The sequence below is a fragment of the Stenotrophomonas sp. CFBP 13725 genome (assembly GCF_014841935.1).
GTDB lineage: Bacteria > Pseudomonadota > Gammaproteobacteria > Xanthomonadales > Xanthomonadaceae > Stenotrophomonas.
In genome coordinates, this window is record NZ_JACYUV010000003.1 from 225675 (window position 1) to 281227 (window position 55553).

Below are 55553 nucleotides of genomic sequence, written 5' to 3' on the forward strand. Positions count from 1 at the left end.
CGGCCTTGACCCTGCTGCCGGGGCTGGACATGAAGCCGGTGCGGTTCGGCTCGCCCGGTTTCCCCAACCTGGGCTACCGGATGAAGGTCATCGATGAAAACACCGGGGCCGAAGTAGCGGCGGGGCAGAAGGGCGTGCTGGTGATGTCGCCGCCGTTGCCACCGGGGTGCATGACCACGGTATGGAACGACGACGCCCGATTCCTGCAAAGCTATTTCAGCCACTTCAAGGAGCTGCTGTACAGCTCGTTGGATTGGGCGATCCGCGACGAGGACGGGTACACCTTCATCCTCGGCCGCACCGACGATGTGATCAACGTGGCCGGGCACCGGTTGGGCACGCGCGAGATCGAAGAGGCCATCTCCGGTCACCCACGCGTGGCCGAAGCGGCGGTCATCGGTGTCAAGGATGAGCTCAAGGGACAGGTGCCCCTGGTGTTCGTCACCCTGAAGCAAGGACTGGCAGGCGAGGACCCGGCGCAGGTCATCAGTGAAATGATGGCCGCGGTGACGGCGTCGCTCGGCGCCATCGCACGGCCCGCGCACATCCACCTGGTCAATGCATTGCCGAAGACACGATCCGGCAAACTGCTGCGACGCTCGCTGCAGGCCTTGGCAGAGGAACGTGACCCGGGCGATCTGTCCACCTTGGACGACCCTGCCGCGCTGGATGAGATCAGGCGCGTGCTGCGCACCTGATGCGCCGGAGACCGGTCATTCGTGGCCGGTCCCTCGCACGGTGTAAATCGTGCTGGCACGACATGCGGTATTGTTGAATCGACATGAGCCAGTTCCGACATGGAAAAGCGGCGCGCGTAAGCTAAAGTGGGCGCACCCAGCGGCACAGGTTGATCCGTGAAGACCCTTTCCTCTTGCGAAGTGGTTACGACAATGCCGGTGGACGACGCGACGCCCGGTTGGGACGCCATCAACGGTGCGCTCGGCTCCCTTTACCCTGACCAACAGGCGCGGCACTTTGGTGCCGCATTGGCATGGACATTGGGCGGGAAGGACCCGCTTGATGGGATCAGTGTCTATTGGAGCGAGGCCGGGCGACCGCATTGGCATTACGTCAGCTACGGGCTGTCGGAGTTGTTCGACAAGCAGAGTGAGGATCCGGACGTCAGTGGCTTCGGCTTTGAGTTGACCTTCCGGCTCGCCGCGCCTGCCGGTGCCGGCCCGGCCGATCCGCCGCCGACGTGGCCGATGAACCTGCTGCAGAATCTTGCCCGCTATGTGTTCCAGACCGGCAACACCTTCGAAGCGGGCCATCATCTTGATGCGCACGGACCGATCGCCGCAGATCGGGCCACCCTGCTGCACCATGTCGCCTTCATCGAAGACCCGCAGTTGCCTGCCCGCGACACGGTCAATGGTCGCCTGGCGTTCCTGCAGGTGGTGGGGCTGACGGCGGACGAGGTCGAGGCGATGCGGCGCTGGAACAGCGAGGCGATGCTGCACGCCATGGCAGCGGCCATGCCGCTGTGGATCACCGACATCGCGCGTTCTTCATTGCTGGATGATCCGGCGCTGTCGGCCGTGGCCGCGCAGGGCAGCGAACAGCACGGGTCCAGCACCGGCCTGCTGCTGCTGGAGACGCTGGACTGGCGCGTCGACGGCGATACGACGACGCTGGTGCTCGGTGTCGGCCAGGTGGCCAGTGTGCGCGAGTTGCTGGGACTGCGCCTGGGGCATGGCAGGTCCCTGGTGCTGGCCAGCGGCGCACGTCAGTGGGAGTTTCTGGCCGGCGCGCAGGAAGCGCTGGAGCCCGGCGATGACAGTGCGCGCTGCACGCTGGATGCGGCGGGCCTGCGCGCGCTGCTGGCGTGCCTGGAGCAGCCCTGCGGACGCTATCCCGTTCCGGGTACCCACATGGTGCTGGAGATCGTGCCGACGCTGTTGCGCGACGCGCAGGGCCGGGTCGTCCGCGAAATCGGGTAATCGGCCGGACCCGCTGTCGCGGGCCCGGCGCGGTGCCTTACGAGAGGCCTTCGGCGTTCAGCGCGGCCTGCACGCCGCTGTCGGCTTCCATGCGCGTGGTGTACGCCGCCAGGTTGTCCAGGCCGGACAGATCCACCTTCAGGCCGGAAGCCCAGCGCAGGGTGATGTAGAAGTAGGGGTCAGCGTAGCTGCGGAAGCCGGCCAGCCAGGGCTTGTCGGCCAACTGTCGGTCGGCCTGTTCGAACAGGCTGCGCAGGCGCTTGTGCGCGGCATCGGCCAGCGCGCCTTTCTGCCCTTCGTCGGCGATGAAGGCGGCGGGCGCGAACAGCGGCTTGAACGCCGGATGCAGATCCGAGTTGACGAAAGCCAGCCAGCGGGTGGCTTCGGCGCGCTGGCGCGGGCTGCCATCGCCCGCCAGACCCGCCTGCGGATGCGTATCGGCGATGTATCCCAGGATGGCCGCATTCTGGGTCAGCACGAAATCACCATCGACCAGCGCGGGCACGGAGCCGGCGGGATTGATCTTCAGGAACTCCGCGCCCTTCAGGGTTTCCCGCGTCAGCAGCTCGACCTCGAACGGCTGGCCGGTCCAGCGCAGCGCGATGTGGTCAGCGGTGGAACAGGCGCCTGGCTTGCTGTACAGCTTCATGGAAGGTCTCCGCACGGGGGGTGATGGCTCTGGGGCCGTCACTATCGCGGAGCCCGGCGCGCGGAGCAATGGCGCGCGGGGGCAACAGTCTGTTACGACGAGCGCGGCTTCAGACTCTGCACCTTATAGAAGGTGTGGTCGCCGATCGTTGCCACCTGGTAGGCGTTGCGCCAGCTCGGGCTGGCGATGGACAGCGCCGCGAAATGGCTCGCACCGGGCACGATTTCCTTGCGCTGGTTCAGCGGCAGGGCCCAGTTGCGTTCAGCATCGAAGGCGACCGTCATGGCTTCCCGCCATGCCGCGTCGTTGGCCAACTGCGTGCCGGGCGCGACGATGGTCGGGGCGAACTGCTTGCGCGCGGTCACCACCTGGCACATCGAATCGCCCCACAGCCCGCTGTCACGGCGGCGCAGGGCAACCTCGGCAACGGCCTGCTGTCCGCGAACGGTCTGGTCGCGTGCTTCCAGGTACACCGTCGTGCTCAGGCACAACGAATCGGCGGCCGGCTGCGGCAACAACTGCGACAGCCAGAGAATCCAGGCCAGTTTCATATCACTCCTTGCTCCGTGTGGGCCGCACCTGCCATGTCCGCCGGCATGGGGGCCGGGGGAGGGGCGAAGGCGCGACTTGGCGTCATGGGGAGGCAACCATCGGGGTCGCCCCGTGGGCAGCCCCAAGCGAGAAGATCGATGAATCGATCCGGGGGGCCGCACCTGCTCACCGGAACTGGGTGGTGAGCGGGAAAGTTGGCGCAAGGTAAGGGGGTATTTCCCAACGCGTCCTGAACCGCGCCGGTTGACATTCAGGTTCGGGGCAGTGCCGGAACAGCTTCACGGATGCCCCTATTCAGTTTTCTATAGTGCCGCTGCGAGGCGACTGCCCTGATCTATCGCACGCTTGGCATCCAGCTCTGCCGCCACATCCGCACCGCCGATGACGTGTGTGCGGATGCCCGCGGCCGTCAAGGAATCCAGCAGGGTGCGGTTCGATTCCTGGCCAGCACAGATGACGACATGGTCGACGTCCAGCCGCTGTTCCACGCCCTCGAAGCGGATGTTCAACCCTGCATCGTCGACGCCCAGGTATTCGACGCCGCCCAGCATCGTCACGCCCTTGGCCTTCAGCGTGGCGCGATGGATCCAGCCGGTGGTCTTGCCCAGCCGCGCACCCGGTCGGCCTGGGCTGCGCTGCAGCAGCCACAGCTTGCGCGGTGACGGTTCGGGATGCGGGCGGGACAGCGCACCACGGGATTCGTACATCGCATCCACCCCCCATTCGGTCATCCAGCGCTCGACGTCCAGCGCCGGCGACGGGCCGGCATGGCTGAGGAACTCGCCCACGTCGAAGCCGATGCCACCGGCGCCGATGATCGCCGCGCGCGGGCCCACCGTGACGCGGCCGAGCACCACGTCCAGGTAGTCCACCACCTTGGCGTGGTCGGCCCCCGGGAAGTCGACCCGGCGCGGGGTGATGCCGGTGGCCAGCACGATCTCGTCGAAGCCGGCCAGTTGGGCGGCATCGGCCCGGGTGCCCAGCCGCACCTCGACGCCGGTTTCGTCCAGCCGGTTGCGGAAGTAGCGCAGGGTCTCGTGGAACTCTTCCTTGCCCGGGATGCGCTTGGCGACGTTGAACTGGCCGCCGATCTCGTCGCCCGCATCGAACAGCGTGACACGGTGGCCGCGCTCGGCCGCCACCGTGGCGCAGGCCAGGCCGGCGGGGCCGGCACCGACCACGGCCACCTTTTTCGGGCTCGTGGTGGGGCGATAGACCAGTTCGGTTTCGTGCGCGGCGCGAGGGTTCACCAGGCAGCTGGCCAGCTTGTTCTCGAAGACATGGTCCAGGCACGCCTGGTTGCAGGCGATGCAGGTGTTGATGCGATCCGGACGTCCGGCGCGGGCCTTGTTCGCCCACTGCGGATCGGCCAACAGCGGCCGCGCCAGCGACACCAGGTCGGCCCCACCGCCGGCGAGGATGCGCTCGGCCACGTCGGGCATGTTGATGCGGTTGCTGGCGACCACCGGAACGCTTACGTGCGGCTTGAGCTTGGCGGTCACCCCGGCGAACGCGCCGCGCGGTACTGATGTCGCGATGGTGGGGATGCGCGCCTCGTGCCAGCCGATGCCCGAATTGATGATCGTCGCGCCGGCCGCCTCGATGGCTTTTGCCTGCAGGACGATCTCCTCCCAGTCGCTGCCGTCGGTCACCAGATCAACCAGCGACAAACGATAGATGATGATGAAGTCGGGCCCACAGGCTTCGCGGATGCGGCGCACGATTTCCACGGCGAAGCGCATGCGCTGGCGGGCATCGCCGCCCCATTGATCGGTACGCGCATTGGTGCGCGGGGCGATGAATTCGTTGATGAGGTAGCCCTCCGACCCCATCACTTCCACGCCGTCATAACCGGCCTCACGTGCCAGCCGCGCGCTGTTCGCGTAGTCGCCGATATGGCGCTCCACGCCACGCGCAGACAGGGCACGCGGGGTGAACGGATTGATCGGTGCCTTGAGCTTCGACGGTGCAACCGAGAGCGGGTGATAGGCATAGCGACCCGCATGCAACAACTGCAGGCAGATCTTCGCACCATGCTGGTGGGCGGCCGCCGTGAGCTGGCGATGCGGGCGCACTTCCCATGGCCAAGACAGTTTGCCGCCGAACGGCTTCAACCAACCGACCACGTTCGGCGCAAAGCCGCCGGTGACGATCAGGCCCACACCCCCTTCGGCCCGTTCGGCGAAATAGGCGGCCAGGCGCGGGAAATCGCGCGCGCGGTCTTCGAGCCCGGTATGCATGGATCCCATCAAGACCCGGTTGCGCAGCTGGGTGAAGCCCAGGTCGAGCGGGGTGAACAGGTGGGGATAGGCGCTGTCGCTGGCTGGCGTCATCGTGGATACGCTTGCGTACGGAAGCAGTCAGCGTGCCGGGAAACGTCGCAGGTAGCAAGATGCGACGCCGCATCGCCTGCGGGAGGGCGGGGTGTGCCTGCGATGCTGGATCGCCTGCGCGAGGGAGGGTGCCCCTGCGATACCGCATCGCGTGCGGGTGGGTGGGCTGGTGTCATGCGATGCCGCATCACGTGCGGATGGGTGGGCTATGTCATGCGTTGCCGCATCACGTGCGGGTGGGTGGGCTATGTCATGCGTTGCCGCATCACGTGCGGGTAGAGGGCAGGGTAGAGCCGACTTCAGTCGGCTGCCGTTCAAACCGCAGCCGACTGAAGTCGGCTCTATCGTGATGCGGCGGCGGCGGCGGGCAGCGGTCGGCCGATGCCGAACCATCGCAGGGTTACGCCGCACAGGGGGCCGACCAGCAGCGCGAACGCCAGTGTGCCCACCCCGACATCGCCGCCCAGCAGCCATCCCAACAGCAGGGCGCTGCCTTCAATCAGGCTGCGCACCTGCCAGATCGGCCAGCCGGTACGCGTGTGGAGTCCTGTCATCAGGCCATCGCGAGGGCCGGGCCCCAGCCGCGCGCCGATGTAGAAACCAGTGGCGATGGCTACGAGCAGCAGACCGGACAGGAAAAGAGGCAGCTGCAGCCACAGCGTGTCCACAGGGGGCAGGAGCCACAGGCCCACCTGTGCGGAAGGGCCGATCAGCAGCACGTTGAGGACCGTGCCCACTCCGGGCTTCTGCCTGAGCGGCCACCACAGCACCAGCACCACGGCACCGATCACGTTGGTCGCCAGGCCAAACGTCAGCGGTGAATGTGCGGCGATGCCTTGTGAGAGGACATCCCACGGCGCCACCCCGATGCCGGCACGCACCATCAGTGCGATGCCGATGCCATACAGAAACAGGCCGAGCACGAGTTGGATCAAGCGCATCAGAAGAGAGGAGGGCATGGGGACCGTATCCGGAGGGCTGTAGCGACAATAGGCGCTGCCCTCATGCAGCAACAGATACAGACAGTGGCGAATATGACGAGACAGCGTCCGACCGGCCGCCGCCGCATCGGCTGGAGCGGCCTGGCGCGTGCACGCGGCGGAAATCCAAGGAAAAACGCATCGCAGAACGGGACGCAGCGCGCCTGACAAATGTGAACTGGCGCGTCGATTGGACGTGATCAGTACCGCAACACGGTTCAGCTGCGCGCGCGCGATAAAGTTCCTCACCGCACCGCCTGCGCGCTGAACGCTTGACATTCTGGGATGGCAGAATCTCCCGCTGCAACCCTGAAGCTCGGGAAAACCCTTGCCCTGCCTGCCTGTTGCGGTTTTTCATGATCCTGTATAGGGTGCAACCGCCGGTCCGGTAGAGGCCCGGCACCCGGTTTCACATGTTACGGGACTGTTAACATGACCTTCACTCGCCTGAGCATAATGTTCGCGGCGGTGGCGTGCTGAATCGGCTGTCGTAGTGCTGGCCCATGCCTCTACCGGTTTCATACCCCCGATATAGGAGCTGTACTCAATGAACAAGAAGATTCTTACCGCCGCGCTGCTGGGCGGCCTGGCTTTCGCCCAGGCTGCATCCGCACAGTCCGGCCAGGAATTTGACGACCGCTGGTACCTGACCGGTTCGGCTGGCTTCAACTTCCAGGACAGCGACCGCACCACCAACGATGCTCCGTTCGTGACCCTGGGCCTGGGCAAGTTCATCAGCCCGAACTGGTCGCTCGACGGTGAGCTGAACTACCAGAACCCGAACTTCGATGCCAACCAGGACCTGAACTGGTCGCAGTACGGCGCGTCCGTCGACCTGCGTCGCCACTTCATCCAGGAAGGCCGTGGCTGGAACCCGTACCTGCTGTTCGGCCTGGGCTACCAGAAGTCGGAAGAAGAGTCGGCTGCCACCAGCGCGAACGGTCCGAACGAGCGTAAGGACGGCAACTTCGCCGCCAAGGCCGGTGTCGGCCTGCAGACCACCTTCGACAAGCGCGTTGCCGTGCGTGCCGAAGTGGCTTACCGCGCTGACTTCGACGACAAGAGCACCGCTGCTCCGTCGGAAGACTGGTTCGGCGACGTGCTGGCTTCGGTCGGCGTCGTGATTCCGCTGGGACCGGCTCCGGTCGCTGCAGTCGTGGCTCCGGCCCCGGTTGCTCCGAGCTGCGCCGACCTGGATGACGACGGTGACGGCGTCAACAACTGCGACGACAAGTGCCCGGATTCGCAGCCTGGCCAGACCATCGGTCCGGACGGTTGCCCGGTGCCGGTCTCCATCGATCTGAAGGGCGTGAACTTCGACTTCGATAAGGCCAACCTGCGTCCTGACGCGGTTGCGATCCTGAGCGAAGCCTCGCAGATCCTGACCCGTTACCCGGATCTGCGTGTTGAAGTCGCTGGTCACACCGACTCCAAGGGTACCGACGCGTACAACCAGAAGCTGTCCGAGCGTCGTGCTACCGCTGTGTACAACTACCTGACCTCGAACGGCGTCTCGGCGTCGCGTCTGACCGGCCCGATCGGTTATGGCGAGAGCCGCCCGATTGCTCCGAACACCAATGCTGATGGTTCGGACAACCCGGAAGGCCGTGCGAAGAACCGTCGTACCGAGCTGAACGTCCAGAACTAAGTTCTGACGCTTCACCGGCAAGACACAGCAGGACCCGGCTTCGGCCGGGTCTTTTTGTTTGTGGGGTCCGCAGCGGCAGGTCGGTTCGCCTGCGCTGGCTCCTGCACACCATTCGTCAGAAAACCGCAAAAAAACCAACAAGTTGCCGTATTCATTGAATGTAGGATCTTGAAAGCCGTTGTGTCGCTGTTAAACTCGGCGCACTTACCTCCTTTCTGGATGCTCCTCATGCTGCGCACTGCATCGGCCGCCGTCCTGGCGCTGGCCCTGGTTCCCGCTGCCCATGCCGCCGTCGATTGCTCGATCGGTGCCAGCGCGGCGCCCCTGCCGCTGCCTGCCACGGCCATCGCGCCGGTGGCCAGCGAGCTGTTTACCCGTAGTTCGCAGCTGGGCATGCCCGCTGGCGTGCTGACCAGCACCTACGAACAGACCCAGTCGCTGGACAGTGTGCTGCAGCGCCTGCGCATCGAAGGCTGCCAGAACGTCGCCAACGCCATGCCGAGCGCGCCGGCAGTGAAGCCGAACGATCCGGCGGCTTACAAGCCGCAGACCGAGTTCGACAACACGCCCTGGCGCTTTGACATGAGCCAGAACGGCAAGCGGATGACCGCCGATGAGTTCGACGCCTGGATGAAGTCGCGCGGTGTGCGCGTGGTCAAGCCGCGTGCGGCTGCTGCCACGGCCGTTGCCCCGGTTGCTCCGGTGGAAGCGGCTGCCGAGACCAAGCCGGTCGACAAGAAGTAAGCACGGAGGGGAGCAGGACATGCGGCCACGACGCCCGCCTGCCACCCCCGCTGCCCGCACCCACGCACCGCGTGGGCGTGCGACCTCCGCTGCCACTACAGGCGGCGTGCGCCATGGGTTGGCGCGTGTGCTGTCCAAGGCCGGTGTGTGCTCACGCACCGAGGCCGCGCGCTGGATCGCCGCCGGCCGTGTGAGCGTGGATGGACGCGTGGTCCATGACCCGGAGTTTCCGATCCTTGCCGGCCGCCACCACGTCAAGGTGGACGGCCAGCCGCTGGATGCCGCGCCGCGCATCTACCTCATGCTCAACAAGCCGCGTGGGCTGGTCACGACCGCCCAGGACGAGCAGGGGCGCGACACGGTGTATCGCTGCTTCGATGGCGCCGGCCTGCCGTGGCTGGCCCCGGTCGGGCGGCTGGACAAGGCCAGCGAGGGCCTGCTGCTTTTCAGCAATGACCCGCAGTGGGCTGCCGCCCTGATGGATCCGGCCACCGGCCCCGACAAGACCTATCACGTGCAGGTCGATGGCATTCCCGATGCGTCGATGCTGGCGGCGTTCTGTGCAGGCATCGAAGACGACGGCGAGTTCCTGGCCGCGCGCGCGGTGCAGGTGCTGCGCACGGGAGAGAAGACGGCCTGGCTGGAAGTGGTGCTCGAAGAAGGGCGCAATCGGCATATCCGTCGCCTGCTGGCGGCGTTTGACCTGCAGGTGCTGCGGCTGGTGCGGACCGGCATCGGCGGGCTGGTGCTCGGCGACCTGCCCAAAGGCCAGTGGCGACAACTGCAGCAAGAAGATCGGCGGCAACTGGAGGCCGTCGTGGTTCCGGGCTGAGACCCGCGGCCGGCGCGCGACGTCGGCCCCGTATCGGGCGCAGGGGGGCGCCCGGCTATTCGCATACCCTGCAACAGGAGTCACCGCATGAACCGCCACCGCACCCCGCTGATTCGAACCGCCGCGCTGCTGCTGCCCCTGGGCCTGCTGGCCGCGTGCAGCAGCAAGAAAGAGCTGGTCAAAGCGCCGGACCTGACGACTGACGACGTGGTGACCATCACCGTGCCCGACCTGGACGCCCGCGGCAGCTACCGTTTCACCATGACCGACGGCGAAAAGACCCTGTCCGCCGACGACTTCGACGCCTGGATGAAAGCCAACGGCATCCGGATCTCCAGGTAAAAAAAAAGGGGACGGAGGGGATTAAGTCGTTTTCGGCTGCAACGCAGGCCGAAAACGACTTAATCCCCTCCGTCCCCTTTTTGTCGGGTCAGATCACGCCGAGTTCGCGGCCGATGCGGGTGAAGGCGTCGATGGCACGATCAAGGTGTGCGCGGGTGTGGGCGGCACTGATCTGCGTGCGGATGCGCGCTTGGCCTTTGGGCACCACCGGGAAGAAGAATCCGATCGCGTAGATGCCTTCTTCCAGCAGGCGCTCGGCGAATTTCTGCGCAAGCGGTGCGTCGTACAGCATCACCGGGCTGATCGGATGCACGCCCGGCTTCACGTCGAATCCGGCAGCGACCATCTGCTCGCGGAAATAGGTGGTGTTGCTCACCAAGGTCTCGCGCAGGTCATCGGCGGCGGCCAGCATGTCGAAGGCTTTGATGCCGGCGGCGACCACGTGCGGTGGCAGCGAGTTGGAGAACAGATACGGGCGCGAGCGCTGGCGCAGCAGTTCAATCACTTCGGCCCGGGCGGTGGTGAAACCACCCAGTGCGCCGCCCATGGCCTTGCCCAGCGTGCCGGTGATGATGTCGATCTTGTCCAGCACGCCCTTGACCTCGGCGGAGCCGCGGCCGGTCTTGCCCAGGAAACCGGTCGCATGGCATTCGTCGATGTGCACCAGCGCGCCGTACTTCTGTGCCAGTGCGGTGATCTCGTCGAGCGGCGCGATGAAGCCGTCCATCGAGAACACGCCATCGGTGGTGATCAGTTTGGTGCGGCAGCCCGCAGCGTCAGCGGCCTGCAGCTGGGCTTCCAGGTCGGCCATGTCGCAGTTGGCATAGCGGAAGCGCTTGGCCTTGCACAGGCGCACGCCATCGATGATCGAAGCGTGGTTCAGGCTGTCGGAGATGATCGCGTCATGTTCGCCGAGCAGTGGCTCGAACAGGCCGCCGTTGGCGTCGAAGCACGCGGCATACAGGATCGTGTCCTGCTTGCCGAAGAAACCGGCGATCTGCGCTTCCAGCTGCTTGTGCAGATCCTGGGTGCCGCAGATGAAACGCACCGAGGCCATGCCGAACCCGTGGCTGTCCAGCGCGTCTTTCGCGGCCTGGATCAGGTCGGGGTGGTCGGCCAGGCCCAGATAATTGTTCGCGCAGAAGTTCAGCACCGTGCGGCCGTCGGCCAGGGTGATCTCCGCCGACTGCGGACTGGTGATGATGCGCTCGGACTTGAACAGGCCCTGCGCGCGGATGGCATCCAGTTCGTCGGTGTAGTGGCGGGTCAGGTCGGACGAAGATTCAGTCATGGCAGCGGCGCGGCTCAACACAGGAAAACCGGGATTTTACCTGCGTCGCCCCGGTAACGGCGGCCGGGGCTGGATCACGCACGTGTTGCGTTGCAATATCAAACAGGTTAAAAAACCGTGAACCGGTTGTTTTCCCACCACTGGTCCGCGCCACGCCCCATGTCCCTCCTCCCGCCATCGCCCCCCCGGAGACGCCCATGAAGCACGCCGTTCGTTGTCTTGCCGCTGCTGCCGCCCTGTCCCTCGCCTCATTCGCCGCCAGCGCCCAGGAAGCTGAATCGCCCTACAGCTGGAACGTCACCGCCGTGTCCGATTACGTCTTCCGTGGCGTTTCGCAGACGGATGAAGACCCGACGCTGCAGGCAGGTTTCACCTACACCAGCCCGGTCGGTCTCTATGCCGGTGTGTGGGGGTCGGGTGTGGACTTCGGGCCGGGCGACCCGAGCACCGAGGTCGACTTCCTGATCGGGTATGGTCTGGATGTATCGGACAACGTCAATTTCGATGTGCTGTTCAACCGCTACACCTATCCCGGTGCCAGCGAGCTCAACTACAACGAGCTGATCACCACCACCACCTTCGCCGAGCAGTACAAGCTCACCGTGGCCTATACCAACGACCTGTCGGGTTCGGACACCAAGAGCTGGTACTACGCCGTGGGCGGTGAGTGGGCGCTGCCGCAGGACGTCACCCTGGCCGCCAATGTCGGCCGCACCTCGCTTGAAACCAATTACGGCAAGGACTACACCGATTTCAACATCGGCGTCAGCCGCCAGTTCGGCCTGTTCAACCTGGGCCTGGGGTATCACGGCACCGACGGTGCAGGCCGCGACAACAACGGCGACCTGGCCGACAACCGCGTGGTGTTCACGGTCGCCATCGGGAAGTAAGCACGCGGCGCCTGCGGGCGCAGCTGCAGCGAACGTCATGCACAACGAAAAAGGCGCCCTTGCGGGCGCCTTTTTTCATGCGGCTGAGGTGATCGGCGCGCTTCGCGCGTCCGATCAGTTCCAGCTGAGCACGACCTTGCCGGCCTTGCCTTCTTCCATCAGGTCGAAGCCCTTCTGGAAGTCATCGATCGGCAGCTGGTGGGTCAGCACCTTGCCCAGCGGGAAGCCGGACAGCACCAGCTGGGTCATCTTGTACCAGGTCTCATACATCTTGCGGCCGTAGATGCCCTGCACGGTCAGGCCCTTGAAGATGATCTTGTCCCAGTCGCAGCCTGCGCCGCGCGGCATGATGCCCAGCATGGCGATCTTGCCGCCGTGGTACATGCAGTCCAGCATGTCGTTGAACGCGCGCGGGTTGCCGCTCATTTCCAGGCCGACATCGAAGCCCTCCATGTGCAGGTCCTTCATCACGTCCTTCAGCGACTGGTTGGCCACGTTCACCACGCGCGTAGCGCCCATGTCGGCGGCCAGTTTCAGGCGGAAATCGTTGACGTCGGTCACCACCACGTTGCGTGCGCCGATGTGCTTGCAGATACCGGCGGCGATGATGCCGATCGGGCCGGCGCCGGTGATCAGCACGTCCTCGCCGATCACGTTGAATTCCAGCGCGCAGTGCGCCGCGTTGCCGTAGGGATCGAAGAACGCCGCCAGTTCGGACGGAATCTGGTCCGGAATCGGCCACAGGTTGCTGGCCGGCATCACCATGTACTCGGCGAACGCGCCATTGACGTTGACGCCGATGCCGACGGTGTTGGGGCACAGGTGCGGGCGGCCACCACGGCAGTTACGGCAATGGCCGCAGACGATATGGCCTTCGGCCGATACCCGCTGGCCGATCTCATAGCCGGTCACCGCACTGCCGAGCGCGGCGACGCGACCGACGAATTCGTGGCCGATGGTCAGGCCGGGCTTGATGGTGCGCTGGCTCCATTCGTCCCACAGGTAGATGTGCAGGTCGGTGCCGCAGATCGCGGTCTTCTCTAGCTTGATCAGCACCTCGTTCGGACCCGGCACCGGCACCGGCACTTCTTCCAGCCAGATGCCCTTGGCGGCTTCGCGCTTGACCAGCGCCTTCATCATTTGTGCCATGGCGGCGGAACTCACAGGGGGAAAGATGGCGCGGATTATAAAGCGGTCGCGCGCTGCGCCATGTTGCAGCGCGGGCTGGCTGGCGGGCGTCCGCGGGGTGGCACCCATGACCTCCGGGCGTCTTCGCCGGGCAGGTTGGCGGCTAGAATCGACGTTTCAATCCTCCAAGGGCCGCTGCATGCGCTCGAATCTGCTCGCTTTCTCCATCGTCGCCAGTCTTGGCCTGGTCCAGGTCGCCCATGCCGCCGAAGGCATGTGGGTGCCGCAGCAGTTGCCGGAAATCGCCGGCCCCTTGCAGAAGGCGGGGCTGAAGCTGTCGGCCGAGCAGTTGGCCGACCTGACCGGCGACCCGATGGGCGCGGTCGTGGCGCTGGGGGGCTGCACGGCCAGCTTCGTCTCCCCGCAGGGCCTGGTGGTCACCAACCACCACTGTGCCTATGGCGCCATCCAGCTGAACTCCACGGCCGAAAAGAACCTCATCAAGGACGGCTTCAATGCGCCGACGACCCGCGATGAGCTGAGCGCGGGCCCGAACGCCCGCGTGTATGTGCTGGACCAGATCACCGACGTCACCGCGCAGGCCAAAGCCGCCATCGCCGCCGCCGGCAAGGACCCCCTGGCGCGCACCCGTGCGCTGGAGGCCTTCGACAAGTCCCAGGTTGCCGCGTGCGAGGCCGACGACGGCTTCCGCTGCCGCCTGTACAGCTTCTCCGGTGGCAACACCTACCAGCTGTTCCGCCACCTGGAAATCAAGGATGTACGCCTGGTCTACGCGCCCCCGGGCAGCGTCGGCAAGTTCGGCGGCGACATCGACAACTGGATGTGGCCGCGCCACACCGGTGACTTCTCGTTCTACCGCGCCTATGTCGGCAAGGACGGCAAGCCGGCGGCCTTCGCGGCCGACAACGTGCCGTACCAGCCCAAGCACTTCCTGAAGTTCGCCGACCAGCCGCTGGGCGCCGATGACTTCGTGATGGTGGCCGGGTATCCGGGCCGCACCAACCGCTATGCGCTGGCCGGCGAGTTCAACGAAACCGCCGACTGGACCTACCCGACCATCGCCCGGCACTACAACGCGGTGCTGAAGCTGATCGAAGATGCCGGCAAGGCCGACGCCGACGTCAAGGTGAAGTACGCCGCCACCGCCGCCAGCATGAACAACGTAGCGAAGAACTACGCCGGTCAGCTGGAAGGCTTCAAGCGCATCGATGCGGCCGGCCAGAAACAGGCCGAAGAGGCGGAGGTACTGGCGTGGCTGAAGAAGCAGGGCACCGCAGGCAAGCCGGCACTGGCTGCGCATGCGCAGCTGATCAAACACCTGGAAGCCGGCCGCAGCACCCGCGAGCGTGACCTGTTCGTCAACCAGTTCAACAGCACCTCCGTCGTCGGATCGGCCATCACCCTGTACCGCACCGCCATCGAGCGCAGCAAGCCGGATGCCGAGCGCGAAGTGGGTTACCAGCAGCGCGACCTGCCGACCATCGAAGGCGGCGTGCGCCAGATGGATCGTCGTTACGTAGCAAAGATGGACCAGCAGCTGCAGCAGTACTGGCTGAGCCAGTACGTGGCCCTGCCGGCGGCGCAGCGCGACAACGAGGTGTTGAACCAGTGGCTGGCCGGCAGCGATGCCAGCGCCGTCAATGCGCTGGTCGGCAAGCTGGGCGGCACCCGCCTGGGCAGCCTGGATGAGCGCCTGAAGTGGCTGAAGGCCGACCGCGCCGCGTTCGAGTCCAGCACCGATCCGGCCATCCAGTACGCCGTGGCGGTGATGCCCGCGCTGCTCAAGCAGGAAGAACAGAAAAAGACCCGTGAAGGCGAATCGCTGAGCGCGCGTCCGCTGTACCTGCAGGCCGTGGCGGATTACAAAAAGAGCCAGGGCGAGTTCGTCTATCCCGATGCCAACCTGTCGCTGCGCATCACCTTCGGCAACGTGATGGGCTATGGCAAGGACGGCGTGAACTACACCCCGTTCACCACCCTGGAAGGCGTAGCCGCCAAGGAAACCGGCGAAGACCCGTTCGACTCGCCCAAGGCCCTGCTGGACGCGGTCAAGGCCAAGCGCTACGGCGGCCTGGAAGACAAGCGGCTGGGCTCGGTACCGGTCAACTTCCTGTCCAACCTGGACATCACCGGCGGCAACTCCGGTTCGCCGGTGCTGGACGCGCAGGGCAAGCTGGTCGGGCTGGCCTTCGATGGCAACTGGGAGTCGGTCAGCTCGAACTGGGTGTTCGATCCGATCATGACCCGCATGATCGCCGTGGACAGCCGCTATATGCAGTGGATCATGCAGGAAGTGGCGCCAGCGCCGCAGTTGCTGAAAGAACTGAACCTGGCGCAGTAACCGGGAAGGGCGCGGCGGATCCTGGTGATCCGCCCGCCCGCCTGCCGCGCGCGGCCTGCATTCAAGCAGAGCAGGTATCATGGCGCTCCGGCGTGCTTTCACAGGACGTGAACGAACGTCGGACCTCCTCCCCCCAAGGACGTCAAATCCGCATGCGCATCCTGCTTGCCCGTCATGGCGAAACGCCGTGGAACGCCGAAGGCCGTTACCAGGGCCAGATCGATATCCCGTTGTCGCCGACCGGTGAGGCCCAGGCACAAGCCCTTGGTGAACGCCTGAAGTCGATCGACATCACCCGTGCGGTGGCCTCGCCGCTGTCGCGTGCGCAGCACACCGCACAGCTTGCCCTCGGTGCCCGTGCCGACATGCTGCTGACCGAGCCGGACCTGCAGGAAATCGCCCACGGTGAGTGGGAAGGCCTGCTGGCCAGCGAAATCCATGAGAAAGATCCGTCGCGCCTGCGCGCCTGGCGCGAAGAGCCGGACACCGTGCTGATGCCCGGCGGCGAGTCGCTGCGCCTGGTGCTGGACCGCAGCTGGCGTGGCCTGGCCCGTGCCACCGAAGGCCTTGGCGACGAAGACACCCTGCTGGTGGTCGCGCACGACGCGGTGAACCGGGTGATCCTGTGCCGCATCCTGGGGCTGCCGATCAGCCGTCTGTGGAGCTTCCGCCAGGCACCGACCACGTTGAACCTGCTCGAAGGGCCGGACATCGAACAGCTGGAGGTGGTCCGCATGAACGATTGCGCCCACCACACGCCGTTCTTCGGCGAAGCCAAGCACCGCGCGCTCTGATACCTGCACTGAACTGGACGTCCCACCGTGACCGCACTGCCCACTACGCTCGCCGACTGGCTGACCTACATTGAACGCCAGCATCCGGCCACCATCGACATGGGGCTGGAGCGCGTGCGCAGCGTCGCCACGGCGATGCAGCTGGGCGCACCTGCCGCGCGCACGATCACCGTGGGCGGCACCAACGGCAAGGGCTCCACGGTCGCCTTCATCGAGGCCATCGCGCGTGCCGCAGGCTGGAAGACCGGGGCCTACACCTCTCCGCACCTGCTGCGCTACAACGAGCGCGTGCGCATCGACGGCGAAGAGGTCAGCGATGACGCGCTGGTGGCGGCCTTCGCGGCCGTCGAGGCAGCCCGTGGCGCGACCACCCTGACGTACTTCGAATACGGCACGCTGGCCGCGCTGCACCTGTTCGCGCAGGCCGGGCTGGACCTGGCGGTGCTGGAGGTCGGGCTCGGCGGGCGGCTGGACGCGGTCAACCTCATCGACGCCGATGTGGCCGTCATCACCACGGTGGACATCGACCATGCCGAATGGCTGGGCAGCGAGCGCGAGGCGATCGGCAGCGAAAAAGCCGGCATCCTGCGGGCCTGGAAGCCGGCCGTGCTGGGCGAGATCGATCCCCCGTCCAGCGTGCTGCGGCGGGCTTACCTGATCGGCGCCAATGCGATCCGCGCCGGCAGCGACTATTTCAGCGAGGTGCTGGACGACGGCCAGTGGGCATGGCGCGACGTGGCGGTACGTCTGCAACTGCCAATGCCGGCGCTGGCCGGCCCCGTGCAACTGGCCAATGCCAGTGCGGCCATCGCGGCCCTGCGTTCGCTGGATCGCCCGGACGGCCTGCCGTTGCCGCGCAGTGCCTACGCTGAAGGCGTTGCAGCAGCGCGCATCCGTGGGCGCCTGCAGGCAGTCGAACACAACGGCGCCACGGTGCTGGTGGATGTGGGGCACAACCCGCAGGCCGCCGCCGCACTGGCCCGCGCGCTGACGTCCATGCCTGTTGCCGGACAGACGTTTGCCGTCTATGCAGCGCTGCAGGACAAAGATGCAGTCGGCGTCGTGCAGGCGCTGAGCGAGGTGGTGACGCACTGGACCTTGGCCGGGCTGGACGGCGCACGCGGACAATCCGCCGGCGCGCTGGCCGAGCGCTTGGCCGACACCGCTGCCGCCGACGCCGCGCAGGCGCCCCGCGTGGCCGATGCGCTGCAGCAGGTGACCACGCTGGCGGGTGCGCAGGATCGCATCCTGGTGTTCGGTTCGTTCCATACCGCCGCCGAGGCGCTGCAGTGGCTCGAGCACGCCGAACGCGCTCATTCAGCGATCTGAGACGCCGCGTCACCGCGCGGCCGTATAATCATCGGCAGTTCCCACCTGTTGCCTGCCATCCGTGGATACGTCCCTGAAACAGCGTTTGATCGGTGCCATCGTCCTGGTGGCCCTCGCCGTGATTTTCCTGCCGATGCTGGTGACCGGCCCTGCCCGCAACAGCACCGCCGACAGCGTGCCGCTGGAGGTGCCCGGTGCGCCTGCCAATGCGCAGTTTGAAACGCGCGAGCTGCCCCTGGCCGCCCCCACCGGTGGCAACAGTGGCCTGGGCGGCGCTGCGCCGTTGCAGGAAGCGGCCACGGGCGCGCCGCCTGTCGTCGATACCAGCCCGGCCGTTGCCGCGGGCGATTTTGCCGTCAGTTTTGGCGCCTACGCGAGCAAAACCGATGCCGATGCGGTGATCGCGCACCTGAAGGGCGCGAAGCTCCCGGGTTTCAGTGAACAGACGACCATCAGTGGCAAGCAGGCCTGGCGGGTCCGTGTCGGCCCGTTCGCCGACCGCGCCCAGGCCGAGTCTGCGCGCCTGCAGGCAGTGAAGATCCGCAGCGATGTTCGCGCTGAAGTGGTCACGCTGGATGCACCGTCTGACAGCCCGGCAGCCGCCACGGCGGCCGCGCGGGCGCCGGCTGCCGCAGCGACCACCGCACCGTTGGCGGGCAATCCGGTGCAGACGCAGGCCTTGCCGGAAACGGCTCCTTCCGCCGCGACGCCGCCGCCCGCTCCCAAGCCGGCGCCGACGCCTGCCGCAGAGACCAAGGCCGTAGCCGCGAAGGTCGAGCCGAAGCCGGCTGCCAAGCCGGCGGCAGCGCCTGCCGCCGCACCGGAAGTGAAAGCGCCTGCCGCGCCGGCCGCCAGTGGTGTGGGCTTCGCGGTGCAGTTGGGTGCCTTCGCCCAGACGGCCGACGCCAATGCGCTGCGCGACAAAGCGCGCGCTGCAGGGTTCAGTGCCATCGTCGACCAGGTGCGCACCGACAAGGGCACCCTCAGCCGGGTACGTGTCGGTCCGGTCGCCAGCCGTGCCGAGGCCGATCAGTTGAAGGCCCAGGTGGCTTCCCGCATCGGTGTGGCCGGCATGGTCAGACCGCACCCCTGATGACAGACCGTCAGCGCCCCGCCTGCAGGAACCCGATCGCATGATCGACATCGTGCTGGCTGCGCTGATCGCCATCTCCACCTTGCTCGGGTTCGTGCGCGGCTTCGTCGGCATCGTCGTGGGCACGCTGTCCTGGCTGCTGGCCGGGTGGGCCGCCTTCCAGTTCGGCAATCCGGTCGCCCATCTCTGGTCGGCCCCGGCGGCGCCCGGTAACGGCCATCTCGTCGGGGGCTACGTCACCGTTTTTGTGGCCGTGCTGGTGGTGGTGACGGTACTCGGCATGCTGCTGCGCACCGGCCTGCGGATGGCCCTGCTGGGCGGCGCCGACCGCATGCTGGGTGGTGCGCTGGGCCTGGTCCGCGGTGGGTTCATCAGTGCGGTACTGCTGCTGATGGCCACATTCACCCCACTCACGGCTGAACCGGTATGGCAGCAGTCCTACCTGCGTGGCGCACTGCAGCCCGTGGTGGGCTGGATGGATGCGCAGCTGCCGGACGTATCCCGGCCGATGCAGAACCTCGAGCGCATGGTGCCAAAGGGGATGCCGTCGTCGCTGGATGGGCTGGTGCCGTCCGGGCTGCCTTCCCTGCCGAAGGACGGTTTGTCACCTTCTGTGCAGAGCCTGTTGGGAAAGCCGACCGCGACAGGCGATAATGGCGTCCTCGGCGAGGTGGTGGCGGGACGCGGATGGCCGCGTAACGTGGACCCGGCCAGGGGCGCGGCGAGCGAGTCCGCGAACGCCCCGGCACTGCCCGCGAACATCGAGTCGGCGCCTGAGCGTCCAGATCCTGCCGCTGTCCCGTAAGGCGGCTCCCCGGCCAGGCACGGCCAACATCCCTGTAGATGGGCAACGCCCAGCGGAGATAACGCAACATGTGTGGCATCGTCGGAATCGTCGGCAACCAGAACGTCGCCGGGCAGCTCTATGACGGCCTGACCGTCCTCCAGCATCGTGGCCAGGACGCGGCAGGCATCGCCACCGTCGATGGCACCCGCCTGCGTGTGCAGAAGGCCAATGGCCTGGTCCGCGACGTGTTCGACGCGCGCACCATGTCCACGCTGGAAGGGCGCGTCGGCATCGCCCACGTGCGGTACCCGACGGCAGGGTCGGAGGGCATGGACGAAGCGCAACCGTTCTACGTCAACTCGCCGTATGGCATCGCATTGGCCCACAACGGCAACCTGATCAATACCGAAGACCTGCGTCGCCAGGTGTTCGAGCAGGACCGCCGCAACGTCAATACCGATTCGGACAGCGAAGTGCTGCTGAACGTGTTCGCCTACGAACTGGATGCACAGCGCCAGCTGACGCCGGAAGCTGCGATCCGTGCCGTGTCCCACGTGCACCGTCGCTGCAAGGGCGGCTACGCCGTGGTCAGCGTGGTGCTGGGGCTGGGCCTGGTGGCCTTCCGCGATCCGCACGGCATCCGTCCGCTGGTGCTGGGCAAGCGCAGCCACGCCGAAGGCGATGAGTACATCGTGGCCTCCGAATCCGCCGCGTTGGACGTGCTGGGTTTCCAGCGCATCCGCGATGTGCAGCCGGGCGAAGCGCTGGTGATCACCGCGCGCGGCGAGCTGTTCTCCGAGATCTGCTCCGAGCCGGCCGAGCACACCCCGTGCATCTTCGAGTACGTGTACTTCGCTCGTCCCGATTCGATGATCGACAACGTGTCGGTGCACAAGGCGCGCATGCGCATGGGCATCAAGCTGGGCGAGAAGATCCTGCGCCTGCGCCCGGATCACGACATCGACACCATCATTCCGATTCCCGATACCTCACGCGATGCCGCGCTGGAAATTTCCAACACGCTCGGCGTGAAGTACCGCGAAGGCTTCATCAAGAACCGCTACATCGGCCGCACCTTCATCATGCCGGGGCAGGGCGAGCGCGTTAAGTCCGTGCGCCGCAAGCTCAACCCGATCCACTTGGAGTTCCGCAACCGCGTGGTGCTGCTGGTCGATGACTCGATCGTGCGCGGCACCACCAGCCAGCAGATCGTGCAGATGGCGCGCGATGCCGGCGCGCGCAAGGTCTACCTGGCCAGCGCGGCACCGCCGGTGCGCTACCCGAACATCTACGGCATCGACATGCCGGCCGCCGAAGAACTGGTCGCGCACAACCGCAGCGTGGCGGAAATCGAAGCGCACCTGGGTTGCGACTGGCTGATCTACCAGGATATCGAAGACATGGAAGCGGCAGTGCGCGAGGGCAACCCGGCGCTGCAGAACTTCGATTCTTCGTGCTTCAACGGCCATTACCCGACCGGTATCGAGCCGGGCTACTTCGAACGCATCCAGCAGCTGCGCTCGGACGATGCCAAGCACATGCGCCGCGCCTGAACGTGACGGCGGAGGATCTGCAGGGCACCGGTGTGCCCGACGTCGGCGGTGACCTGCTGCGCGCTGCGCAGCAGTGCCTGGCCGAGGCCGATCCGCTGCGCAAGGTCGCGCTGACCCAAGCGTACGCCGCCGCGTTTCGTCGGGGTGCGTTGAAGGTCCCTGCCGATGCGGCACCGCCGGCGCCGATCCGCATGCCGGGTCGGCCGGCGCACCTGCAACTGGTGCTGCCGCGTGAGGTGCCGCGTCGGCGCCTCGGCAGCAGCGCGGGGCGCGCGGCGTTCATCCATGCCATCGCGCATATCGAGCTCAATGCGATCGATCTGGCCTGGGACGCGGTGTACCGCTTCCGGGGCCTGCCTGCCGCGTTCCACGCCGACTGGGTCAGCTGCGCCGACGACGAATCGCGGCATTTCATGCTGCTGCGCGAGCGGCTGTTGGCCAATGGCCACGACTATGCGGATTTCCCCGCGCACAACGGCCTGTGGCAGATGTGCGAAAAGACCGCGCACGACGGCTTGGCGCGCATGGCCTTGGTGCCGCGCGTGCTCGAAGCGCGCGGCCTGGATGTCACCCCGCTGATGATGGAAAAACTGCGTGCGGCCGGTGACGATGAGACCGCTGACGTGCTGGAGATCATCCTGCGCGAGGAAGTGGCGCATGTTGCCGCGGGGTCGCGCTGGTACCGCTGGTACTGCGACAAGGAAGGCGTCGAGCCGCGTTCGCGCTTCAAGAAACTGCTGCAGGAATATGCCGGCGGCTACCTGCATGGCCCGTTCAACATCGAAGCGCGCCTGTTGGCGGGCTTCGATGCGGATGAGCTGGCGAACCTGATCGAACAGGCCGACCACGTCGGGAAACCCGCTGCGCTCGCCGAGCATGGCTCGGCGCTACCAGACCCGCTATCCCGGTAGCGCCGAGCCACGCTCGGCGGAGTGCCGGCCGCGCACGTCGCCCCCACCCCGCGTATGCGCCTCATGCGTTGCGCAACACCACGCGCTTGCCGTCGTCGGTCGGCCGGTTGATGTAGAACAGACCTGGGCCCGGGCGGTACGGCAATTCGCTCACTCCCGCATCGGCGGCATAGGTCAGCGCGGTGTCTCCCAGCGCATCGAAGTTCCAATGCGCGGACTGCATCACGTAGCGCTGTTCCAGCAGCGTTTCCTGTGCTGCATCCAGGTGGTCTCCACGCAACAGCGTCGCGGCGATGCCGTCCAGTTCCGTCGGCAGCGCCCACGCCGCCACGTCCTCTGGCGAACGCGCCCAGCGGACGCCCGCCGCCGCCGCGCGGGCATGCATCACGCGCAGCGCCACCAGCTGGTAGCGCCAGTCGATGGGACGTTTGAGCACAACGGCCGAGTACACATACAAGGTTGGCGTGGGCAGGGCGCTGCGGCTGCCCGCTTGGCGCTGGCGCAGCCACTGGTGCCAGGTATCCACCCAGATCGTGCGTGCATCCAGTTGCAGCTGTTGCCGCCACCGTGCAGCCGCCTGCTCGGCGCGCTGGTGGCTGGCCGTGGCCTGCAGCCACGCCAGATCCGGCGTGGCGAACTCGGCAAATGGATGCCGTCGCACCTGTTCGCTGCGCGGGCGGGTCAGCAGCTTCGGCCCTTCTTCAGTCTGGTCGTAACCGCCGCCGATGTTGGCATGCACGCCAGGCAACAGCCGCTCTTCGTGCTCCGGCGCCACCGTGGTCAAGGCGAAATGGTGGCGATGCTCATCGCGTGCGACGAGCTGCAGCACCTTGCCGGCGATGCCGGTGGGCAGGGACAGGCGCGGCGGCTGCTCCGTACGCCGCCCGCGGATGGCCGCCACGGTGTCGAACAGACCGATGAAGCCGATCACCGGACGCGGCAGCGCGAACGCCGGATCCACCCGCAGCCCGGCCTCGCGCAGCAGGCCCAGCCAGTGCGCGGCGTCCCAGGCCGCGATCTGGTTGGCGACATCGCGTGCAGCAGCGGCGCCGCGCGAATACCCGAACAGGTCCACCCGGATGGCCTGCATCGGTGCGGTCCAGCGCCGGGCGAGCTGCGCCAGCGCCGTGGGCAGCTGCGTCTCCAGCGCGCGGCGGACCTTGGCCTTCACCCCCGTCGCGCCGACCCCGAACGCCAGGCCGATCAGATCATCGGGTTGGCCATCACGGGTACCGGTGCCTTCGGTGTACAGCGCAATGCTCGGGGTGATGGCATCGGCGTGCCGTCCATCGGGATACAGCGCATGCAGGCGCGCGACGTTGGTCAGGCCGTTGTCGAAGCTGCTGGTGAGGCGGCTGTTGTAAGGCGAGGCATCATCCGCACGCAGGTTGGCCGGCAGCGCGGTGGGCGGGGCACGCGCCGCAGCGGGGCGCAGGGAAAGATTGTGGGCGTTGTTGCGCGTGCCATCGAAGAACAGGCCGATCGTCAGCAGGCCTGCCTGCGCGTGTCCGTCGTTGCTCATCATTGACCCCTCCGTACCGCGACAGTAGCGCGGCGCCGCGCGGGAGGGAACTTCAACGCCAGCGGGATTACAGGCGCTGCAGCGCCATCTCACCCGCGGTGACGCGCAGCACCGAGCCCTGCTCGTACCAGTCACCCAGCACGATGCGGGTGCATGGGTGTCCTCCCACGTCCAACGTATGCACCGCCGGGCGGTGGGTGTGACCATGGATCATCGTACTCACGCCGTAGCGGACGAAGGTCGCCTGCACTTCATCCGGCGCCACATCGGTGACGGTCTCGAACTGCGCGCGGTCACCCTGCTTCATCTCCGACTGACGGCTCTGGCTCGCATCACGCGCCTTCTGCGCGAAGGCAATGCGCGCCGCCAACGGCTGCGCGAGGAACTGCGCCTGGAAGGCCGGGTCGCGGGTCTGCGCACGGAACTGCTGGTAGGGAAGGTCATCGGTGCACAGCAGGTCGCCGTGCTGCAGCAGCACGGGCTTGCCGTACAGATCGATCACGCAGGGGTCGGGCAGTATCCGCATGCCCGCGCGCGCGGCATAGGCCTCGCCGAGCAGGAAGTCCCGGTTGCCCCGGATGAAGTAGACCGGGACCCCGGCATCGGCCACTGCTTTCAGCGCGATGGCCACGGCATCCGCAGCAGGCGAGGGCGTGTCATCGCCGATCCAGGCCTCGAACAGGTCACCCAGGACGTACAGCGCGTCGGCCGTCATGGCCTCCTTGCGCAGGAAGGCGAGGAACAGGTCAGTGATGGCCGGACGGCTGGCATCCAGATGCAGGTCGGCAATGAACAACGTAGTCATGCCGTCATTCTACCGTCGGTGGCTGGATCGTGAAGTGGATGCCCGCGGGAGCCGGTGTGCGTCTACACCGACAGCGGCAACCAGGCCAGGCTGCCCCACGCCAGCAGCCCGGCGATGCCGGTCGCCGCCAACACGTCGCTGGGATAGTGCAGTCCCAGCACCACGCGTGATGCCGCCACGCACAGGGTGAACGGCACCAGCAGCGGTGCCAGCCACGGGTAGTACGCCAGCGCCACGATGGTGAAAGACACCGCGTGCAGCGTGTGCCCGGACGGAAAACTGAACTCGTCCAGCGGCGCCACCCATGCGCGGATGCGCAGGTCGGCCTTGTACGGACGCGGACGCCGGGTCCAGCGCTTCAGGCCCTTGTACAGCAGCAGGGCGGCCAGCCCGGTCGCCGCCATATGGGTACTGGCGCGCAGTCCGTCCATGCCGTCCACCAGCACCAGCGCGCCCATCAGCACATACCAGAACACGCCATCGCCCAGCCGGCTGATCGACGCGAACACGGAGCGGATGCGGCGACGGCGGCAGTAAAGATTGGCCCGCCGGCACCAGCGGGTCTCGCGGCCAAGCAACAGATCAAGCGGCGTGGTGCGCATGGAGCCTCCGGGCGTGGGCAAGTTCGGCGAGCAGGGCATCGAACTCAGCGACAACGTGCTGGGGATGCAGGCGTTTCATGTCCCGTGCGGCCTGGCCGCCCAACGTGCGGCGCAGTGCGTCATCGCCTGCCAGTCGCAGCGTCGCCTCGATGAACTGCTCGTCGGTGTCCACCGAGGCCCCGTTCTCGCCATTGCGCAGGTACTCGCGGGCCGCACCGTAGTCGAACGCGACCGTGGCGACGCCGCTGGCCATGGCTTCCAGCGTCACGTTGCCGAAGGTTTCGCTGCGGCTGGGAAACAGAAACAGATCACCGCTGGCGAAGTGACGCGACAGCGCTTCGCCGCGCTGCACGCCGCAGAACAGGAAATCTGGGTTCTCATGGGCCAGCTTGGCACGCGCCGGCCCGTCGCCGACGAACACGAAGCGCGCTTTCGGACGCAGCTGCTGCAGGCGCCGGAACGCCTTCACCGCCAGGCCGAGGTTCTTTTCCGCGGCGATGCGCCCCACGTAGATGGCGGCGAATCCCGTACCGTCGATGCCCCAGTCTTCGCGCAGCGCCGGGTCGCGCTTGGCCGGATCGAACTGCTGGCTGTCCACCGCCCGGGCCAGCAGGCGGACCCGCTCGAAGCCTTCGCCGGTGAGGAACTCCTGCAGCTCGCGGGTGGGCACCAGGGTGGCGTCTGCCTGGTTATGGAATCGCCGCATCCAGCGCAGCGCAGCGGCCTGCAACCAGGCCACGCCGTAGTCGGGCAGGTATTCGTCGAAGCGCGTATGGAAGCCGGTGGCGACCGGGATGCCCAGCCGGCGTGCGCAGCGCAGCGCCGACCAGCCCAGTGGGCCTTCGGTGGCGATGTAGATCGCATCGGGGCGCTGTGCCTGCCAATGGCGCCCCAGCCGGAGCGGTGCAGGCAGGCCGAAGCGCAGGCCGGGGTAACGCGGCAGGGCCGCACCGGGCACCAGGAACGTCCCGTCCAGCGGCGCGCTGTCGGCCACCTGACGAGGCCGGATGAGGTCCACCTCATGCCCGGCCTGGCGCAGGCCCAGTTCCAGCCCCTGCACGGTCAGGGCCACGCCGTTGACTTCCGGAGGATAGGTCTCGGTGACGATCGCGTAGCGCATGGGGCTCTCCCGTTTGTGGGCATGCTGTGCGCTGGCCATGTCCCTGCCGTGACCGCATTGCGACCGTCGCATGACGGGTGGTGGGTCGAACGGGTTGGACCCCCTCGCGGCGGGCTGTTTCAAGGCTACTGCGGGAGGGCCGGGCGGTGGGGCCGGGCGGGGGACGGCAAGGGCCGCATCCATGCGGGCCTCGTTTCGTGCCATCCATGGCACTCAACGCCCCCGCCCAGCCCCACCGCCCGGCCCCTGACAGGTTCCGTGGCCGCCCGCCGCGTATAAAAAAAGAAGAAAAGCGGTAGCGCCGACCCATGGTCGGCGGAATGTTTCCGGCAACGGCCCGCTGCGCTCGCCGACCATGGGTCGGCGCTACCGGCTCAGGCCGCAGCGGATCAATCGACGTGGTAGCGCCGAGCCGTGCTCGGCGGAATGTTTCCGCCAACGGCCCGCTGCGCTCGCCGACCATGAGTCGGCGCTACCGGCTCAGGCCGCAGCGGATCAATCGACGTGGTAACGCCGAGCCGTGCTCGGCGAAATGTTTCCGGCAACGGCCCGCTGCGCTCGCCGACCATGGGTCGGCGCTACCGGCTCAGGCCACGAACGGCTTGAACTGGATCCCTAGTCCGGCCATGCCGTCGATTTCGCCGATCAGGTCGGCGCGCAGCAGGGGCCGCGGATCAATGAAGGCCTGCGGGACGATCAGTGACAGCCGATCTTCTTCCGCGGTGAGCTCCAGCGCCGGCAACGGCGTGGACTCATGCGCGCGGTTGACCAGCACCGCCAGCCGCAGCAGGGCGGCCAGCCGGCGTGCCGGCACCACCAGGCGCTCGGGCAGTGCCTCGAAGGCACTCTTCGGCACATTGCGCCGATGCGTGCGCACCAGCGCCGCCAGCATGTGCTGCTCCTGGCGCGAGAACCCGGCGATATCCGAGTTTTCCAGCAGATAGCTGCCGTGGGTGTGGTAACCGCTGTGCGCGATCATCAGGCCCATCTCGTGCAGGCGTGCCGCCCAGGACAGCATGCGCGCGTCATCCGCTTCCAGCTTCCAGGTGTCCTGCACCTGGTCGAACAACGCCAACGCCGTGGCCTGTACGCGGTCCGCCTGCGCGACGTCGATGTCATAGCGCACCGTCAGTGCGTCGATCGACACATCGCGCGGATCGTTCTCGCCGGCGCGGCCGACGATGTCGTACAGAATGCCTTCGCGCATCGCCGCCTTGCTGACCAGCAGCTTCTGCAGGCCCAGCGCCTGGAACGCCGCCTCCAGCACCAGCACGCCACCGGCGATGATCGGCCGACGATCGCCCCCCAGTCCGGGCAGCACGATGTCCTCGATCTTCTTCGCCTTCAGCAGTTCGTCGCGCAACTGCGGCAGGGCCTCTGCCGTGATCGCGCCCTTGCTCAGTTTCATCGTCGCGCAGATTTCGCTGATCGCCTTGTGCGTACCCGACGATCCCAGCGCCTCGTCCCAGCCCAGCGCCCGGTACTTGCTGGCAAAGGGCTGGAACTCGCGGCCGATCTCGGCCAGCGCGTCTTTCCAGCGCTTGCGGCTGAGCTTGCCACCGGGGAAGAAACGCCGCGTGCTGGCAATGCAGCCCGCCTGCAGGCTTTCGCGCTCCAGGGTCTGCATGCCGGATCCGATGATGAACTCGGTGGAGCCGCCGCCGATGTCGATCACCAGGCGGCGCTGGCCTTCTTTCGGCGGCTGCGCGTGGGCCACGCCCAGGTAGATCAGGCGCGCTTCTTCGCGGCCGCTGACCACCTCGATGGAATGGCCCAGCGCGGTCTCGGCCGGCATCAGGAACGCCTGCGGCGAGCGCAGTTGGCGCACGGTGTTGGTGGCCAGTGCGCGCACGCGGTGCGGTGGTACATCGCGGATGCGCTGGCCGAAACGGGCCAGGCATTCCAGCGCGCGCTGGCGCGCCTCGCTGGACAGCCCGCCCTTTCCGTCCAGGCCATCGGCCATGCGCACCGTCTCGCGCAGGCGATCCACTACACGCAGTTGCCCCAGCGTGTAACGGGCGATGACCATGTGGAAACTGTTGGAGCCAAGGTCGATAGCGGCCAGCAGGTCACCATCGTTGAGCGCGGGGGAAGTCGTGGTATGCGGCATGCGCAGATAGTAGCCGAAGGCGGGTGCTGCTCGTCACCGCACCGCCTTCACGTCGTTGCGCTGCAGCGGCCGTCAAAGCCCCTGCATCAGCCCCATCTGTGCCGAATGCGGTGCCTCATCGTGCGCCGGTGCCAGTTTCACGTAGCGCCCGTCGGCCTGCAGTTCCCAGGCATTGAGGTTGTCATCCAGGTAGTTCTGCAGCACCTCGCGGTACACGCGGCGGGCCAGCGCCGGATCCAGGATCGGGAAGCCGGTTTCCACCCGGCGCAGCAGGTTGCGTTCCAACCAGTCCGCACTGGCGCAATACAGTTCCGGCGCGCCGTCGTTGCCGAACCAGTACACCCGGCTGTGCTCCAGGAAACGGCCGACGATCGAACGCACGCGGATGGTGTCGGACACTCCCGGCACGCCCGGGCGCAGCGTGCACGCACCGCGGATGATCAGGTCGATCTGCACCCCCGCCTGCGAGGCGGCATACAGCGCACGCACCACCTGCGGTTCGTTGAGGGCATTCATCTTGGCGATGATGCGCGCGGGATGGCCGGCCTTGGCGATGGCGGTCTCGCGTTCGATGCGCTTGAGCACGCCGGTATGCAGGGTGAAGGGAGACTGCAGCAGGTGCTTCAGCTTGGCCTTGGAGGCCAGTCCGGACAGCTGCTGGAACAGCAGGTGCACGTCGTTGCCGATGTCCGCATCGGCGGTGATCAGGCTGATGTCGGTATAGGCGCGTGCGGTGCCACTGTGATAATTGCCGGTACCCAGATGTACGTAACGGCGCAGCTTGCGGCCTTCGCGACGCACGATCAGCAGCATCTTGGCGTGGGTCTTGAAGCCGACCACGCCGTACACCACCTGCACGCCGGCTTCCTGCAGGCGATCAGCCAGGCCCAGGTTGGCCTCTTCGTCGAAGCGCGCACGCAGTTCAACCACCACGGTGACGTCCTTGCCGTTGTGCGCGGCCTGGATGAGCGCCTCCACGATCAGCGAGTCCTTGCCGGTGCGGTACAGCGTCTGCTTGATCGCCAGGACGTTCGGATCCACCGCAGCCTGCTTGATCAGGTCCAGCACCGTGCCGAACGAGTCGAACGGGTGGTGCAGCAGTACATCCTGGCGGGCCACGGTTTCGAAGATGCCGTCCCCTTCGCGCGTGGTGCGCGGGGACATCGGCGGGTACTTCAGGTCCGGGCGTGCCAGCACGTCATACAACTGGATGACGCGGTTGAGGTTGACCGGGCCATCGATGTAATAGACCGCGTTCTCGGTCAGGCCGAAGTTCTGCAGCAGGGTGCGCACGATGTCACGTGGCGTGTCCTGGGCGATCTCCAGGCGCACCGCCGGCCGGTAGCCGCGGTCCACCAGCTCATCGCGCAGTGCCAGTGCCAGGTTCTCGACTTCTTCTTCGTCCACCACCAGCTCGGAATTGCGGGTGACGCGGAACTGGTACGCGCCCTCGACCTCCATCCCCGGGAACAGCTCATCGACGAACGCCGACAGCATCGAGGACAGGAACACGAAGTTCTGCCCACCGCCCAGCCGTTCCGGCAGCTGGATGATGCGCGGCAGCGAGCGCGGAGCGCGCACGATGGCCAGGTGGCCACTGCGGCCGAACGCATCCACGCCCTTCAGCACCACCACGATGTTCAGCGACTTGTTGAGGATCTTCGGGAACGGATGTACCGGATCCAGGCCGAGCGGCGACAGCACCGGCATGATCTCGTTGCGGAAATAGGCGCGCAGCCAGCGTTTCTGCCGGTGCGTCCACGAGTGGCGGCCCAGCACGCCGATGCCGGCGTCCTGCAGGGCAGGGCGCAGCACGTCGTTCCAGCAACGGTACTGCTGGTCCACCAGCTCGGCGGCGCGGTCATGGATGGCGTTGAGAATCGCCTGCGGGCTCATGCCGTCCGGCGCCGGCGGCAGGCCGAACTCCTGGGCGTGGCGCACGGCGGCAGCACGGATCTCGAAGAATTCGTCCAGGTTCGTGCAGGAAATGCACATGAATCGCAGACGCTCCAGCAACGGCACCTGCGGGTCCAGCGCCTGCGCCAGCACGCGGAAGTTGAAGTCCAGCTGGGACAGCTCACGGTTGATGTAAAGCGCCGGATCCCGCAGTGGATCGGCTTCCGGATTCAGGGGAACGGGGAGGGATCCAAGGCTGCTCATGATGTCAATCTTCGGCTTGGTGATGGGGAGCCGTCTCACGCACGCGTACGTGCTCGGCGTCGAAATGGCAGGAGAACGTCGAGCCCTTGCCGACCTCGCTCTGGATCTCCAGGCGGGCGTGGTGAAGGCCGAGGATGTGCTTGACGATGGACAGGCCCAGGCCGGTGCCGCCGCTTTCGCGCGAACGGCTGCTGGACACGCGGTAGAACCGCTCGGTCAGGCGCGGCAGGTGGTTGGCCGGGATGCCGTAGCCGGTGTCACGCACCGCCAGCATCACCCCGTCGCCTTCGCGGCTGAAGGTCACCCGCACCTGGCCGTCCACAGGGGTGTAGCGCACGGCATTGGTGACCAGGTTGGAGAACGCACTGTGCAGTTCCTTGATGGATCCGCTCAGGTCCACGCCGGCCAGATCTTCCACGGTGATCCTGTGCCGGCCCTGGCTGTGCGCTTCGGCCTCGCGTCGCAGGGTGGCCAGCATCGGCAGCATCGCCACGGTCTCGGCCTCGCCGGTTTCCTGCGATTCCAGCCGCGACAGGGTCAGCAGGTCTTCCACCAACTGGGCCATGCGCTGGCTCTGCTTGCGCATTTCTTCCAGCATCGGCCCGGTGCCCGGGAAATCCTCCGGGTCCATCATGTCCAGGTAACCGTGCACCACGGTCAGGGGGGTGCGCAGCTCGTGCGACACGTTGGCCACGAAGTCACGGCGCACCTGTTCCAGCCGCAGCAGCTTGCTGACATCGCGGGCGATCAGCAGCCAGTGGTCGGACGAATACGGAATCAGGCGCAGGTTGAGGCGGATCGCCGGATCGACCGGCGAGGCGACGTCCAGAATCGGTTCGGCATTGCGGCCACCGGCCAGCCAATGTGCCAGCGGCATCGGTTGCAGGCGCTGCACCAGCGCCTGGCCCAGATCGCCCGGATGGTGCAGGCCGAGCAGCGTGGTGGCGGCTTCGTTGAACCACTGCACGCGCTGGCTGTTGCGGTCCAGCACCACCACCGCATCGGGCAGGGCGGCGGCGGCGGCACGGTAGCTGCGCAGCATGTCCAGCAGGCGGCGCTTGCGCACGCGCATTTCGTGCTGGTTGCGCGATACCACGCGGTCCAGCTCGTTCCACACGCCCGCGCCCTCGGCGATCTCCCAGCGCTGGCGCGCGGTCAACCGGCCCAGCACCCGGCGCAGACGCCAGTAATGCCAGCCCAGTGCGCCGATCGCCGCCACGGCGAGCCCCATCCAGACATCGCCCAGCAACGCACCCACCACGCCGGCCAACACCAGCACCGTGGCCAGGGTGGCCAGGGTCTTCAACCAGGCAGAACGGATGTGACGCGGCATTGCAGGTACCAGTGAAAGTGGATGAAGAAGGTCGCCCAGCCCCGCACTGTAGCGGGGTGGCGCGACAGGCGATCAGGTAGAGGTGGAAAAACGATAACCGGCGCCGCGCACGGTCTGCACCATGTTCTCCGCGTTGAACGGTTCCAGCGTCTTGCGCAGGCGGCGGATGTGCACGTCGATGGTGCGCTCCTCCACGTACACGCTGCCGCCCCACACATGGTCCAGCAACTGGGTGCGGGTATACACGCGCTCAGGGTGGGTCATGAAGAAGTGCAGCAGGCGGTATTCGGTCGGGCCGATCGGCACCGGCTGGTCGTTGGCGAACACGCGGTGCGCGGCGCCGTCGATACGGATCACCCCCACCGCCACGCTGCCGTCTTCGTCATCGTCGCGGGCCCGGCGCATCACGGCCCGGATACGCGCCAGCAGCTCGCGCGCGGAGAACGGCTTGACCACATAGTCATCGACGCCGGCTTCCAGCCCACCCACCCGATCATTTTCCTCACCGCGCGCGGTCAGCATGATGATCGGTACTTCGCGGGTCAGCGCTTCTTTGCGCCAGCGGCGGGCAAGGTCCAGGCCGCTGGTGCCGGGCAGCATCCAGTCCAGCAGGATCAGGTCCGGCACACGGTCGGCGATGGCCGTCTGTGCTTCGCGGGCATCGCCCGCATGGATCGGCTCGTAATCCCCTTTGCGCAGCGCAAAGGCGACCATTTCGCGGATCGCGGGTTCGTCGTCGACGATCAGGATGCGTTTCTGCACAAGGCCACCGTAATGCTCATCAGATCGGGAATGACGTCAGTAGACTACGATTTGATGACAGGTTTGTGACCCACGGCGCGCAGATGTCATACAAACCCCCAAAGGGGTAGAGCCGACTTCAGTCGGCTCCCCAAATCCCGCCCCAATAAACCCACTCAGCGCCGTTCCAGCTCCGGATCATTCACCCCCTGCCGCCGCATCTCCAGCACGGTGGGGGTGATCGTCTCGATACGCGCATCCACCCGCGCCCGGCTGACATAGTCCAGCTCCGGCTGCCGCTTCAGCGCCTGCAGTTGCATCAGCGCCTGCTCCGGACGGCCATTGAGATAGGCCGCCTCCGCATACGCCTCACTGGCCCGGTGGCCATCGCCCGCCAGTTCACTGGCCCGCGCGAAACGCTGTTGGAAGACCGGATCGTTGCCGCTTTGTGACAGCAGCGGCCGCAGCATCGCCTGTGCACGCTGGCCCGCCACCTGGCCGCCCTGTTCATTGAGGATCTGCGCGAAGGTCAGGGCGACCGGACGGCTGCCCGGATGCTGCCGCAGCAACTGTTCGAACCGCTCGTTGGCCTGGGCCGGGTGCCCCGAACGCGATTCGGCTTCGCCCAGCGCCAGGCTCACCCACAGATTGGCCGGGTCGGCATCGTGCAGCTCCGCCAGGGCACGCGCTGCGCCGACCGCCCCGCCGGTCCCGGTGGTCAGCTGGGCCAGCGCCTGCCCATACCGCTGCGCCGGGGTCAGGCCGCCTTTCTGGCTGCGTGACAGCGATTCGTACTCCCGCGTCAGCTCGGAAGGCGTGGGCGCACTGAGCACCCGCAGGCGCTCGCGGGCCCAGTCGAACTGGCCGCTGGCACCGCGGCTGAGCGAGCCGACCGCTACCTGCATGCCTGGCGGCAGCAGCAGGTTCTGCCGGCGCGAGATCGGATCAGACAGCCCCGGGTCGCTGGGATTCACCCGTTCCTGGCGCACGCCACCGGGGACTTCGGTGGTCAGCACCACCGTGTCCTTCTTCATCTGCTCGGCGCGCAGCTTGGCCTCGCTGATGCGGGTGGTGTTGACCGGATGGGTGCGCAGGAAGTCCGGCACGGTGTAGCCGCCGTCGTTGCCGCGCATCGAAGCGCTCATGCGCTCGAAGAAGCCGGCCATCGCATCCACGTCGTAGCCACTGCGGGCCAGGGTGCGGATGCCCAGGCGATCGGCTTCGGATTCGTTGGAGCGCGTGTAGTCGATCTGCCGCTGCTGCATCAGGCCCATGCCCGAGGCGATACTGGCCATGGTCGCGTTGCCGGCCGAATTGCCGCCGGCCTGCTGCGCGGCCACCACGGCGGCCAGCATGCCCAGCAGGATCGGGATCTGGTCGCGCTGGGCGCGTTCGACACCGCGCAGCACGTGCTGCTGGGTCACATGGGCGATTTCGTGGGACAGCACGGCCGCCACTTCATCCTCGCGCTCGGCGGTCAGCACCAGCCCCGCGTTGACCCCGATATAGCCGCCCAACGTGGCGAAGGCATTGATCTGCCGGTCTTTCATCATGAAGAACGTGTAGGACTGACGCGGCTGCGCACTGTTGGAGCCCAGCCGGGTGCCCATGGTCTGCAGCCACTCGGTGACCAGCGGGTCGTCCAGCAGGTAGCCGTAGTTGCGCAGCTCCCGCAGCATCATCCCGCCGTACTCGGCCTGCCGTGCAGGGGTCAGCAGTTCACCCGCCGACGAGCCGATGTCGGGCAGCGATTCCTGCGCCTGCGCCAGCGGCATGGCCAGCGCGAGGGTCAGGGCGGCGGAAAGCAGCAACAGTCGCAAGCGGTCAGTCCTCGGGCAGCGTCCCACAGCGTGGCAGGCCGGGGGGAAACCTATCGTTAATCCACAGTGTTGCGGCCGTGGCGTGGATTTTCCATCAGGCCGCTACCATATACAGACAGTCGAACCGTCGTGGAGTTTCCCGTGAGCCAAGTTGAACAGCCTACCGGTGGCGCGCCCACCATCACCATTTATTCCACCGCCGTGTGCCCGTACTGCGTGGCCGCCAAGAACTTCCTCAAGAGCAAGGGCGCGCAGTGGACCGAGGTGCGCATCGACCTCGATTCGGTCGAGCGCGAGAAGATGATGGCCAAGACCCGCCGCACCAGCGTGCCGCAGATCTTCGTCGGCGACGTCCACGTGGGCGGCTACGACGACATGATGGCCCTGCATCGTGCAGGCAAGCTGGAACCGCTGCTGGCCGGGCAGGCGCAGGCATGAGCACGGCCGACGACAGCGCGGACAAGCTGGCCGAGTTCACCGCCTACCGCAAGAAGATGAACGAGCGCATCCTGGCCGAACCCAACCAGGTGGTGCGCCGCTTCTTCGCGCTGGACACGCAGACCTACCAGGCCGGCGCGTTGGATGTGAAGACCAAGGAGCTGCTGGGTCTGGTGGCCTCGATGGTGCTGCGATGCGATGACTGCATCAGCTACCACGTCGCCCAGTGCAAAGAAGCCGGTGTCAGTCGCGAAGAGTTCTTCGAGACCTTCTCGGTGGGCCTGGTGGTGGGTGGATCGATCGTGATCCCGCACCTGCGCCGCGCGGTGGACTTCCTGGACCAGCTGGAAGCCGGCGCCGTCGCCCCCGCCGCGCACGAGCACTGAGCCACGCCGCGGCGGGCCGCGTCCTTCCGCCCGGATCCGGTAGCGCCGAGCCACGCTCGGCGGCTTTCCGCTGCGCTCCCGATCATGGATCGGCGCTACCAGACCCCGCAGCGCGTCTGGTGACACAGCCCCTTCTGTTGAAGGGGCGCGCCGACAGGCGGGGGTAGAGGAAGAATGCGCGGGCAATTGTGCCTCTGCCGGCCTCACACTTTGGTCTATTTGGGGCCTTCGACCCGGCTGAGGCATAATTGCGGGTGAAACTTACCTGCGCCGGTGCACCGGGCACCCCCGGACGGCGTTTTTCCCCCAGTTCGGAATATCGATCAATGACGCAGAAAATCACGGTCATCCGCGGCGATGGCATCGGCCCGGAGATCATGGACGCTACGCTGTACGTCCTGGACAAGCTCAACGCCGGCCTGGAATACGAAGACGCCGATGCAGGCCTGGTCGCGCTGGAGAAGCACGGCGACCTGATGCCGGCCTCCACGCTGGAGTCGATCGCGCGCAACAAGATCGCCCTGAAGAGCCCGCTCAGCACGCCGATCGGTGGTGGCTTCACCTCGATCAATGTCAGCCTGCGCCGCCACTTCGACCTGTACGCGAACGTCCGCCCGGCGCATACCTTCCCGAACACCAAGTCGCGTTTCGAGAACGTCAACCTGGTGACCGTGCGCGAGAACACCGAAGGCGCCTACCTGGCCGAGGGCCAGGAAGTGTCGGCCGATGGTGAGACCGCGTTCTCCGGCACCCGCATCACCCGCAAGGGCTCCGAGCGCATCGTGCGCTACGCCTTCGAGCTGGCCCGCGCGACCGGCCGCAAGAAGGTCACCGCGGTGCACAAGGCCAACATCATCAAGTCGACCTCGGGCCTGTTCCTGGCCGTGGCGCGCGAAGTGGCGGCCAAGTACCCGGACATCGAGTTCCAGGAAATGATCGTCGACAACTGCTGCATGCAGCTGGTGATGCGTCCGGAGCAGTTCGATGTGATCGTCACCACCAACCTGTTCGGCGACATCATTTCCGACCTGTGCGCCGGTCTGGTCGGCGGCCTGGGCCTGGCCCCGGGCGCCAACATCGGTGAGAACGCGGCCATCTTCGAAGCCGTGCACGGCACCGCGCCGGACATCGCCGGCCAGGGCAAGGCCAATCCCTGCGCCCTGCTGCTGGCAGCGGCTCAGATGCTCGACCATATCGGCCAGCCCGAAAATGCCGAGCGCCTGCGCAAGGCCATCGTCGCCACGATGGAAGCCAAGGATTCGCTGACCGGCGACCTCGGCGGCACCGGCAACACCATGGGCTTCGCCCAGGCCATCGCCAGCCGCCTGTAAGCGGCCTGCGTCATCGGCTCGAGCGGGATCAGCGGGGCGCCTTCGGGCGCCTCGCTGCGTTTGTAGGGCAGGGCGCTCATCTGTGCGAATTCAGCACAGATGGGGTGCGTCCAAGGGGCTGGTTGGTGCGTGGCCGCAGGGTCACCATGGCCGCACTTCCTCCCCATCCAGGTACACCCCATGAACATTGCAGCATTCGGCCTGGCCAGCCTGATCGGCATGGCCGCCGTCGCCCCGGTCGCCGCCGCCGAGCCGGCCCACCCCACCATCCGCCAGATGGCCGGTGCCACCGCCATTGATGCCCTGCAGGCTGACAAGACGGCCATCATCGTCATCGATTTCCAGAACGAATATTTCCCGGGCGGCCGCATGGTCATCCCGGATGGCACCGCGGCCCTGAAGAACACCCGCCGCCTGATCGACGCCGCCGATGCCAAAGGCATCCGGGTGATCCACGTACAGCATGTGTTGCCGGCCGGTGCGCCGTTGTTCGCTGAAGGCGGCAAGACCGTGCAGTTCCACCCCGACATGCAGCCGCGCGCAGGCGAAACGGTCGTGCAGAAGGACAACGTCAGCGTGTTCGCCGGTCATTCGGCCGCGGTGATGGACAAGACCTTGAAGGACGCCGGCATCGACACCCTGATCATCACCGGCCTGCAGACCCACGCCTGTGTGTCTGGCGCGACCCGTGATGCCGCGGCCGCCCCGCGCGGTTACCGCGTGATCGTGTCGTCCGACGCCACGGCCACCCGTGACCTGGACCTGGCCACCGGCGCCAAGGTGGACCACAAGACCCTGCACGCAGCCAGTCTGGCCACGCTGGAAGATACCTATGGCGACGTCATGACCACCGACGCCATCATCGGTCTGGTCAACAAGGCCAGCGCCGTCGCGCGCTGATAAGCTGGCCGCGCCCGCAGCACGCGGGCGCTGGCCGGAGCTTGGCTGAGATGGACCATTTCGCCGCCCTGCGCGCGCTGCGTTCGATCGTGGAAGCGGGCAGCTTCACTGCCGCCGCCGAGCGCCTGGGCACCACCCATTCGGCGATGTCACGGCAGCTGCGGCAGTTGGAAGAGCACCTGCAGGCCCGCCTGCTGGATCGCAACAGCCGCCGTTTCTCGTTGACCGAGGCCGGCCGGCAGTATTACGCCGAGGCGGTCGAGCTGCTTGATCGACTGGAACTTGCCGACAATCGGGCGCGGGCCGGCCAGGTACAGCCCAGTGGGCGCCTGCGCATCAGCGTGCCCCAAGTGGTGGCCAGCCAGGAATTGCCGCACTGGCTGCCCGCGTTCCTGACCCGCTATCCGGATGTCGCGCTGGACCTGTGCGCTGATGACCAACTGGTGGACGTGGTGGGCGGTGGCTTCGATCTTGCCCTGCGCATTGCCCACGAACTGCCCGACAGCCAGATGGTGGCGCGCGAGCTGGCGCGGTGCGATCTCGTGCTGGTCGCCGCACCCGCGTACATCGCACGGCACGGACTGCCGCGGCAGGCTGCCGAACTGCACCAGCATGCCCTGTTGGCGTTCAGCCCGACCGCGGCGCGTGCAGCGTGGCACCTGCACGGACCGCGCGGCGTGTCGCTGACGGTTGAACCCGGTCAACGGCTGTGCGTGGATGCCACCCCGGCCCTGTATGCCGCCACGCTGGCGGGTATGGGCATCACCCTGCTCACGGCCCTGACCGTGCAGGAAGACCTGCGCGCCGGCCGGCTGATCCGCATCCTGCCGGCCTGGAACGGCGGCCGCCGCCACTACTTCGCACTGTATCCCCATGCACGCGCCATGGCCGCCAAAGTGCGCGTCCTGGTAGAGCACCTGCAGACCCACTACGCCGCACTGCAGGCCTCCCTCGACGCCCGCTGACGAATGGGCGGGTCGACATTGACGGTGAATGGGTGGGTAGCGCCGAGCCACGCTCGGCGAGCGCGCAGCGCGGCGCCTTTGCCTTTCCGCCGAGCACGGCTCGGCGCTACCGAAGCAGCATCACGAACACCCGAAGCCCGGTAGCGCCGAGCCACGCTCGGCGAGCGCGCAGCGCGGCGCCTCTGCCTTTCCGCCGAGCACGGCTCGGCGCTCCCAAAGCAGCATCACGCAGACCCGAAGCCGGGTAGCGCCGAGCCACGCTCGGCGAGCACGCAGCGCGGCGCCTCTGCCTTTCCGCCGAGCACGGCTCGGCGTTACCAAAGCAGCATCACAAACACCCGAAACCGGGTAGCGCCGAGCCACGCTCGGCGAGCGCGCAGCGCGGCGCCTCTGCCTTTCCGCCGAGCACGGCTCGGCGCTCCCAAAGCAGCATCACGCACACCCGAAGCCGGGTAGCGCCGAGCCACGCTCGGCGAGCGCACAGCGCGGCGCCTCTGCCCTTCCGCCGAGCACAGCTCGGCGTTACAAAAGCAGCATCACGCAGAACCCAACGCGCGCGATCAGCGCTGCTGGATCTTCGACAGCAGGCGCAGGAACTCCACGTACAGCCACACCAGCGTCACCATCAGGCCAAACGCGCCGTACCACTCCATGAACTTCGGTGCGCCCTGCTCAACACCGCTTTCAATGAAGTCGAAATCCAGCACCAGGTTCAACGCCGCCACGATCACCACGAACACGCTGAACGCGATGCCCAGGCCGCTGGCCTCATGAATCACCGGCACGTTGATGCCGAACAGGCCCAGCACGATCGACGCCAGATACAGCAGCGCGATCCCGCCGGTCGCGGCCACCACGCCCAGCTTGAAGTTCTCGGTGGCCTTGATCAGCCCACTGCGATACGCGACCAGCAGCGCAACCAGCGTGCCGAACGTCGCCAGCACAGCCTGGAACACGATGCCCGGGAAGCGCTGCTCGAACACAGCGGAGATGGCACCGAGGAACAGGCCCTCCACCAGCGCATACATCGGCGCGGTCACCGGCGCCCAGGTCTTCTTGAACACGGTGATCAGGGCCAGGATCAGGCCACCGACCGCGCCGCCGATGGCGTAGCCCATGCCCGCCGACGACAGCGTGCCGGCCATCTCGCCGCTGGTGACCAGCGCCTGGCTCCACGCAAACGACGCGGTCAGCACGGTCAGCAGCAGCAGCACGCCGGTCTTGTTGACCGTGCCATTGAGGGTCATCACCTGATCGCCGCGCGCCGAAACGGTGCCGCTGCCAAGGTCGAGGAAGGTGGACTCGGAAAGAGCCGGGTTGCCGCTGCGCATGTGCGTTCTCCGTGCGTGAAGGGGTAGGGGGCCATCCGGCCGCTGCGCACGATCATAACGGACACGCTGCGCCCACGGCGTTGAGGCGCCCCGGCGCCTTGCAGATAAGGGGCTGAACCGACCGTTCTGTTTGACAGATCAACGCACGGTTGTTCACAATCCCCGTCTGCTCGTGGGCCCGGCCCCAGGCAGGATGCATCGCCGGGGTATAGCGCAGTCTGGTAGCGCGCCTGCTTTGGGAGCAGGATGTCGGGGGTTCGAATCCCTCTACCCCGACCAACCCATCGCCCTCGATAGAGCGGGTTGGTTAACCGGTTCGGGCGCCCGTAGCTCAACTGGATAGAGCACCGGCCTTCTAAGCCGGCGGTTACAGGTTCGATTCCTGTCGGGCGCACCATATTCCGCAACAGTCTGTGCGTTAAATATCGGTTAAATCGGCCCGCATCCGGAATTGCCTCAGGAAAACGGCGCTGTTTTCACGCCTCGTCGATCTTTGTACTATGGCCGATCAGTGCCGCCCCAGTTGGTGTGGCTCTTTTCAGAGATGTTTCGCCAAGGATGAGGATCAAAGATGAGCAATCACGAGGTTCTGACAGCATTTGCTAGCGCGCTTGAAATAGGTGGTCCGACGCCTGACGGCTTGGTCCACATCACCTTCACTCGGGCCGGTATCGGTGAGCATGACCCGGAGCAGGCAACCAGAACTATCGGGAACGAGAATTTCCGCGCCAAAGAGATCCCGGTTAAGGCGACTGTGGTGCCAGTGGCAACCATCATGGTCCCTTTTTCCGTCTTTAAGACATTTGGCGCAGTATTCGCACAGGTCAATGAGGCGCTCGACCAGCTTCACGAGCAGGGAGCTAACAGAGGCCAAAACCCGGAGCCTGCGACCGACGATGTCGCGTCGACTAAGGATTGACTCCAATGAGTCGGCACCGGGAAGTACCGAACTCGATCAATGAAAGCGTAGTCGTTCCTCACCTGCCTCGCCCTATTTGGGGAGATTTCAACCCGCAGTCGCTAGGCTCCGGTGTGAGCGTTGTGCCAAGCTCTATGGTGGTGGTTCTATTTGCCGCTGACCTGAACCAAATGAAGGAAGCGGTATCAAAGGTCATTGAAAGTGCCCCTGGCGCGCTCAATTTCAATCCCGCTATCACACAACCGAAACTGATTAGTGTGGATCCTATGTTTAAGGGGGAGGCTACTGATGCTCAAGATCTGTTGCACACCTCAGTAGCTGAGGACTCGAGCAGTGACCAAGGAGGTAGGGGAGAGGATGCCGCTGGCCTTGGCGCGCAGGCTTCGAGGCGCGGAGCGCCCAGAACTCGGAAGGTTGAAGAAATGACACATCCAACACGCGATGAGATCGATGCCAAACTCTCAGCTGTCGAAGCTAGGATAGATGGCCGGGTTTCTGAGGCCGTGGGGAAGATCGAGACTCTCTTGGTCAAGATCGATGAGCGAGATAAGTTGCATCAAGTTCAGATGACGAACTTGAATGCGAGAGTGGTGGAACAAATTGCTTCTGCAAGAAGCTCAACGTCGACGATTGTGACGACGGTGATCGGTACTGGCGGTGTAGTCGCAGGGTTGATTTTCGCTGCACTCAGTGCGATGACGGGCAGTTTCGATTCTGGGCGGGACACTGCTCAGCTTACTGGAGCGGCTCAGAAGTATGCTGCCGCTGCTCAGCAATCTGCAGTCGCAGCAGGCAAGTCTGCCGCTGTTGCTAAGGACTTGCATGATCCTGTTAAGGAAGCCGTACCCGCCGAGGCTAGCCCCGCATCAGGAGACGAGGCAAGGCGTGGAAAAACTTCGCCTAAGTAAACTGCTTCGGAGATTTTGCTTTCTCTGATTCTTCCGATGCGTTACTTTCGGAAGAGCCCGACTCCTGAACTAAGGGAAGCGAGTGGTCATAGACGTGCATCATTGCATCGGTCCTATGACCGCTCGCTTCTTTTTTGTTTCCCTTGGTGTCAGTTACCCCTCGGTGCTTCAGGCTGTGGAGGCCAAAACGCTCGTCTTGGCTCAAGACTCCCTCCCTCACCGCGTTGCGCATCATGCGTCCCCACGCAGTCTGCCAGCCATCCTCGGTCAACCGTTCCCCGTCTTCGATGACGAATAGATAGCGGCTCTCCGCCCGGATCGGAACCACTCCCCCGTTTCTAGCCCATATCGCACTCCGCCGTGCCCGTAGCATGACAATTGCATCTTCGGTTTCGGCGCCCTTGCGCACCAGATTGTCGCGACTGCCCTTGCGGCGGTTCGTACGCAACACTTCACCATCTACGTGTGCGTCGGTCAGCGTCAGCACCTCGATACCTCGCAGACGTGCTTGGTACGCGAGCTCCATCGCCGCCCACAGGTGCGCCGGCACCGCGCCCTTCGCGCGAACCCCGCGCGTGCTGCAGTCCTTCGCATAGGCCTGGACGCGGCGAAAAACGTCGATAGCCGGCATCCGGTGGTCAGCCTTTTCCTTGACCTGCTTGATGCCGGCGGCCGGGTTCGTGGTGACATGGTCGTGCTCACGTGCCCAGCCGAACACCCGGCGCAGGTAGCGCAGCCAGTGGTTTGCTTTTGTGGGGGAACCAGGAACGACGGGATCACCCGGCTTCTGACCAGGCAGACCCTGCGCAATGACGTCGATCAGGCGCCGGATGAATCCCGGCGTGAGGCGATCCACGATGGCATCGCCAAGGCTGGTGCCATTCTTGAGGGGGTACGCTTTTATGGCCTTGGCATAGTCCTTGTATCCCTCCTTGGTGGATTGTTTCAGCTGTGCAAAGGCCAAGCTTTCGGCGTGCCGGTCGATGACATAGGCGACAGTGCCGCGCTGCGCTTCACCCTGGCGCGCCTCAATGATTGCGTGCAGGTCGGACATGCGCGCGCTGGGGCCGGCCACGGTCTTTTTGCGATAGCCGTAGCCTTCTTCATGGGGGTTGCGCACGTACCACCTACCGCGGCCGGTGGGATCCCAGTAGATCCCGACCGGCAGCTGGATATGGTCGATATGCGAGGGCAGGTTGGGTGCTGCCTTGCGTGGTCTAGCCATGGTGCTGCAGTGCGTCCTTTCAGATCAGGGAAGCGGGGTAGCTCTCGTTCTCGAAAGCTGGGGAGGTAAGGCCCAGGGCCTCGTTGAGCGCGGCAGTGGTGGTCCAGACGCCGCCCTGGCCGTCGTACTGCACTCGGATCTTTCGCTGCCTGGCCTAGCGCTCCACGGTGGCGAGCCGCGGAAGTTTGCCGGGCCGACAAAGCTCCTGCAGGTCGCGGAACTGGAGAACCTCTCCGATCACGGTCGGCCTCCTTGGGCGCTGGCGCGGACACGGGTGCGCTTCGTGGCCGGGTCAGCGAGGGTGAGCTTGAACTGCAGCACATTGACGGGCTCGACTTGCGTCACAACCTTGCGCGCGCTGCGCGCTGGGCGATTCATCTGACGCCAGCCGCCCAGCGCTGCGTCTGGATCCGCGAGCTTGGCCGTCTTCTTGCACCGGCACTCGACGAAGTGGCCGCCACCGGCGTTGGCGCAGCGCCCAACGTGGATGTGCCGCGCGCTGTGACCGGCGGCGCAGGCGGACAGGCCCTCGGGATTGTCAATCTGGCACTGGGTCATTGGACACCTCGATTGGAAAGCAAGGGAGAAAAGAGAGCCCGATGGGACGGACGAACAACTTCACGAACTCGACGCATGCGGAATTGCACGGCACTGCTGCTGGTCTCGCCGGCCTGTTGCGGACCAGCGCTGACGTGCAGGATCGGGTGCTGGATAAGCGCCACGTCACGCATCACCAGCGACGATTGATCCGGACGCCGTCTCCGGGCGGGGACCGGGAGCTGGCGGACCTGCTCGACATGCTGGCCAAGCATGTGCACCACGGCGCGCATATAGAAGGCGACGCCGAGCAGTTGCTGAAGGACTCCGCCGCAACGCTCCTGGGCGTGATCGGCCCGAAGCTGGTGGCGCTGCAGCGGAACGCTCGCTACCACGTGTTGCTGGAAGCGGCGAACGTGACCCTGCGTAAGCGCGCAGCGGAATGGCTGGACGCAGGCGAGCCCGGACAGACCCGGCATGCGCGCGCGCTGGCCAGCAACCGCGGCCTGGCCGAAGTATTGAATGAGTTGGAGAACCTGAGAGCAGCAATGGCGAGCAAACGAGTGCGCGCGTAGGATTGACCAAACTCGCTTAGTCAGGAAGTCGATGTGGGAAAGTCGGGGGTGAAGAAGCTGCGCGTCAAGGGGCAGTACAACTACGAGGCCTGGCAGGAGATGGCGCATGCTGCAAGATCTGTTCGCGCCGTAGCCCGTGAGTACTTGCCCGGCAGCGCGCACACGACTACGGCGGCAGTGGTGATGACTGCCTTCTCGGTTGAGGCGTTCTGTCAAACCCTCGGCCCGGCGATTCTCGGCGCTGAGTGGAAGGATCGGAGCACAGTTAAGGACAAGATCAAGGCCATTGCGAGAAAAGTCGGTCTAAAGGCCGACTTCGGCGTCAGCCCGTGGTCCGATGTTCAGCGGCTTATGGAGGCGCGTGACGCGTACGCTCATGCCAAGCCGCACGCTCGTGAAATAGACTCGGTTGTAGAAGTCGAAGAGGACGTTGACGCAAGAGAGCTTCTCAATAAGGAGATGCAGAGGTGTTACTTGCCCCTCCATGATCTGGACGAACTCGATAGGGTTGCAGACGCCATTGAAGCGGCCCTCCTTGAGATATGGACGGCCGCAGGCCGTCGCGCAGTCGAGTTCAAAAGGCTTAGTCGTCAGTCCTGGTCTGTCTGTTTGCTGACGTGATGCCATAGCGATGAATCCGAGTTGAGCACTGGTCGCAGGCAGTGGTGAACGGCGCGCGCTGAGAGGATCGGGAGCCGCGGATGGGGACGGCGGTGCAAGTGACGGTGTGCCCGCAGGAGAGGAGGCAGCTGTACTGCCTGCCTGAAGGGGGAGGGGCTGATGACGTTGCGCATGCGCTCAACCATTGGGCTGCCACTCCACCATCTACTGATCACTGCGGACATAGAGGGGGTGCCTCGGATATCCGTGCTTCGTCGTGCCCAAGCACCAAAGGCGGGCGCCGCCCGGCTGCATGATGGTTGCCACCTGGCTGCCCCGGGCCTTCGCCCTTGTAGAGCGGCTCGCCGAGACGCTGCCTGATCGCGATGATGATCGTCCGCAACAGGCCGATCGCACGCTCGCAGAAAGCGCGCCTATCGTGCCCGCTGAAATCGGACCGTCGCTGCTTGCCGAAAAGATCGTGCCCGTATTGGACCGGAACGGTCGCGCGGAATCGATCTTCTTCGGCCTTTCAGGCAGCTGCGTTCCGTTCGCATCAGTCCGCAGGCGTTACCCGAAGCTGCTGGTGATCAACCGCAGCCACGGCAGAAGTGAGCTGGAATGGAACACGTTCGGCGTGCACGTAGGCAATGCCGTCATTGGCTTCTGGTTTCAGGGACTTGCTTTCGACTGCATGCGCAGAGTCGACATCACCCCCGCCGATGCCACCCTCTCCAGGCTCACCCTGGACTGATGGCACGCCCCGGCACCACTTTCTCCATCCGCACGTCACCGTCGGCCAGTGCTGCAACCTGGACCCAGCCGCGTCTTTCATAGAATCCCCGCGCTCGGCTCGCGTAGGCGGTCTCCAGCCAGATCCGCTCGTGATGCTCGAACAGGAACGCCTCCGCGGCGGCCATCAACACGCTGCCGAGTCCCTTTCCCTCCTGATCGGGACGCACGAACGCGGCGAACACGCAGGCGTCCTCGGCATCCGCCATGGAAAAGCCGACGACCTCGCTGTCGACCTCGACAACCCACACGCAGGACGCTTCGTCGATCATCGCGAGGACCGCCTCGCGGGTGATGCCTCGCTCGGTCAGCTCGGCACGCGTCAGTACGTTCTCGCGCACGCCGATTCTCACGTCGAAAATCGCGTCGACATCGTGCGCCGTTGCCAGTCGAACAGCACCTGTTCCGTCAGTCATTGAAATTACCACTCCCTGTTGCAAGCAGCCAAGCATAGCGAATGACTCACGTCGCTTTGCAACTTCCCTGATGGATGCAGATGAGTTTCCACTGCCACGATAACGGTGCTGATCCGCAACGATCAGCCGGGATTGGAGTCCCGATTTCAGAATGACCGATCAAGCTCTGTTGTCGCCCTCGGGCACGGCGGAGAATGCATCACCCTGCCAGTTCCATGGCGGGCGATGCGCGGGGATGTTTCTCGATCCGCCGGTTTTTTCGGTCATTCTAGCCGGTACTCCAACCCGCATCGCCTGCCACCTTGTGCCTCGGCACAGGTGGCTTCATGCCATGCGAGGTCATCATGCCAGCGAAGATCGATGCGTTTGATCGCGTGTCCACGTTGATGGACGTCGCAGCGCGCCAGCCCGGCATCGCGCCGACGCCGCAGATGCTGCTGTCCTGTCCCCGATGCGCCACCCTGGCGCTCAGTCACGCGCGCTGGTCCGAAGCGCGCATCGCGCGCGCCTGTGGCTGCTCGCAATCCACCGTGCACCGTTTCAAGTGCGGCGTGCAGGCGACCGTGACCTACGAAGTCGGTGCAGCACTGGTCATGACAGCCCATCACCTGGGCCTGCAGGTGCCCACGTCGCATTGCTGCGGCGGGCACCTGTGCGCACCTCGCAACGTAGCGAAGGGGTCACACACTCCGCCGCGATTGCCGTGATCGCGACGGCAGCGAAGTGGCCATGCACTTACAGACCGCCCGCGCCGCGGCGATCAATCACCCGCCCAACGATCACCACGTTCTCCAGATCCTCCGCATCCAAAAGCTCATCCGGATAGCGCGACACGTCCGGGTTGTCACACACCACACGCACCTTGCCGTCCGGGGTTTTGAACAGGCGCCGGACCATCAGCTCTGGTTCGCCGCCGCCGCTGATCAGCAGATGCACGCGCCCGTCCTGGATGCGCGTATCCGCCAGGTTGACCGCGATCTGATCGCCTTCGAACAACGTCGGCGTCATCGCTGCGCCGGATATCGACAGCACGCGCACATTCACCGGCGCGGCGTTCTGCTGGGTGAACCAGTCGGCAGGATAGGGGTGATGCCTGCCCGTAGCCGCCAGCTCCACCGCAGGGCGATTGCCCTCGATGGTGACGCGTCCAACCACTTCAATCACCGCGACATCCGGTTCGCGCTCGCGCAGCATCAGCGCCGCCTTGGCCGGCCGGATGCGATACAGACCGCCATCCTTGCTTGGGATTTCCATCTCCGGCAGATCGGTGCGCAGCTGTTCAACGGACACGCCGAACCAGGTGGCCAGGGGCCGAAGCGTCTTGTCCCGTGGGTCGGCAACCCCGCCTGCCAGCACACGATGGACGGTGGGCTGCGGGACCTCCACGTGGCGCGCCAGCGCGTTCTCGCTCAGTCCGTGGGCCTTCATCAGTTGGCGAAGGTTGATGGCCACTTTATGCATATATGAATTGTTTCGATGGCCCTGTAATTGAGATAGTTCGTTTATGTATTGAAAATGATATTCCCCAACGAATAGCATCCCCTGATGGTTATTCATTCCCCCCGCCACGCCGCCGTTGCGTTAGGCAACGCCTTGTGGAGCGAGGCTCGCATCGCCGCCGCGTGCGGCACATCACAGTCGACGATCCATCGCATCAAGCGCGGAACGCAGAAAACCGTCTCGTTCGAAGTCGGTACAGCGCTCGTTTTTCTGGCACAGCAGCAGGGGATCACCGTGGCGACCACGACACTCGATGTGCCGCTGTCGGTGCTGCCGCGTTCGCTCGCCGTCACATCGCATGCTGGGTCAAACCGTTAGGCAACGATGATCGACGTCACCGCAGACGGCACCGGTTTGCCTTTTGCCAGCGCCGTCATCAGCGGCAGGTAAGTGCGCCCCAGGTCGGCCCGCCGGGCGCTCAGTGTCTGGATCAACGCGTCGTACTCGCTTCGCATCAGCCGTGGGGACAAAGAGGACTCAAGCCAGCAGGGAGGCCGCAGTGACGGTCGGGATCTGTCAGGCGTGAGCGTGCGCTGCTGGATGCGGAGATCGGATATCAGTCCGTCCAGTTCCCGCGATTGCAGCAGCATGCGGGTCAGCCACCAGCCTGCGGCGGCGACATGGAAACCCTCTGCCGCGTCTGGCCGTGAACGGTGGGCAGGTTCGCCGAAGCGTGGAGTCAGGGGCGGGGAGGGGGAGTGCTGCGATCGAATGCGGATTGGACGGAACGTGTTCATGCGTGACTAAGTCAGATCATGGAAGTTCCAAGCTGACACGGTCCGCGACGTTGCTCCAGCCATGCACGGCGCCGCGACGCCAGAACGCTATGCCCGCAATCGGCAGCACCGGCCGCGCGGGTCGTCGGCACGGGCGGCAAAGCCTTGGAGCGCTTGGCCGCGCCAAGCCAGTGGATAGACGCGTGCACAAGCGCCCAAGAGCAGTCGATGACCGGCAGCCAAGGGCGGATGGCGACAGTTGCCGGCGGAGGTGCTGGACGCGGCCTGGAGGTGGTCCCGCGACCGCGGATGCGCACGCGTGAACTGCCATCAAGAAAAGCTTGCAATTCCCCGGCGACTTCGTAAAAATAGCGGACTTGCTTCAGCACTCGTCGCTTTCGGGCACGGTCTGCAGCAGAGTTTCTGGTCCGATGGCAGGCATCAACGCAATCGGATCGAACGTTTCAGTGGTGGCTGTAGCTCAGTTGGTTAGAGTTCCGGATTGTGATTCCGGTGGTCGGGGGTTCGAATCCCCTCAGCCACCCCACTGTTACAGGATCGTCCCTGCCAAAAGCAGGTCGATCGTTGCAGCAAGACGGGATGCAGGGTAAAGTATCCGTCTAGTTTTTCGGGCCGTTAGCTCAGTTGGTAGAGCAGTTGACTCTTAATCAATAGGTCCAAGGTTCGAATCCTTGACGGCCCACCAGACAGAAGCCACCAAGTTCGCTTGGTGGCTTTTTTCTTGGCTACCGAAATTAGTACTTGCAGGCCGTGTAGCGAATACGTCATAATTCGCCTCCCGATTTTCGGGCCGTTAGCTCAGTTGGTAGAGCAGTTGACTCTTAATCAATAGGTCCAAGGTTCGAATCCTTGACGGCCCACCAGACGAAAGCCACCAGGTCATCCTGGTGGCTTTTTTCTTGCGCGGCGTTCAGTGGCCGTCGTCAGGCGGGCAGGGCGAGCGTCTCGTGCGCCAGCGCCGGCATCTGGAACGTGAAGCGGGTGCCGTGCTCGGCATCGGACTTCACCGAAAGCGTCCCGCCGTGCGCCTTGGCGATCTCTGCGGCGATGTACAGCCCCAGGCCAAGGCCGGGGCGCGGCTCCGTCCCGATCTCTCGCGAGAACGGGGTAAACAGCTTGTCCACCTTGTCCGCGGCGATCACCCCGCCGTTGTGAACCTGTAGAACGAACTCCTCATCATCCGCATCGATGCTCAGCGTGATGGGTTCGTCGGCGGCGCCGTGCAGGGCCGCATTGGTCAGCAGGTTGGCCAGCAGTTGCGCCAGACGGTTGGCATCGCACAGCAGCGGACCGCCGAGCACGATGTTCGTCTGGATGTCGGTACGCCCGGTGGCGGCTGCGACTTCCTGCACCACCTGCATCAGCTGCGCGACGAGATCGGCGTTGGACGACAGCGTGACCGGAATGCCGCCGCCCAGTCGGCCGCGGGCAAAATCCAGCACGTCGTTCACCAAACCATCGATGCGCCCAAGGCTGCCGCGAATGCGTGCGAGAAACCGTTGCGCGCGCTCGGACAAGGGTTCCAGCTCCAGCAGCTCGGTGGCGACACTGGCCGCCTGCAGGGGGCTGCGCAGGTCGTGGCCGAGCACGGCGATGAACTGGTCGCGCAGCCCGGCGATGTCCTGCGCAGCGGACAGATCGGCAACGGCCTGCTGCAGTTTCAGCTCGTTGTGCAGGTAATTTCCGATCATCTCGGCGAACAGTTCCAGCGACCGGACCACATGCGCCTCATCGAAGGTGGCGGGCACCGAGTCGATGGCGCACAAGGTGCCGAAGAAGCTGCCGTCCGGCCGGTAGATAGGCACCGAGACGTAGCTTTCCAGCCCGTACATGCGCGGGGTGTGGTGCGTGGAAAAATGCGGATGTGCGCTCGCGTGCCCGAAGATCACCGGCTGCGGCACTTGGCGGATCTCGTTGCAGATCGTCGTTTCCAACACCAGCTGCCCGCCGACGCCCAGGCCGAAACCGAGCGTGTCGTAGGTCGCGCAGGCGATCCACTTGCTGTCGGTGACGCGGGCCACGGCCGCGAAGCGCGAACCGGTGATATGCGCCACGGTTTCAAGGATGCGGGGCACGGCGGCGATCGTGCCGATCTGCGCAATGTCCTTGAGGATGTCCTCGCCCAGCGATGATGCGTCCAGCTGCTGCATGGGAACGCTCGCCTCCTCGGCGGGCAGGTAGGGCTACGGAGAAGTAGGGGTGGCGGGATGCGGTCTGCGACTACGGGCCCATTCTAGAGCATGCCGTGCACGGCACCGGTGTGCCGGCCCCGGCGTGTCGCGGAAAGCCGGGCCCGCACAGGCTCTACCCAAGAAGGCCCTCGGGCTGCGACAATATCCGGCTGGACATTGCGAAAGTGGCGGAATTGGTAGACGCCCTGGATTTAGGTTCCAGTGCCGCAAGGCGTGGGGGTTCGAGTCCCCCCTTTCGCACCACCATACTGCTGGCCCCGCACGGGGGCCGGCGCGGCGCCTGTCAGGGCTGGCCGCCTCCCTGACTGGCCCCCGCTGGCAGTGCCGCCCGATATCGTCCAAACTAAAGGGCTGCGGCGGACGAGCGCCTTCAAACGCCGCGTCCGAACAACCCGTATTCGTCCATCACATCGAACCGGGGGCCAGAAGGGCCACCGGTGGCAGGAGTCAACATGCAAGCTTCGATCGAATCCACCGGCAACCTGGAACGCCGCCTGAGCTTCTCGCTGCCGGAAGATCGCCTGAACACCCACGTCAGTGGTCGTCTGGGCGAAATCGCGCGCACCACCCGCATCAAGGGCTTCCGCCCGGGCAAGGTGCCGGCCAAGGTGATCGAGCAGCGCTTCGGCGCGCAGGTCCGTGGCGAAGCCGTTGACGGCCTGCTGCGCGAAACCTTCGACGCGGCCATCCGCGAGCACGACCTGCGGGTCGTCGGTAGCCCGCGCATCGACAAGGGTGAGCAGGGCGAACTGTCGTTCGTGGCCACCGTCGAGCTGCTGCCGGAGTTCGGCGAAATCGACGTGACCAAGCTGAGCGTGGTCCGCCACGTGGCCGAGATCGGCGATGCCGACATCGACCAGATGATCGAAAACCTGCGCCAGCAGCGCCGTACCTGGGCCCCGGTCAGCCGTGGCGCACAGGAAGGCGACCTGGTCGCGCTGGAGACCTTCTCGCAGGCGGGCGACGAGCGCCTGCCGGCCGAAGGCACCGAGAAGGGCACCATCATCATCGGCCAGAACATGATGTTCGAGGCCATCGAGAAGGGCCTGGTCGGCCTGGCCAAGGGCGAAGAGAAGACCCTGGACGTCGATTTCCCGGCTGACTGGCGCGTCGAGGCCCTGGCGGGCAAGACCGTGCAGGTCACCGTGAAGGTCACCGAGGTGTCCGAAGAGTCGCTGCCGGTGGTGGACGATGCGTTCATCAAGAGCTTCGGCGTGAAGGCGGGTGATGTGGAGCAGTTCCGCAGCGACATCCGCGCCAACCTGGAGCGCGAGCTCAAGGGCGCGCTGATGAACCGCCTGCGTCGCGAAGTCGGTGAGCAGCTGATCGCCGCCTACAGCTCGGTCGAAATGCCGCCGCGCCTGGTCGAGAACGAAGCCCGCGCCATGCTGGCCCAGCAGGTGGACCAGATCCGCCGCAGCGGCCGCGATCCGGGCCAGGTGCCGGCCGATGCGCACGAAAACTTCAAGGACGCTGCTGGCAAGCGCGTGCTGGTCGGCCTGCTGGTCGGCGAAGTGGCCCGCATCAACGACCTGAAGCTGGAGCCGAAGCGTCTGAATGAAACCATGCGCCTGATCGCTTCGACCTACGAAGAGCCGGAGCAGGTCATTGAGATGTACCGCAACGACCCCCAGCTCATGTCGGGTCTGCAGAACCGCGTGATGGAAGAGCAGGTGATCGATTGGATCGCCGAGCGCGCCCAGCACACCGAGGAAACGCTGTCCTTCCAGGACGCGATCCGCGGCTGAGTTCTGCGCAAGCCAGGCCCCGCGCTGCAAGGCGCGGGGTAGTTCCCCCCAACACAGGTGCCTCACGATATGGACAACCGAACCAAAGCCCTCAATCTGGTTCCGATGGTGGTCGAGCAGACCGCCCGCGGCGAGCGCGCCTATGACATCTACTCGCGCCTGTTGAAAGAGCGCCTGATCTTCCTCGTGGGCCCGATCGACGATCACATGGCCAACGTGGTGGTGGCGCAGCTGCTGTTCCTGGAAGCGGAAAACCCGGAAAAGGACATCAGCATCTACATCAACTCGCCCGGTGGCGTGGTAACGGCCGGCATGGCGATCTACGACACCATGCAGTACATCAAGCCGGACGTGGCGACCATCTGCGTCGGTCAGGCTGCCTCGATGGGGGCCTTGCTGCTTGCATCGGGCGCCCCGGGCAAGCGGTATGCGCTGCCGAATTCGCGTGTGATGATCCATCAGCCGCTGGGCGGCTACCAGGGTCAGGCCACGGACATCGACATCCACGCCCGCGAAATCCTGACCCTGCGCGCCCGCCTGAATGAGATCCTGGCCAAGCACACCGGCCAGTCGCTGGAGACCATCGCGCGCGACACCGAGCGCGACAACTTCAAGAGCGCGGTCGAGGCAGCAGCGTACGGTCTGGTGGATCAGGTGCTGGAACGTCGTCCGGAAGACTCGATCCAGGCTGGTTGATCACAGCGCAACGGTCGGTTTTCCGACTGGACATGCAGGGTCGGGCAGGGCTGGTGCCCTCTCGACCCTGTGTTATTCTCGAATTGAACCCCCGTCGCACGGGTGGGGTAACTGGGTAAGCGAAGCATGAGCGAAGACCGCCAAGGTCGTTCCACGGACAGCGGCAAGATTCTTTACTGCTCGTTCTGCGGCAAGAGCCAGCACGAGGTGCGTAAGCTCATTGCCGGCCCGAGCGTGTTCATCTGCGATGAATGCGTAGAGCTGTGCAACGACATCATCCGTGAAGAACTCGAAGAGAAAGCGCAGTCGGCCCGCAGTTCGCTGCCCAAGCCGCGCGAGATCCTCGAGGTCCTGGACCAGTACGTGATCGGCCAGAAGCGCGCCAAGCGCACGCTTGCCGTGGCCGTGTACAACCACTACAAGCGCATCGAGAGCCGGCAGAAGAACGACGAGGTCGAACTGGCCAAGTCGAACATCCTGCTGGTCGGCCCGACCGGTTCGGGCAAGACGCTCCTGGCCGAAACGCTGGCCCGGCTGTTGAATGTGCCGTTCACCATGGCCGACGCCACTACGCTGACCGAAGCCGGTTACGTGGGCGAGGATGTGGAGAACATCATCCAGAAGCTGCTGCAGAAGTGCGACTACGACGTCGAGAAGGCGCAGCAGGGCATCGTCTACATCGATGAAATCGACAAGATCTCGCGCAAGAGCGAGAACCCGTCGATCACCCGCGATGTGTCCGGCGAAGGCGTGCAGCAGGCCCTGCTGAAGCTGATCGAAGGCACCGTGGCCAGTGTTCCGCCACAGGGTGGTCGCAAGCATCCGCAGCAGGAATTCCTGCAGGTCGACACCAAGAACATCCTGTTCATCTGTGGCGGCGCGTTTGCCGGCCTGGACAAGGTGATCCAGCAGCGTTCCACCGAAGCGGGCGGCATCGGCTTCGGGGCGAAGGTGAAGAGCAGCGAGCGCAAGCAGGAGATCGGCAAGCTGCTGGCTGAGGTCGAGCCGGAAGATCTGATCAAGTTCGGCCTCATTCCGGAGTTCGTCGGCCGCCTGCCGGTGGTTGCTACCCTGGAAGAGCTGGACGAGACGGCGCTGATCACCATCCTGACCGAGCCGAAGAACGCCATCACCAAGCAGTTCAAGAAGCTGTTCGAGATGGAGAACGTCGAGCTGGAGTTCCGCCCCGATGCACTGGCAGCGATCGCCCGCAAGGCGCTCAAGCGCAAGACCGGTGCCCGCGGCCTGCGCACCATCGTCGAATCGGTCCTGCTGGACACCATGTACGAACTCCCTTCGCAGGAGAACGTGACCAAGGTGGTGGTGGACGAATCGGTGATCGAGCACAAGTCCGAGCCGTACCTGATCTATCAGACGCCGCCTGCACCTGAACAGAAGGCAGCGGGCGCTGAGTGATTCTTTCAATCGATTGATTTGAAAGTTGTTTTTCGGAGCATCTTGCATCCGCACGCCGATGGCCCCATAACGGGGCCATCGGCTTTTTTGTCTCTGGCCCCGTGTGGACCGGAGATGGCATTCCCCCCTTCCTGGAGCCCCCATGGCCCGTTCCCCAACTGAGACTCTCGACCTGCCGGTACTGCCGCTGCGTGACGTGGTGGTGTTCCCGCACATGGTCATCCCGCTGTTCGTCGGCCGTGACAAGTCCATGCACGCGCTGGAAAAGGCGATGGAAGCGGACAAGCGCATCCTGCTGCTGGCGCAGAAGTCGGCCGAGACCGACGATCCGCAGGAATCGGATCTGTACCAGGTAGGCACGCTGGCGCAGGTGCTGCAGCTGCTGAAGCTGCCCGACGGCACCATCAAGGTGCTGGTCGAAGGGTTGTCGCGCGTGCAGGTCAGCCACGTGGGCGAGCTGGACGGCGCGCTGCAGGGCCAGGCCGTGGAGATCCAGGCCGAAGACCCGCGCGAGGCCCGTGAGATCGAAGCGATCGCACGCTCGCTGATGTCGTTGTTCGAGCAGTACGTGAAGACCAACCGCAAGCTGCCGCCGGAGCTGCTGCAGACGCTGGCGGGCATCGAAGAGCCGGCACGTCTGGCCGACACCATCGCCGCGCACATCAGCGTGCGCCTGGCCGACAAGCAGCGCCTGCTGGAAGTGCTGCCGGTGGGCGAGCGCCTGGAAATGCTGGTCGGTCTGGTCGATGGCGAAATCGACGTGCAGCAGATGGAAAAGCGCATCCGCGGCCGTGTGAAGTCGCAGATGGAAAAGAGCCAGCGCGAGTACTACCTCAACGAGCAGATGAAGGCCATCCAGAAAGAACTGGGTGACCTGGATGATGCGCCGGGCGAGCTGGAAGAGCTGGCCCGCAAGATCGCCGAAGCCGGCATGCCCAAGCCGGTGGAGACCAAGGCCAAGGCCGAGCTGACCAAGCTCAAGCAGATGTCGCCGATGTCCGCCGAAGCGGCAGTGGTGCGCAACTACCTGGATTGGATCCTGGGCGTGCCGTGGAAGAAGCGCACCAAGGTGCGCAAGGACCTCAAGGCCGCGCAGGACACGCTCGATGCCGACCATTACGGCCTGGAGAAGGTCAAGGACCGCATCCTGGAATACCTGGCGGTGCAGTCGCGGGTCAAGCAGATGCGCGGCCCCATCCTGTGCCTGGTGGGACCGCCCGGTGTGGGCAAGACCTCGCTCGGCCAGTCCATCGCCAAGGCGACCAACCGCAAGTTCGTGCGCATGAGCCTGGGTGGCGTGCGTGACGAGGCCGAGATCCGTGGCCACCGTCGCACCTACGTCGGCTCCATGCCGGGCCGCATCGTGCAGAACCTCAACAAGTGCGGCAGCAAGAACCCGCTGTTCGTGCTCGACGAGATCGACAAGATGTCGATGGATTTCCGCGGCGATCCGTCGTCCGCGCTGCTGGAAGTGTTGGATCCCGAGCAGAACAATGCGTTCAACGACCACTACCTCGAAGTGGACCTGGACCTGTCCGAAGTGATGTTCGTAGCGACCTCCAATTCGCTG

52 protein-coding genes and 6 tRNA genes (2 of these 58 cut by a window edge) are annotated in these 55553 nt (G+C 65.6%); 36 read left to right on the forward strand and 22 right to left on the reverse strand.

What is annotated here, in order from left to right; genetic code table 11:
- Together prpE and IFT65_RS06980 are read left to right on the forward strand one after the other, a co-directional pair.
- Positions 1–698, forward strand: partial view of a propionate--CoA ligase gene (prpE, locus tag IFT65_RS06975; RefSeq protein ID WP_192080880.1) — the 3' end only. Its footprint begins 1183 nt before the window's first position; only the last 698 of its 1881 coding nucleotides appear in the window; the start codon falls outside the window, past its left edge; the stop codon is at positions 696–698.
- Between the two features lie 156 nt (positions 699–854).
- Positions 855–1940, forward strand: coding sequence for a suppressor of fused domain protein (locus IFT65_RS06980; RefSeq protein WP_342365870.1), 1086 nt, complete (start codon positions 855–857; stop codon positions 1938–1940).
- A gap of 37 nt (positions 1941–1977) precedes the next feature.
- On the opposite strand, the gene IFT65_RS06985 is transcribed toward IFT65_RS06980, so the two are convergent.
- The 4 genes from IFT65_RS06985 to IFT65_RS07000 form a co-directional block, all read right to left on the reverse strand.
- Positions 1978–2589 carry a glutathione S-transferase N-terminal domain-containing protein gene (locus IFT65_RS06985; RefSeq protein WP_192080881.1) on the reverse strand — a complete coding sequence of 204 codons (612 nt, stop codon included), beginning with the start codon at positions 2587–2589 and terminating at the stop codon, positions 1978–1980.
- A 92-nt stretch (positions 2590–2681) separates the two neighbouring features.
- Positions 2682–3140, reverse strand: coding sequence for a cell wall hydrolase (locus IFT65_RS06990; protein ID WP_188324929.1), 459 nt, complete (start codon positions 3138–3140; stop codon positions 2682–2684).
- Between the two features lie 303 nt (positions 3141–3443).
- The gene (locus IFT65_RS06995; RefSeq protein WP_192080882.1) at positions 3444–5474 is read right to left on the reverse strand and encodes an NADPH-dependent 2,4-dienoyl-CoA reductase; all 2031 of its coding nucleotides are present in this window, start codon (positions 5472–5474) and stop codon (positions 3444–3446) included.
- 341 nt (positions 5475–5815) lie between these two features.
- Positions 5816–6433, reverse strand: a complete 618-nt coding sequence (locus IFT65_RS07000) for a hypothetical protein (protein ID WP_192080883.1) — start codon at positions 6431–6433, stop codon at positions 5816–5818.
- A 568-nt stretch (positions 6434–7001) separates the two neighbouring features.
- On the opposite strand from IFT65_RS07000, the gene IFT65_RS07005 reads away from it, so the two are divergent.
- The 4 genes from IFT65_RS07005 to IFT65_RS07020 all read left to right on the forward strand — a co-directional run bounded on the left by IFT65_RS07005 (position 7002) and on the right by IFT65_RS07020 (position 10020).
- The gene (locus IFT65_RS07005; RefSeq protein ID WP_192080884.1) at positions 7002–8102 is read left to right on the forward strand and encodes an OmpA family protein; all 1101 of its coding nucleotides are present in this window, start codon (positions 7002–7004) and stop codon (positions 8100–8102) included.
- A 228-nt stretch (positions 8103–8330) separates the two neighbouring features.
- A complete protein-coding gene (locus IFT65_RS07010; protein WP_192080885.1) occupies positions 8331–8846 on the forward strand; it encodes a hypothetical protein in 516 nt (171 codons plus the stop codon).
- Between the two features lie 19 nt (positions 8847–8865).
- The gene (locus IFT65_RS07015; protein WP_192080886.1) at positions 8866–9678 is read left to right on the forward strand and encodes a pseudouridine synthase; all 813 of its coding nucleotides are present in this window, start codon (positions 8866–8868) and stop codon (positions 9676–9678) included.
- Between the two features lie 87 nt (positions 9679–9765).
- Positions 9766–10020: a hypothetical protein gene (locus tag IFT65_RS07020; RefSeq protein ID WP_192080887.1), complete on the forward strand. Its 255-nt coding sequence runs from the start codon at positions 9766–9768 to the stop codon at positions 10018–10020.
- Between the two features lie 88 nt (positions 10021–10108).
- Here IFT65_RS07020 and kbl read toward each other — a convergent pair whose 3' ends face one another.
- Positions 10109–11311, reverse strand: coding sequence for a glycine C-acetyltransferase (gene kbl / locus IFT65_RS07025; protein ID WP_188324923.1), 1203 nt, complete (start codon positions 11309–11311; stop codon positions 10109–10111).
- A 197-nt stretch (positions 11312–11508) separates the two neighbouring features.
- Between kbl and IFT65_RS07030 the strand changes: the two genes are divergently transcribed.
- Complete coding sequence (locus IFT65_RS07030) at positions 11509–12201, forward strand: TorF family putative porin (protein ID WP_188324922.1); 693 nt, start codon at positions 11509–11511, stop codon at positions 12199–12201.
- Positions 12202–12315: 114 nt separating this feature from the next.
- Here IFT65_RS07030 and tdh read toward each other — a convergent pair whose 3' ends face one another.
- Positions 12316–13350: an L-threonine 3-dehydrogenase gene (gene tdh, locus IFT65_RS07035; protein ID WP_188324921.1), complete on the reverse strand. Its 1035-nt coding sequence runs from the start codon at positions 13348–13350 to the stop codon at positions 12316–12318.
- Positions 13351–13528: 178 nt separating this feature from the next.
- Here tdh and IFT65_RS07040 point away from each other — a divergent pair, with 178 nt between their 5' ends.
- The 7 genes from IFT65_RS07040 (at position 13529) to IFT65_RS07070 (ending at position 22158) form a co-directional block, all read left to right on the forward strand.
- Entirely contained in the window at positions 13529–15691 is a 2163-nt protein-coding gene (locus IFT65_RS07040) for a S46 family peptidase (RefSeq protein WP_192080888.1), read from the forward strand.
- A 152-nt stretch (positions 15692–15843) separates the two neighbouring features.
- Positions 15844–16485, forward strand: coding sequence for a histidine phosphatase family protein (locus IFT65_RS07045; RefSeq protein WP_192080889.1), 642 nt, complete (start codon positions 15844–15846; stop codon positions 16483–16485).
- A 27-nt stretch (positions 16486–16512) separates the two neighbouring features.
- The gene (gene folC / locus IFT65_RS07050; protein ID WP_192080890.1) at positions 16513–17814 is read left to right on the forward strand and encodes a bifunctional tetrahydrofolate synthase/dihydrofolate synthase; all 1302 of its coding nucleotides are present in this window, start codon (positions 16513–16515) and stop codon (positions 17812–17814) included.
- A gap of 61 nt (positions 17815–17875) precedes the next feature.
- Positions 17876–18907, forward strand: a complete 1032-nt coding sequence (locus IFT65_RS07055; RefSeq protein ID WP_192080891.1) for an SPOR domain-containing protein — start codon at positions 17876–17878, stop codon at positions 18905–18907.
- 40 nt (positions 18908–18947) lie between these two features.
- On the forward strand, positions 18948–19712 hold the full coding sequence (locus IFT65_RS07060) for a CvpA family protein (RefSeq protein WP_192080892.1): 765 nt from the start codon (positions 18948–18950) through the stop codon (positions 19710–19712).
- Positions 19713–19780: 68 nt separating this feature from the next.
- Positions 19781–21247 (forward strand): amidophosphoribosyltransferase, encoded by a 1467-nt coding sequence (gene purF / locus IFT65_RS07065; RefSeq protein WP_188324915.1) that lies wholly within the window; start codon positions 19781–19783, stop codon positions 21245–21247.
- A gap of 2 nt (positions 21248–21249) precedes the next feature.
- Complete coding sequence (locus tag IFT65_RS07070) at positions 21250–22158, forward strand: ferritin-like domain-containing protein (RefSeq protein WP_342365871.1); 909 nt, start codon at positions 21250–21252, stop codon at positions 22156–22158.
- Between the two features lie 61 nt (positions 22159–22219).
- Here IFT65_RS07070 and IFT65_RS07075 read toward each other — a convergent pair whose 3' ends face one another.
- From IFT65_RS07075 to IFT65_RS07115, 9 genes are all read right to left on the reverse strand, one after another.
- Positions 22220–23680 carry a DUF2235 domain-containing protein gene (locus IFT65_RS07075; RefSeq protein WP_249405075.1) on the reverse strand — a complete coding sequence of 487 codons (1461 nt, stop codon included), beginning with the start codon at positions 23678–23680 and terminating at the stop codon, positions 22220–22222.
- A 67-nt stretch (positions 23681–23747) separates the two neighbouring features.
- Positions 23748–24485, reverse strand: a complete 738-nt coding sequence (gene lpxH / locus IFT65_RS07080; RefSeq protein ID WP_188324912.1) for a UDP-2,3-diacylglucosamine diphosphatase — start codon at positions 24483–24485, stop codon at positions 23748–23750.
- A 62-nt stretch (positions 24486–24547) separates the two neighbouring features.
- Positions 24548–25087, reverse strand: a complete 540-nt coding sequence (locus IFT65_RS07085; protein WP_192080894.1) for a phosphatase PAP2 family protein — start codon at positions 25085–25087, stop codon at positions 24548–24550.
- Positions 25068–26207 (reverse strand): glycosyltransferase family 1 protein, encoded by a 1140-nt coding sequence (locus tag IFT65_RS07090; protein ID WP_188324910.1) that lies wholly within the window; start codon positions 26205–26207, stop codon positions 25068–25070. Before IFT65_RS07090 ends, IFT65_RS07085 begins: the two co-directional genes overlap by 20 nt.
- 586 nt (positions 26208–26793) lie before the next feature.
- Entirely contained in the window at positions 26794–28317 is a 1524-nt protein-coding gene (gene ppx / locus IFT65_RS07095) for an exopolyphosphatase (protein ID WP_192080895.1), read from the reverse strand.
- Positions 28318–28389: 72 nt separating this feature from the next.
- On the reverse strand, positions 28390–30477 hold the full coding sequence (gene ppk1 / locus IFT65_RS07100) for a polyphosphate kinase 1 (protein WP_192080896.1): 2088 nt from the start codon (positions 30475–30477) through the stop codon (positions 28390–28392).
- Positions 30478–30481: 4 nt separating this feature from the next.
- A complete protein-coding gene (phoR, locus tag IFT65_RS07105; protein ID WP_192080897.1) occupies positions 30482–31810 on the reverse strand; it encodes a phosphate regulon sensor histidine kinase PhoR in 1329 nt (442 codons plus the stop codon).
- Between the two features lie 72 nt (positions 31811–31882).
- On the reverse strand, positions 31883–32572 hold the full coding sequence (gene phoB / locus IFT65_RS07110; protein WP_188324906.1) for a phosphate regulon transcriptional regulator PhoB: 690 nt from the start codon (positions 32570–32572) through the stop codon (positions 31883–31885).
- A 155-nt stretch (positions 32573–32727) separates the two neighbouring features.
- A complete protein-coding gene (locus IFT65_RS07115; protein WP_249405076.1) occupies positions 32728–34371 on the reverse strand; it encodes a M48 family metalloprotease in 1644 nt (547 codons plus the stop codon).
- Positions 34372–34512: 141 nt separating this feature from the next.
- Between IFT65_RS07115 and grxC the strand changes: the two genes are divergently transcribed.
- The 5 genes from grxC to IFT65_RS07140 all read left to right on the forward strand — a co-directional run bounded on the left by grxC (position 34513) and on the right by IFT65_RS07140 (position 38391).
- Entirely contained in the window at positions 34513–34809 is a 297-nt protein-coding gene (gene grxC / locus IFT65_RS07120; RefSeq protein WP_188324904.1) for a glutaredoxin 3, read from the forward strand.
- Positions 34806–35195, forward strand: coding sequence for a carboxymuconolactone decarboxylase family protein (locus tag IFT65_RS07125; RefSeq protein WP_192080898.1), 390 nt, complete (start codon positions 34806–34808; stop codon positions 35193–35195). The genes grxC and IFT65_RS07125 overlap by 4 nt, the downstream gene beginning before the upstream one ends.
- 326 nt (positions 35196–35521) lie before the next feature.
- Positions 35522–36526 (forward strand): isocitrate dehydrogenase, encoded by a 1005-nt coding sequence (locus IFT65_RS07130; RefSeq protein ID WP_188324902.1) that lies wholly within the window; start codon positions 35522–35524, stop codon positions 36524–36526.
- 180 nt (positions 36527–36706) lie between these two features.
- Entirely contained in the window at positions 36707–37426 is a 720-nt protein-coding gene (locus IFT65_RS07135; RefSeq protein WP_192080899.1) for an isochorismatase family cysteine hydrolase, read from the forward strand.
- 50 nt (positions 37427–37476) lie between these two features.
- Complete coding sequence (locus IFT65_RS07140; protein WP_192080900.1) at positions 37477–38391, forward strand: LysR family transcriptional regulator; 915 nt, start codon at positions 37477–37479, stop codon at positions 38389–38391.
- Between the two features lie 560 nt (positions 38392–38951).
- On the opposite strand, the gene IFT65_RS07145 is transcribed toward IFT65_RS07140, so the two are convergent.
- Positions 38952–39722, reverse strand: a complete 771-nt coding sequence (locus IFT65_RS07145; RefSeq protein ID WP_188324899.1) for a Bax inhibitor-1/YccA family protein — start codon at positions 39720–39722, stop codon at positions 38952–38954.
- 202 nt (positions 39723–39924) lie between these two features.
- Between IFT65_RS07145 and IFT65_RS07150 the strand changes: the two genes are divergently transcribed.
- From IFT65_RS07150 to IFT65_RS07165, 4 genes are all read left to right on the forward strand, one after another.
- Positions 39925–40001 (forward strand) — tRNA-Pro (locus tag IFT65_RS07150).
- A gap of 41 nt (positions 40002–40042) precedes the next feature.
- Positions 40043–40119 (forward strand) — tRNA-Arg (locus IFT65_RS07155).
- A gap of 174 nt (positions 40120–40293) precedes the next feature.
- The gene (locus IFT65_RS07160; protein ID WP_192080901.1) at positions 40294–40641 is read left to right on the forward strand and encodes a hypothetical protein; all 348 of its coding nucleotides are present in this window, start codon (positions 40294–40296) and stop codon (positions 40639–40641) included.
- 5 nt (positions 40642–40646) lie between these two features.
- Positions 40647–41549: a hypothetical protein gene (locus IFT65_RS07165; RefSeq protein ID WP_192080902.1), complete on the forward strand. Its 903-nt coding sequence runs from the start codon at positions 40647–40649 to the stop codon at positions 41547–41549.
- On the opposite strand, the gene IFT65_RS07170 is transcribed toward IFT65_RS07165, so the two are convergent.
- Together IFT65_RS07170 and IFT65_RS07175 are read right to left on the reverse strand one after the other, a co-directional pair.
- The gene (locus tag IFT65_RS07170; protein WP_249405077.1) at positions 41542–42774 is read right to left on the reverse strand and encodes an integrase; all 1233 of its coding nucleotides are present in this window, start codon (positions 42772–42774) and stop codon (positions 41542–41544) included. The genes IFT65_RS07165 and IFT65_RS07170 overlap by 8 nt on opposite strands.
- Before the next feature lie 237 nt (positions 42775–43011).
- A complete protein-coding gene (locus IFT65_RS07175; RefSeq protein WP_192080903.1) occupies positions 43012–43332 on the reverse strand; it encodes a hypothetical protein in 321 nt (106 codons plus the stop codon).
- Between the two features lie 41 nt (positions 43333–43373).
- Here IFT65_RS07175 and IFT65_RS07180 point away from each other — a divergent pair, with 41 nt between their 5' ends.
- The 3 genes from IFT65_RS07180 (at position 43374) to IFT65_RS07190 (ending at position 45240) form a co-directional block, all read left to right on the forward strand.
- Positions 43374–43886 (forward strand): hypothetical protein, encoded by a 513-nt coding sequence (locus IFT65_RS07180; RefSeq protein WP_192080904.1) that lies wholly within the window; start codon positions 43374–43376, stop codon positions 43884–43886.
- Positions 43887–43934: 48 nt separating this feature from the next.
- Positions 43935–44507 (forward strand): hypothetical protein, encoded by a 573-nt coding sequence (locus IFT65_RS07185; protein ID WP_192080905.1) that lies wholly within the window; start codon positions 43935–43937, stop codon positions 44505–44507.
- 292 nt (positions 44508–44799) lie between these two features.
- Positions 44800–45240, forward strand: coding sequence for a hypothetical protein (locus tag IFT65_RS07190; RefSeq protein ID WP_192080906.1), 441 nt, complete (start codon positions 44800–44802; stop codon positions 45238–45240).
- Here the strand turns inward: IFT65_RS07190 and IFT65_RS07195 are convergent.
- On the reverse strand, positions 45227–45694 hold the full coding sequence (locus IFT65_RS07195) for a GNAT family N-acetyltransferase (RefSeq protein ID WP_192080907.1): 468 nt from the start codon (positions 45692–45694) through the stop codon (positions 45227–45229). The genes IFT65_RS07190 and IFT65_RS07195 overlap by 14 nt on opposite strands.
- Before the next feature lie 344 nt (positions 45695–46038).
- Between IFT65_RS07195 and IFT65_RS07200 the strand changes: the two genes are divergently transcribed.
- On the forward strand, positions 46039–46401 hold the full coding sequence (locus IFT65_RS07200) for a helix-turn-helix domain-containing protein (RefSeq protein WP_192080908.1): 363 nt from the start codon (positions 46039–46041) through the stop codon (positions 46399–46401).
- Positions 46402–46429: 28 nt separating this feature from the next.
- Here IFT65_RS07200 and IFT65_RS07205 read toward each other — a convergent pair whose 3' ends face one another.
- Complete coding sequence (locus IFT65_RS07205) at positions 46430–47251, reverse strand: LexA family transcriptional regulator (protein ID WP_192080909.1); 822 nt, start codon at positions 47249–47251, stop codon at positions 46430–46432.
- Between IFT65_RS07205 and IFT65_RS07210 the strand changes: the two genes are divergently transcribed.
- Positions 47240–47512, forward strand: a complete 273-nt coding sequence (locus tag IFT65_RS07210; protein WP_192080910.1) for a hypothetical protein — start codon at positions 47240–47242, stop codon at positions 47510–47512. The genes IFT65_RS07205 and IFT65_RS07210 overlap by 12 nt on opposite strands.
- On the opposite strand, the gene IFT65_RS07215 is transcribed toward IFT65_RS07210, so the two are convergent.
- Complete coding sequence (locus IFT65_RS07215; protein WP_192080911.1) at positions 47509–47784, reverse strand: hypothetical protein; 276 nt, start codon at positions 47782–47784, stop codon at positions 47509–47511. The genes IFT65_RS07210 and IFT65_RS07215 overlap by 4 nt on opposite strands.
- A gap of 596 nt (positions 47785–48380) precedes the next feature.
- Between IFT65_RS07215 and IFT65_RS07220 the strand changes: the two genes are divergently transcribed.
- The 3 genes from IFT65_RS07220 (at position 48381) to IFT65_RS07230 (ending at position 48794) form a co-directional block, all read left to right on the forward strand.
- Positions 48381–48457, forward strand: a tRNA-His gene (locus IFT65_RS07220).
- A gap of 83 nt (positions 48458–48540) precedes the next feature.
- Positions 48541–48616 (forward strand) — tRNA-Lys (locus IFT65_RS07225).
- A 102-nt stretch (positions 48617–48718) separates the two neighbouring features.
- Positions 48719–48794 (forward strand) — tRNA-Lys (locus tag IFT65_RS07230).
- Positions 48795–48854: 60 nt separating this feature from the next.
- Here IFT65_RS07230 and IFT65_RS07235 read toward each other — a convergent pair.
- On the reverse strand, positions 48855–50081 hold the full coding sequence (locus IFT65_RS07235; protein ID WP_192080912.1) for a GAF domain-containing sensor histidine kinase: 1227 nt from the start codon (positions 50079–50081) through the stop codon (positions 48855–48857).
- A gap of 200 nt (positions 50082–50281) precedes the next feature.
- On the opposite strand from IFT65_RS07235, the gene IFT65_RS07240 reads away from it, so the two are divergent.
- The 5 genes from IFT65_RS07240 to lon all read left to right on the forward strand — a co-directional run.
- Positions 50282–50366, forward strand: a tRNA-Leu gene (locus IFT65_RS07240).
- A gap of 209 nt (positions 50367–50575) precedes the next feature.
- Positions 50576–51871, forward strand: a complete 1296-nt coding sequence (gene tig / locus IFT65_RS07245) for a trigger factor (RefSeq protein ID WP_192080913.1) — start codon at positions 50576–50578, stop codon at positions 51869–51871.
- A 69-nt stretch (positions 51872–51940) separates the two neighbouring features.
- Positions 51941–52567 carry an ATP-dependent Clp endopeptidase proteolytic subunit ClpP gene (gene clpP / locus IFT65_RS07250; protein ID WP_188324886.1) on the forward strand — a complete coding sequence of 209 codons (627 nt, stop codon included), beginning with the start codon at positions 51941–51943 and terminating at the stop codon, positions 52565–52567.
- Between the two features lie 126 nt (positions 52568–52693).
- Complete coding sequence (gene clpX / locus IFT65_RS07255; RefSeq protein ID WP_188324885.1) at positions 52694–53983, forward strand: ATP-dependent Clp protease ATP-binding subunit ClpX; 1290 nt, start codon at positions 52694–52696, stop codon at positions 53981–53983.
- 142 nt (positions 53984–54125) lie between these two features.
- A protein-coding gene (gene lon, locus IFT65_RS07260) for an endopeptidase La (RefSeq protein WP_188324884.1) crosses the window boundary here: on the forward strand, positions 54126–55553 show its 5' portion. Its footprint extends 1038 nt past the window's final position; the window shows 1428 of its 2466 coding nt (coding positions 1–1428); its start codon is at positions 54126–54128; its stop codon lies beyond the right edge, outside the window.

What these genes read in the sequence shown, in the direction of transcription:
- IFT65_RS07195 (WP_192080907.1), bottom strand. Translation starts at nt 45,694, where the DNA reads ATGACTGACGGAACAGGTGCTGTTCGACTGGCAACGGCGCACGATGTC.
- IFT65_RS07010 (WP_192080885.1), top strand. Translation starts at nt 8,331, where the DNA reads ATGCTGCGCACTGCATCGGCCGCCGTCCTGGCGCTGGCCCTGGTTCCC.
- IFT65_RS06985 (WP_192080881.1), bottom strand. Translation starts at nt 2,589, where the DNA reads ATGAAGCTGTACAGCAAGCCAGGCGCCTGTTCCACCGCTGACCACATC.
- IFT65_RS07210 (WP_192080910.1), top strand. Translation starts at nt 47,240, where the DNA reads ATGGTTATTCATTCCCCCCGCCACGCCGCCGTTGCGTTAGGCAACGCC.
- IFT65_RS07170 (WP_249405077.1), bottom strand. Translation starts at nt 42,774, where the DNA reads ATGGCTAGACCACGCAAGGCAGCACCCAACCTGCCCTCGCATATCGAC.
- IFT65_RS07165 (WP_192080902.1), top strand. Translation starts at nt 40,647, where the DNA reads ATGAGTCGGCACCGGGAAGTACCGAACTCGATCAATGAAAGCGTAGTC.
- IFT65_RS07145 (WP_188324899.1), bottom strand. Translation starts at nt 39,722, where the DNA reads ATGCGCAGCGGCAACCCGGCTCTTTCCGAGTCCACCTTCCTCGACCTT.
- IFT65_RS07005 (WP_192080884.1), top strand. Translation starts at nt 7,002, where the DNA reads ATGAACAAGAAGATTCTTACCGCCGCGCTGCTGGGCGGCCTGGCTTTC.
- IFT65_RS07205 (WP_192080909.1), bottom strand. Translation starts at nt 47,251, where the DNA reads ATGAATAACCATCAGGGGATGCTATTCGTTGGGGAATATCATTTTCAA.
- IFT65_RS07175 (WP_192080903.1), bottom strand. Translation starts at nt 43,332, where the DNA reads ATGACCCAGTGCCAGATTGACAATCCCGAGGGCCTGTCCGCCTGCGCC.
- tig (WP_192080913.1), top strand. Translation starts at nt 50,576, where the DNA reads ATGCAAGCTTCGATCGAATCCACCGGCAACCTGGAACGCCGCCTGAGC.
- IFT65_RS07020 (WP_192080887.1), top strand. Translation starts at nt 9,766, where the DNA reads ATGAACCGCCACCGCACCCCGCTGATTCGAACCGCCGCGCTGCTGCTG.
- IFT65_RS07215 (WP_192080911.1), bottom strand. Translation starts at nt 47,784, where the DNA reads ATGCTGCTGCAATCGCGGGAACTGGACGGACTGATATCCGATCTCCGC.
- IFT65_RS07125 (WP_192080898.1), top strand. Translation starts at nt 34,806, where the DNA reads ATGAGCACGGCCGACGACAGCGCGGACAAGCTGGCCGAGTTCACCGCC.
- IFT65_RS07045 (WP_192080889.1), top strand. Translation starts at nt 15,844, where the DNA reads ATGCGCATCCTGCTTGCCCGTCATGGCGAAACGCCGTGGAACGCCGAA.
- kbl (WP_188324923.1), bottom strand. Translation starts at nt 11,311, where the DNA reads ATGACTGAATCTTCGTCCGACCTGACCCGCCACTACACCGACGAACTG.
- IFT65_RS07030 (WP_188324922.1), top strand. Translation starts at nt 11,509, where the DNA reads ATGAAGCACGCCGTTCGTTGTCTTGCCGCTGCTGCCGCCCTGTCCCTC.
- ppx (WP_192080895.1), bottom strand. Translation starts at nt 28,317, where the DNA reads ATGCCGCATACCACGACTTCCCCCGCGCTCAACGATGGTGACCTGCTG.
- IFT65_RS07060 (WP_192080892.1), top strand. Translation starts at nt 18,948, where the DNA reads ATGATCGACATCGTGCTGGCTGCGCTGATCGCCATCTCCACCTTGCTC.
- ppk1 (WP_192080896.1), bottom strand. Translation starts at nt 30,477, where the DNA reads ATGAGCAGCCTTGGATCCCTCCCCGTTCCCCTGAATCCGGAAGCCGAT.
- IFT65_RS07140 (WP_192080900.1), top strand. Translation starts at nt 37,477, where the DNA reads ATGGACCATTTCGCCGCCCTGCGCGCGCTGCGTTCGATCGTGGAAGCG.
- IFT65_RS07200 (WP_192080908.1), top strand. Translation starts at nt 46,039, where the DNA reads ATGCCAGCGAAGATCGATGCGTTTGATCGCGTGTCCACGTTGATGGAC.
- IFT65_RS07160 (WP_192080901.1), top strand. Translation starts at nt 40,294, where the DNA reads ATGAGCAATCACGAGGTTCTGACAGCATTTGCTAGCGCGCTTGAAATA.
- IFT65_RS07180 (WP_192080904.1), top strand. Translation starts at nt 43,374, where the DNA reads ATGGGACGGACGAACAACTTCACGAACTCGACGCATGCGGAATTGCAC.
- IFT65_RS07135 (WP_192080899.1), top strand. Translation starts at nt 36,707, where the DNA reads ATGAACATTGCAGCATTCGGCCTGGCCAGCCTGATCGGCATGGCCGCC.
- IFT65_RS07090 (WP_188324910.1), bottom strand. Translation starts at nt 26,207, where the DNA reads ATGCGCTACGCGATCGTCACCGAGACCTATCCTCCGGAAGTCAACGGC.
- phoR (WP_192080897.1), bottom strand. Translation starts at nt 31,810, where the DNA reads ATGCCGCGTCACATCCGTTCTGCCTGGTTGAAGACCCTGGCCACCCTG.
- clpP (WP_188324886.1), top strand. Translation starts at nt 51,941, where the DNA reads ATGGACAACCGAACCAAAGCCCTCAATCTGGTTCCGATGGTGGTCGAG.
- IFT65_RS07235 (WP_192080912.1), bottom strand. Translation starts at nt 50,081, where the DNA reads ATGCAGCAGCTGGACGCATCATCGCTGGGCGAGGACATCCTCAAGGAC.
- IFT65_RS07190 (WP_192080906.1), top strand. Translation starts at nt 44,800, where the DNA reads ATGATGGTTGCCACCTGGCTGCCCCGGGCCTTCGCCCTTGTAGAGCGG.
- tdh (WP_188324921.1), bottom strand. Translation starts at nt 13,350, where the DNA reads ATGGCACAAATGATGAAGGCGCTGGTCAAGCGCGAAGCCGCCAAGGGC.
- IFT65_RS06995 (WP_192080882.1), bottom strand. Translation starts at nt 5,474, where the DNA reads ATGACGCCAGCCAGCGACAGCGCCTATCCCCACCTGTTCACCCCGCTC.
- IFT65_RS06990 (WP_188324929.1), bottom strand. Translation starts at nt 3,140, where the DNA reads ATGAAACTGGCCTGGATTCTCTGGCTGTCGCAGTTGTTGCCGCAGCCG.
- lpxH (WP_188324912.1), bottom strand. Translation starts at nt 24,485, where the DNA reads ATGACTACGTTGTTCATTGCCGACCTGCATCTGGATGCCAGCCGTCCG.
- clpX (WP_188324885.1), top strand. Translation starts at nt 52,694, where the DNA reads ATGAGCGAAGACCGCCAAGGTCGTTCCACGGACAGCGGCAAGATTCTT.
- purF (WP_188324915.1), top strand. Translation starts at nt 19,781, where the DNA reads ATGTGTGGCATCGTCGGAATCGTCGGCAACCAGAACGTCGCCGGGCAG.
- IFT65_RS07085 (WP_192080894.1), bottom strand. Translation starts at nt 25,087, where the DNA reads ATGCGCACCACGCCGCTTGATCTGTTGCTTGGCCGCGAGACCCGCTGG.
- IFT65_RS07000 (WP_192080883.1), bottom strand. Translation starts at nt 6,433, where the DNA reads ATGCCCTCCTCTCTTCTGATGCGCTTGATCCAACTCGTGCTCGGCCTG.
- IFT65_RS07075 (WP_249405075.1), bottom strand. Translation starts at nt 23,680, where the DNA reads ATGAGCAACGACGGACACGCGCAGGCAGGCCTGCTGACGATCGGCCTG.
- IFT65_RS07015 (WP_192080886.1), top strand. Translation starts at nt 8,866, where the DNA reads ATGCGGCCACGACGCCCGCCTGCCACCCCCGCTGCCCGCACCCACGCA.
- IFT65_RS07130 (WP_188324902.1), top strand. Translation starts at nt 35,522, where the DNA reads ATGACGCAGAAAATCACGGTCATCCGCGGCGATGGCATCGGCCCGGAG.
- IFT65_RS07040 (WP_192080888.1), top strand. Translation starts at nt 13,529, where the DNA reads ATGCGCTCGAATCTGCTCGCTTTCTCCATCGTCGCCAGTCTTGGCCTG.